The following is a 56,956-nucleotide window of genomic DNA, read 5'->3' as shown; positions in this document are numbered from 1 at the left end:
ATCGCAATGCTACCCCGGCACGCAAAGTGGCGAAGTCGAGCGGACGACCAGTACATTGGGCAGGCATCCGCGACAGGAGTACGGCGCGGTTGTCTTCAGGACACGCAGGACCTTGTCGTGAGTGATCACGGCAGGACGGGGAGGTATCATGTCTTACGGACTCAACGCGGTATTGAAGCACGTTTCCTATTCCAACGATGCCGTTCCAGCTCCGTCGGATCTCCAGCCTCCCGCGTGTGACGGAGCGCCTAGTACGCGCTGACCTCGCGACCCCTCCATCCCCAGACATCGCTGATCCGACTTGCGGCGTCCGCGCCGAACGGTCGAGCCTTGCCTGACGATGGACTCGCTTGAGGTCGCGCCACTGCAGGGACCGTGGCAGGAACCCTGCATGGCGCTCACAACGCAACTATATCTCTCGAGAGAAGTTTTCTGACGATGACAATGGAACAGGATCGCTGGTCACGCGTGAAGGGTCGGCTGCGCTCGAGCGTTGGCGAGGACGTTTACACGAGCTGGTTTGCACGCATGGATCTGGAAGGCGTGCAGGACGAGAGCGTGCGGCTATCGGTGCCGACGCGTTTCCTGAAGAGCTGGATCCAGGCCCACTATGCCGAGCGCGTGCTGTCGTGCTGGCAGGCCGAGATGCCGGAGGTGCATCGCATCGACCTCACCGTTCGCACCGCTGTGCGCCCGGTAGTGCAAACGAAGGAAGTGCCCGCGCCGGTCGAGGCGCGCCGCGCGCCGACGCCGGAGCTGCGCTCGACCGCGACCGCGCCGGTCTCGGCCAATCACGACGCGCTCGGCGGCTCGCCACTCGACCCGCGCCTGACCTTCGCGAGCTTCGTCGTCGGCCGCTCCAACACGCTGGCGCATGCGGCCGCTCGCCAGGTCGCCGAAGGTCGCCGCGGCGACCCCGTGATGTTCAACCCGCTCTACATCCATGCCGGCGTCGGCCTCGGCAAGACGCACCTGCTCCAGGCGGTAACCTGGGCCGGCAATTCCGGCAACGAGCGCAAGGTGCTTTATCTCACCGCTGAAAAATTCATGTACGGCTTCGTCGCCGCGCTGAAGACGCAGACGGCGCTGGCCTTCAAGGAAGCGCTGCGCGGCATCGACGTGCTCGTGATCGACGATCTCCAGTTTCTCCAGGGCAAGTCGACGCAGGCCGAGTTCTGTCACACGCTGAACGCGCTGATCGATGCCGGCCGCCAGGTCGTGATCGCTGCCGACCGTCCGCCGTCCGACCTCGAAAGCCTCGATGACCGCGTGCGCTCGCGTCTCGCAGGCGGGCTCGTGGTCGAGATGGGCTCGCTCGGCGAGGAGCTGCGCCACGGTATCCTCAAGTCGCGCGTCGCAGCTGCCCGCGCCCACCATGCGACGTTCGAGGTGCCTGAGGAGGTGCTGCACTATCTGGCGCGCACCATCACTCATAACGGGCGCGACCTCGAAGGTGCGATCAACCGTCTGCTCGCGCACTCCAAGCTCAACAACCGGCCGGTGACGCTGGAAATGGCGGAGCACGAGGTGCGCGACCTGGTACGGCCGCAGGAGCCGAAGCGGATCAAGATCGAGGACATCCAGCGCGTGGTGGCGCGGCAGTACAATGTCAGCCGCTCCGACCTGTTGTCCTCGCGCCGCACCGCCAACGTGGTCCGCCCGCGCCAGGTGGCGATGTATCTCGCCAAGACGCTGACCTTGCGCTCGCTGCCCGAGATCGGCCGCCGCTTCGGCGGACGCGACCACACCACCGTGCTGCACGCGGTGCGCAAGATCGAGGCGCTGGTCTCCAAGGACACCGCGCTGTCGGAAGAGGTCGAGTCGCTGAAGCGCCAGCTCCAGGAGTAAGCGCCTACTTCTTTGGCCTCTACCCGCCTGCGGCAGGTCATTCGTCGAGGAGGCTCGCGCACACCGGCGGCCCCACAGTGTCATGGCCGGGCTCGTCCCGGCCATCCACGCCTTTCCCTGCGGCACCAAGAACGTGGATGCCCGGGACAAGCCCGGGCATGACGGCTCGAGACGGCCGAAACTGCCTGTAAATCGTGGGGAACTGCCTCCGATCCCTTGAATCCGGGGGCCATCCGAGCCACCTTGCGCGACCCTGAAGGCTTTGGTCATATCGGCTGGATCCGGCTTCTCGGGGTCTTCGGTGCCGTGGCGCGCGTCCCGCCGCCCGGCCTTCTCAACGCTGTGTTTTCCTTGGGGATCGGGCGAGTAGTGCAATGAAGGTTACGGTCGAACGCGCGCAACTCCTGAAGTCGCTGGGCCATGTCCACCGCGTGGTCGAGCGCCGCAACACCATTCCCATCCTCGGCAACGTGCTGGTTCGCGCCGAGAACGCGAAATTGTCGCTGAAGGCGACCGACCTCGACCTCGAGGTGACGGAGACGCTGCCGGCGGAAACCGCGACCGCCGGTTCCACCACCGTGCCGGCGCACATGTTCTACGACATCGTGCGCAAGCTGCCCGATGGCTCGCAGATCGTGCTGGAAGCCGACGGCGACCGCGCCGTGCTGGCGATCCGCGCCGGCCGCTCGCGCTTCACGCTGCAGACGCTGCCGGAGAACGATTTCCCGGATCTGGCCGCAGGCGACATGTCGCATTCCTTCTCGCTCGCCGCCAAGGACGTCAAGCGGCTGATCGACCGCACCCAGTTCGCGATCTCCACCGAGGAGACGCGCTACTACCTCAACGGTATCTACCTGCACGCCGCCGGCACGCCGAAGGCCGCCACCCTGCGCGGCGTCGCCACGGACGGCCACCGCCTCGCCCAGCTCGATCTGGTGCAGCCCAAGGGCGCCGAGGGCATGCCCGGGGTCATCGTGCCGCGCAAGACCGTCGGCGAGGTGCAGCGCCTGATCGAGGACACCGACGCCGAGATGACGATCGAGCTGTCTCAGGCCAAGATCCGCTTCACCATCGGTAACGTCGTGCTGACCTCGAAGCTGATCGACGGCACCTTTCCCGATTACGGCCGCGTCATCCCGCAGAACAACGACAAGGAGCTCGTCGTCGACAAGAAGGATTTCGAGAATGCGGTCGACCGCGTCTCCACGATCTCCAGCGAGCGCGGGCGGGCCGTGAAGCTGTCGCTCTCGCCGGGCAAGCTGGTGCTGTCGGTGACCAACCCGGATTCCGGCAGCGCGACCGAGGAGCTCGAGGTCGAATACGCCTCCGACGCCCTCGATATCGGCTTCAACTCCCGTTACCTCCTCGACATCGCCGCCCAGATCGAAGGCGACGTCGCAACCTTGAGGCTCGCCGACCCCGGCTCGCCCACCCTGGTGCAGGACCGCGACGACAAGAGCGCGCTGTATGTGCTGATGCCGATGCGGGTGTGAGACCTACCAACATCCCGACCTATCAACTACATCCGTCATGGCCGGGCTTGTCCCGGCCATCCACGTCTTCGGAGTCCAAGAACGTGGATGCCCGGCATGAGGCCGGGCATGACGAAAAGCGGATCCCATGACCCCCTCCCGCATTCATCGCCTGACGCTGACGCATTTTCGCAATTATCGGGCGGCGGGGCTCGAGACGGCGGCTGACATGGTGGCGCTGGTCGGGCCGAACGGGGCAGGCAAGACCAATTGCATCGAGGCGATCTCGTTCCTGTCGCCGGGGCGGGGTCTAAGGCGCGCGACGCTGGAAGACGTTGCCGACAACCAGGGCGACGGCTCCTGGGCGGTGTCGGCGCAGGTCGAGGGCGCGCTGGGACTCGCGACGCTCGGCACCGGCATCGACGCGCCGCGGCCCGACAGCTCCGTCAGCCGGCGCTGCCGCATCGACCGCGAGCCGGTGGGTTCTGCCAGCGCCTTCGGCGACCACATCCGCATGGTGTGGCTGACGCCGGCGATGGACGGGCTGTTCATGGGCGCAGCCTCCGAACGGCGGCGCTTCTTCGATCGCCTGGTGCTCGCGATCGACAGCGAGCATTCCAGCCGCATCAACGCACTCGAGCGCTCGCTGCGCTCGCGCAACCGCCTGCTGGAGACGCGCAATTACGACGACCATTGGTGTGGCGCGATCGAGCGCGAGACTGCGGAGCTCGCGGTCGCGGTCGCGGCAACGCGCGGCCAGACCGCGGCAAGGCTCACCGGCATGCTGAATGCGCGCGCGCAGGCTTCCGCGTTCCCGTCTGCGCAAATCGCGCTCGACGGCTGGATGGAGAACGCGCTGCTGACTGAGACCGCGACGTCGGTCGAGGACCGCTACCGCCAGATCCTGCGCGACAACCGCCCGCGCGATGCGATTGCCGGCCGCACCACCGACGGCCCGCACCTCACCGATCTGCAGGTCGTCTATGCGCCCAAGAGCATGCCGGCGCGCGATGCCTCCACCGGCGAGCAGAAGGCGCTTCTGATCGGCCTCGTGCTGGCGCATGCGACGCTGGTCGCCGAGATGACCGGCATCGTGCCGCTGCTGCTGCTCGACGAGGTGGTCGCTCATCTCGATCCGAACCGCCGTACGGCGCTGTTCGAGGAGCTGAAGAAGCTCGGCGCGCAGGTGTGGCTGACCGGTGCGGATCCTGCGGCGTTCGCCGAGATCGGCGCGGGCGGCGAAGTCTTTGACGTCGAGAGCGGACGAGTCTCGGCGCGAAGGTAGGCCGCCACATTGAACCCGCCCGTTTCCATCAGCGACTAGCTGCTTGTGGCTGCCAGAGGCGGCCATCGCGCAGGATTTCAGACGCGCGCGATATCCTTGGAGCACGAGCATGGTGACGGTGGGGCGTGGGGCGCAAGCTCCGGCACGATGGCAGCTTGTTGCGTGCGGTCTCGCTCTCTTCGCGAGCTGCCTGCTCGCGGCCAGCGCCGGCGCCTTCGTGTCGAATCTGCCGGCGCTGTTCTCGGCCGCGCTCACGCTCGATCCCGCTGCCAGGCTGCCTGCGCCGACCCGCTACAGCTATCGTGGGATCCACACCACCGTGATGCCCGGCCTCGAAGAGCCGCTCCGGACCCGGCTCGAAGCCCGCGTGCCCGCAGCGCTCGGCGACGTCCTCGCCTTCTATCGAACCGAGCTTCGAAAGCTCGGTTGGCAGGAACGGCAGGATGGCGCGGTGGTCACCGCCGATCACGCGCGCCTCGCCTTCGTCTCCCCGATGGGGCCAGCAACGCTGGAGCTCGATCGCAACGGCGGCAGCACCGCGGTGCATCTCGTGCAGAAGAATTCGGATGTCGCGACCCGTGCAAACGTCCTGCCCGAACCCGGCCAGGCCAAGCTGGTGTTCAGCAATATCGGCGAGAACGAAGCCGTGCTCGAGATCAGCGAGCGGACCATCCCGCGCCCCGCCGGCGCCAACGCCGTCGCGCTGGACCTCGTGCCCGGCAAATACCCCTACGCACTGAGCGTGCCGGGCCGCCCGGCCACCACGAACGTGCTCACAGTTACGGCCGGCGATACCTGGGAGCTCACAGTCGGACGCGACGGAGCGGCGTGGCCGCCGCTCCAGCTGTATTGAGCCCTGCCTGCGCGCACCGCGCAGCTCCTGCGCCGCCTGTTGAACCTGGCCGGTTCCTGCAGCGACTTCTCGTCTGAGGCCGCGCCGATGGTGCCGCAGCCTGCAATTGCGCGGACTTTAAGCCGCGCCCAAATCCGGAGCTTTGACGATGCCGATGATCCGGCGCGGGGCGCAAGTCCCGGCAAGATGGCTGCTGCTTGCCTGCGGCATTCTCGCGATGGCGAGCGCCCCACATCCCGCGAGCGCGGCCGACGAAGGCATCGTCGACGTCCATACCTTGCCGCGGCTGGACGGCGCGGTGGAGGATAGCTCGCGCCAGGACACCTATCGTGTGACGTACACTGTGCCGACCGGGGTTGCCGCCGCGGCGGAAGCGGCGAAGAAGCTGCTGAGCGCGGACGGCTGGGTGCCCTATGTGTATCCGCTGGACGAGAAGAGCTCCACGCTGACCTTCAAGAAGGGACGGCAGGGGCTCCGTGCCTCCTTCACGCAGTCGCGCGGCCAGTCCGCCGTGTCCTACACGCCGAACCGGATCTATTCCAATGTGCCGTTTCCGGACGGCGCGACCGAACTCGTGTTCGACGAGACCCGGCCCTATCTCGGCTGCATCGCGCCCGGCGCGCTCGATGCGACCTCGGCCTTCTTCGCCAAGGAGATGGCGGCGATGGGCTGGCGCAAGCTCACGCCCGAGACCGCGGCGCGCTGGCCGAACGCCGATCTCGCCGAGACGGTGCCGAACGGCATGCGCGTCTTCTACGACCATCCCGACGGCGACACGACGCAGTTCTACAAGCAGAAGCCGGTCATGCTGACCCTGACGCGCCGCGACGACGGAAGGACCAATGTCGAGATCCGGGTGGCGCCGTTCGCGCTGCCGGAGGCGCTTCAGGCCGACGACGACATGGCCGGCCTGCCGCGCCCCAAGCCGACCAAATCTGCGCGGAGCCTTGGCGGCGCAAGCTCCAACAAGCGCGAGATCTCGGCCGCCGCGATGGCCGAGCTGCCTGCCGTGCTCGCCTTCTATCGTCGCGAGCTCGCCGCGCGTGGCTGGCAGGAGGATGGCAACGCGCCCCTCGCACCCGGCGACGAAGTCGCGATCAGGATTTCCTCGGCAGAAGAAACCGGCGTGCTGCGACTCGGCCGCAAATACGATTTCACCATGATCAGCCTGGCCGCGCAGGTGAAGGAATCAGCGCTTGCCGCCCGCGCCAAGACGAAGAGGGAGGCCGACGAGAAGTTCCTTGGCGATGCGTTGGGCGCGGCCCAGCAGCTCATTGCCGCTGACGAGGCGAGGCGCAAGGCGCAGGCGGCTTCCCTGTCCGATGCGCCGCTCAATGCGCTCGCCGACAGCAAGACGCCGGTGCCGCTGCCCGAGACCGCCGAGGGCGTGACGTTCGAGGGTAGCGACGGCCGGCTCGAATTCTCGTCCACGTCGACCGTGAAGGCGCTCAGCACGTTCTACCGCACGACGCTGAAGGCTGCGGGCTGGAAGGAGCAGCCCTCCGTCATCAACCAGCCCAACATGGCGGTGATGACGTTCTCCAGGGGCGGCAAGTCGATCTCGATGACCGTGATGCAGATGGGTCCGAAGGTGAATGTCCGCGCCAATGGAACGGGCCTGGTGACGGAAGCGGCCAAGGCTGCGCCCGGCGCGGAGGTGGAGGTGCAGGCCAAATCGTCCGAGCCGCTCAAACCCGATCCCGACTCCCAACTGCCCGTGCCGACACAGCGTTCGCTAAAATCGTTCGCCACCACAAAGATGCCGGGCAACGAGGCGCCGTTCCGCCGCGAGCTGGCGGCCAGCATCCCGGCACCGCTCGGCGACGTCCTCGCCTTCTACCGTGCGGAGCTGTCCAGGCTCGGCTGGCAGGAGAAGAGCGACGGCGCGGCTGTGTCCGCAGAACGCGCGCAGATCGACTTCACCTCGCCACAAGGCCCGGCCGTGCTCAGGCTCGGCCGTGCCAAGGGCGAGACCACGGTCAATCTGGCGCAGAAGAATTCGGATGCCGCGGCCAAGGCCGACATCATGCCGAAGGCGGGACAGGCAAGGCTCGTGCTCGGAAATATGGGATCCAGCGAAGCCTCGCTGACGATCAACAAGCAGACGGTGAAGATCGCGGCCGGCGCAGGCGGCCCGCAATCGCCGAAAGGCCCGATGCTCGACCTGCCGCCCGGCAAGCACCAGTACGCGCTGCGCCTGTCCGGACGCCCGGCCCGCACCGAAGCGCTGACCGTTGCCGCCGGCGAGACCTGGGGCCTTTTGGTGGGCCCGAGCGGAGACCTGCTGCCGCTTCAGATGTACTGAGGCTACACCAAGCCGGTGCGCTCCCTCTCCCGCTTGCAGGCGGGAGAGGTTGCACCGAGCCAGTGGCCCGACCAAGTCACCAAGAGCCCGGAACCACCGTTCCCGGCCCGCAAAATCCACGTCTTGCAAGACGCAGAACGAGCCTCCGAATCGCGCTTTTTGCAGTGCCGGAAATCGCCCTCCAAAAGCCTTGAAAACCGGCCTAAAAACCCTATCTGTTCAAAGGGTTGCCGGGAGAGACTTTGCGCTAGGCGCAAGCGGTCTTTCATGGCACAAATAGCCCCGCAAATCAGCGCCTTTTGCGCCGCTGATTCGGGCGACATCTCGAAGGCCTCTCATGACAGAACCTGCTCGGCAGCCTGCTGCCGAAAACGAGCCCTCCACCGCGAGCGAATACGGCGCGGAATCGATCCGCGTGCTCAAGGGTCTGGACGCCGTCCGCAAGCGCCCGGGCATGTATATCGGCGACACCGACGACGGCTCGGGCCTGCACCACATGGTCTACGAGGTCGTCGACAACGCGATCGACGAAGCGCTCGCGGGCCACGCCACGCGAGTCGAAGTGATCCTCAATTCCGACAATTCCGTCACCGTGCGCGATGACGGCCGCGGCATACCCGTCGACATCCACAAGGGCGAAGGCATCTCGGCGGCCGAGGTCATCATGACCCAGCTGCACGCCGGCGGTAAGTTCGACCAGAACTCCTACAAGGTCTCCGGCGGTCTGCACGGCGTCGGCGTCTCCGTCGTCAACGCGCTGTCGAGCAAGCTCGGCCTGCGCATCTGGCGCGACAACAAGGAGCACTATATCGAGTTCGCCCATGGCGATGCCGTCGCACCGCTGAAGGTGGTCGGCGACGCGCCGGGCAGGCGGGGCACCGAGGTGACGTTCCTGGCCTCGACCGAGACGTTCAAGAATATCGAATACGATTTTGCCACGCTCGAGCACCGCCTGCGCGAGCTTGCTTTCCTCAATTCCGGCGTCAATATCGTCCTCTCCGACATGCGTCATGCGGTCGAGAAGCGCGAGGAGATGCACTATTCCGGCGGCGTCGAGGAATTCGTCAAATATCTCGACCGCAACAAGAAGGCGATCGTGCCGGCGCCGATCATGGTGCGCTCGGAAGCCAACGGCATCGGCGTCGAGGCCGCGTTGTGGTGGAACGACAGCTACCACGAGAACGTGCTGTGCTTCACCAACAACATCCCGCAGCGGGACGGCGGCACCCATCTCGCCGGTTTCCGCGGCGCGCTGACGCGCCAGGTCAACGGCTATGCCGAGGCCAACGCCAAGAAGGAAAAGATCGCGCTGACCGGCGATGACTGCCGCGAAGGTCTCACCGCCGTGCTGTCGGTGAAGGTGCCCGATCCGAAATTCTCGTCGCAGACCAAGGACAAGCTGGTGTCCTCGGAAGTGCGCCCCGTGGTCGAGAACGTCCTCAACGAGGCGCTCCAGGCCTGGTTCGAGGAGCACCCGAGCGAAGCCAAGATGATCGTCGGCAAGGTGATCCAGGCCGCGGCGGCGCGCGAAGCCGCGCGAAAAGCGCGCGAGCTGACCCGCAAGAGCCCGCTTTCCGTCTCCTCGCTGCCCGGCAAGCTCGCCGACTGCCAGGAAAAGGATCCGGCCAAGTCCGAACTCTTCATCGTCGAGGGCGACTCGGCAGGCGGCAGCGCCAAGCAGGGCCGCAACCGCGAATTCCAGGCGGTGCTGCCGCTGCGCGGCAAGATCCTCAACGTCGAACGCGTGCGTCCCGACAAGATGCTCTCGTCGGAGCAGATCGGCACGTTGATCACCGCGCTCGGCACCGGCATCAGCGACGAATTCTCGATCGAGAAGCTGCGCTATCACAAGATCATCGTGATGACGGACGCCGACGTCGACGGCGCCCACATCCGCACGCTGCTGCTCACATTCTTCTATCGCCAGATGCGCGAAATCATCGACGGCGGCTATCTCTATATCGCCCAGCCGCCGCTCTATAAGGTCAGCAGAGGCAAGTCCGAGCAGTACCTGAAGGACGAGCGGGCACTGGAAGACTATCTGATCGACACCGGCCTCGACGACTGCGTCTTCATTTCCGGCGCCGGCGGCGACCGCACTGGGCGCGACCTGCGTTCGCTGGTCGACGACGCCCGCGTCGTCCGCAGCATCCTGCGCAACTTGCACAGCCGCTACAATCGCAAGGTGATCGAGCAGGCCGCGATCACCGGCGTGCTGAACAAGGCGATCTACGGCGATCCAGAGAAGGCTGCGGCGGCCGCGCAATATATCGCGGGCCGGCTGGACAACCAGGCGGAGGAGGTCGAGCGCGGCTGGATCGGGCAATATGTGGAAGGCCAGGGCTTCCAGTTCGAGCGCACCGTGCGCGGCGTCAAGGAAGCCGCTGTCATCGACGCCGCCTTCCTGGGGTCCGCGGAGGCGCGCAAGCTCGACGAGTACACAGTGAAGCTTCAGGACGTCTATGCCCGCCCTGGCAAGCTGCGGCGGAAGGACGTCGAGCACATGGTCTACGGCCCGGTCGACCTGTTCGAGGCCGTCACCGACGCCGGCCGCAAGGGCGTCACGCTGCAGCGCTACAAAGGTCTCGGCGAGATGAACCCGGAGCAGCTCTGGGAGACCACGCTCGACACCGACGCGCGTTCGCTGCTCCAGGTGAAGGTCAAGGAGGTCGACGAGGCCGACGACATCTTCACCAAGCTGATGGGCGACGTGGTCGAGCCGCGCCGCGACTTCATCCAGGAACATTCGCTCAGCGCGACGATCGATATCTGAGGCCGGTGGCTTTGGGTTTCGAACTGCCTGCCACAGGCTCGCTGCAACCTCTCCCGCTTGCGGGGGAGGTCGGCGCGAAGCGCCGGGTGGGGGCTCTATCCACCCAGGGACTATCTCGATCGCGGAGACACCCCCACCCCAACCCTCCCCCGCAAGCGGGAGAGGGGGCGCACCACCTTCGTGGCAACACCGAACGTACAGCGCAGCCGTCTCCTGAACCTCACCACCCGCTGTCGCGACGAAGTGGCATGAACCCGCGGGCCCGTTGCGGGCCGGGAAGTGTCGCGCCATGTCCGCCTCTGCAACGACCATTTCCACCGTGCCCTCCCGCCGTCTCGGCATCGTCGGCAGCATCGTCGGGGTGCTGGCACTGATCGCCGCCGTGCTGCCGCACTGGGTCGTGCCGGTGCTCTATCCGCCGCCGCCGGCTGACAAGGTGATTGTCGATACCGGTCACCGCCTGAAGGACCGTCTGATCGCGCGTGTCAAAGGCGTCGAATATCAAGCGCCGCCGCGCGAGAAATCGACGGGAAGCCAGTTGAGGGAGGCATCCTCCATCGGCGCGATCTCGCTCGGCCTGCTCGCCATCCTGTTATCGGTTCTCGCCCTGGTGTTTCGCGAAGAGAGGCTGCTGGCCGGCGTGGCAGCCGCACTGGGGGCCGGCGCCATCGCCGTCGAGATCTCCTTCCTGGCGATGGGCGTCTTGATGCTGATCGTGATCCTTTATGTGGTGGCGAATATCATCGGCTTGTTCTAAACGCCGGTGCAGCGGGCCTCTTCGGGGCCGGCAGCGGCCCACGGCCACGACAAGTGCAGAATTGCTACCCTGCTCAATTCTCGGTAGTTTCCGCCTCCGAAGCAGCCCACCCACCACAACAGGACAGCGAGAGACCAAGTGGCGCCCATCCAATACATCGTCGAGGGCGGTCACCGGCTCTCGGGCTCGATCGAGCCGTCCGGCAACAAGAACTCGGCGCTGCCCATCATCGCCGCCGCGCTGCTCACCGAGCATCCGGTGACGCTTCACAACGTGCCACGGATTCGCGACACCGAGACGCTGGTCGAGCTGATCCGCTCGGTCGGCGCATCGGCGGAATGGACCGACCGCAACACGCTGGTGATTCACGCCAAGAGCATCCGCGCCGCCGATCTCGACCCCGAGCTCTGCGTGCGCATTCGCGCCTCGATCCTGCTCGCGGGGCCCCTGCTCGCCCGCTGCGGCGAAGTGATGCTGCCGCCGCCCGGCGGCGACGTCATCGGCCGGCGCCGGCTCGACACCCATGTGCTGGCGCTGGAGCAGCTGGGGGCAAAAGTCACCGCGACCGACCGGCTCGAATTCCGCGGGCCCAGGCTCGCCGGCGCGGACGTGTTCCTTGACGAGCCCAGCGTCACCGCGACCGAGAATGCGCTGGTCGCGGCGGTCGCCGCCGACGGCGTCACCCATTTGCGCAACGCGGCCTCCGAGCCGCATGTGCAGGACCTCGCCAATTTCCTCGTCGCGCTCGGCGCCAGGATCGAAGGCATCGGCACCAACACCATGATCGTGCACGGGCCGGCAACGCTGGGGGAAACGACTTACCGGATCCAGCCCGACCACATCGAGGTCGGCTCGCTGATCGGCCTTGCCGCGGTGACGCGCTCGCCGCTACGCATCACGCGCGCCGGCATCGAGCATCTGCGCTCGATCCGCATGGGTTTCGAGCGGCTCGGCATCGTCTGCCGCGTCGAGGGCGACGATCTCATCGTGCCCTCGAACCAGACGCTGAAGATCCAGGACGATTTCGGCGGCCATGTGCCCAAGCTGGAGGACCAGCCCTGGCCGGCGTTCCCGGCCGACCTGATGTCGATCGCGATCGTCACCGCCACGCAATGCGAGGGCGTGATCCTGATGTTCGAGAAGATGTTCGAATCGCGGATGTTCTTCGTCGACAAGCTGATCGCGATGGGCGCCCGCATCGTATTGTGCGACCCGCACCGCGCCATCATCGCCGGCCCCAGCCGCCTGCACGGCGCGACGATGACATCGCCGGACATTCGCGCCGGCATGGCGATGCTGCTCGCCGCGGTGTGCGCCGAGGGCACATCGACCATCAACAACGCCGACCAGATCGAGCGCGGCTATGAGCGCATCGAGGAACGGCTGAATGCGCTTGGGGCGAAGATCAAGCGCGTGCCGGCGCGTACCTGAAGCGCGATGCGACTGGGACGGACCGTCATCGCGCCTTGGGTGGTCGTTCGAGCAGCCTTGGGTGGTCGTTCGAGCATGATCCTTTCGGACGACCGCTGCGCACTCTTCCGGATCATGCTCGGCCCACCATCCTATTTTGGCGGGTTCGCGTCGAACGCCTGTTTGCAGGCCGCGGACAAGCTCGCGTAATTGTCCCCGAGGCATTTGCGAATGCGGCCGCCGCCTGGCATCGTTCCCGCGCAGAGGCGCGAATAGTCCGCCTTGCAGGCCTGCTTTGCCTCGTTCCGCGCGTTCTGCGCGGAAGCTTGCGAAAGAAACAGCACCAGCAGTGCGATCAAGCTCGCGGCCGCAAGAGCCGCACGCACATAGACGGGAGCCCGGCGCGAGAAACTCACCGCCGGTCCGCTTGCCGCCCTGCCAAATCGTTGCACCATATCATCTCCACCAATTCGCAGACATCGATGTAGGTGATACGTCTGGACGGACCGAATCCCTCGTTCACCCTGCCAGATTCAGCGAAAATAGCCGCCGACGAGTTGGCGGCGTCCTTTCGGTGAAATTCGCTCCAGCATCTCGACGAAGGTTGCGACGACGAGGTCACCTATCTTCAGCCGCTTGTCGCGGGCATCCTTCACGGCCGCTTCCAGCTCGGCCCTGTCCAGATTCGTCTGTGCCGCGGTCTTCATGGCCTTCATCAGCGCATGCCGGTACTCGGTCTGGAGAGGCAGCAGCTCGGCCTCCTTGCCCTGATAGATGCTCCACAGGATCTCTGCGTCTTCCTTCGGCAATCTCTCCGCCACACGCTCGATCATCCGGAGCGGCGCTCCGGCGCCCGGCAGGAAGCCGCCGGGCTGCAGCCATTGCACCGAGACATAGGTGAACAGGATGACGTTGAGGCAGAGCGACAGCAGCACGAGCGCTCGCAAAGGAGTGGACGATTCTCGCCAGAACTTCATTGCACCGATCCAAAACCGATTGCGTAGACGTCGAAGACGCCGCTCATGACGGACAAGGGGTCCGACGGCGGATGAACATAGGGAATCGCCCCCGCCAGCCACACGCCTACCATCACGGAGCAGGCGAGGCTTGCGGCGGGAACGAGAGCCGGCCAACGCAGCAGGCGGCGATGCCACGGCGGCCGATGCTGCTGCGGCATCGCGGCCAGTCTTTGCAGGACAAGCAAGCTTGAACGATCCGCCCTTTCCGTCTCGATCTCCGGGGCGACCGCAAGGAGGCGGTCGAGGCGCGCCTGCTGATCCAGGACGGCAGCCCCTTCCGCACTCGCCGCAAATCGCCGCGCGGCCTCACGCGTCGCCGCGGGCCAGCGCTCGACATCGCCTCCCCACGTCTCGGCCAATCGTCTGAACTGATCGGGCGTCATGCGTAGCTCCCCGTGTCTTGTATTTTCTGAACATTTGCCTTGAGCGCCGTGCGGGCGCGGCCCAGCAGCGATTCGAACGCCTTGGCGCTGAGGTTCATCGCCTTCGCTGCCTCCTCGCCGCTCAATCCCTCCATGTGGAAGAGCGCGATCGCGCCGCGTTGGCGGTCCGACAGTGCGAGCATTGCGCGGTTGAGAAGGCGGAATTCCTCATCGGCGATCAGCCGCTCGACCGCGTGCGGCCCCGTATCGGGCACATCACCTGCCGCATCGAGCGGCTGGAACGTCCGGCGCCTCGTGCGGTCGAACGTCAGATTAAGGACGATGCGATAGAGCCAGGTCGTGAACTTCGCAACCTGCGGATCGAACGATGCCGCGTGAGTCCAGACGCGCATGAACGCCTCCTGACCGATGTCGTCGGCCTCGACCGGATCGCGGACGATCCGCTCCGCGACCCGCAGCGCCCGCGGCATGTGACGCCGCATGAGGATACGAAACGCCTGCTGCCGCCGCGCCGAAACCTCCACCATCAAGGCCTCGTCCGATGGCTCTTCCATCATCTCGATCTGTTGCCCTGGCCTGCGGCCATCGTTGCTGCGGAGTGCGAGCCGGTCCCGACCAGGAGAGATATGCCGCATTGCCGGAACGCACCGCCGCTTCAATTGAGGCACCTGCGGCAACAAGCCGCGACCGTCCCGGTCAAAAGCGCCAATACACGCCGGCTCGAACGGTATGCGTATCGAGCCTGGATTCGCGCTCACCGAAAGCGGTCGCCCCGACCGTCTGCGCTCCGAGCGTCTTTGATCCGTAATTGTCATAGAGATATTCGAGCCGGAGCGACGCCGGCCGGGCGAAGCGGAATTCCGCGCCCGCTCCGATCGACCAGCCGATCCGGGTGTCGCTCCAGTTCGCAACAGTGCCGCTCGCATTGTCGAACGCCTTGCTCTCCACGCCTGCGATCGCAAGGCCGCCGCTGGCGAACAGCAGCGTCCGGTCGAAAGCGTAGCCGATGCGCCCACGCAGATGGCTATTCCAATTGACGGCGGATTGAAGTTGCGTGACGGCGGGGGTCGGCGCAAAGCCGGTATCGATCGTCGCGCGCGCATCGACGAAGTTCACATCGCCCTCGATGCCGGCGACGATCCGGCCCCATTGCGCCGCGAAGCCGGCCGTGGCGCCTACCGTGGCTCCCTTGGGATCGACGAAGTGAAATTCACCGGTGGTGGGAAACGAGACCTCGGAGCGGCCCGACAGATAGCCGGCCTGGACGCCGAAATAGGGCCCGGCCCAGCTCAAGAGAGCCGCTGACGCGGCCTGGGCTTGCGGCGGGGGTGAGACAGGCAGCCTCAGATCGGCCGCCGCGACGTGGCCAGCCCCCATGGCAGAACCGATGACCACCGCGGCGAGCATCAGTCCAAATCGCGCTATCATGCTCAAATTCCCAATCTGAGACCGGCGGAAGTTCGCCGCACATGACGAATACGGCGCAAGCCACACTTTCCTTCGCTCAGCGCGCGCTTTTTTCCGGCGGGACCCACCCACCTCGTTTCTTTGCCGTTACTTCGCCAATCGGGGCTGCTATGCCCCTGCCATGACCGATCTTGTGGATACCAAACAGCCGTACCGAGCACGCTCGGATGCGCCGCCAAACCATCTCGCGCAAGAATTCGTCGAGACGCTGCGCCTCGCCGTGCCGTTGATGCTGACGCAGCTCGGGCAGATCGCGATGATCACCACCGATCTCGCGATGATCGGGCGGCTCGGCGAGGATGCGGTGGCCGCGGCGGCGCTGGCCCATACGGTCTATTTCGTCAGCTTCACCTTCGGGCTCGGGTTGACGTCCGCCGTGTCGCCGCTGGTGGCGCAGGCGTTCGGCGCCGGCGATGTCAGGCTGATCCGCCGCTCCCTGCGCGTCGGGCTTTGGGTCGCGCTGCTGATCTCGCTGCCGATGATGGCCTCGCCGCTCTATGGCGAGCAGATCCTGCTCGCGCTCGGACAGGCGCCGCATTCGGCCAGCCTCGCCCAGCACTACCTGAATGGGCTTGCCTGGGGCATTGCACCGGCGCTCGGCTTCATCGCCCTGCGTGGCATGATGAGCGCTGTGAACCGGCCGCAGGCGCCATTGTGGATCACGGTCGCGGCGATCCCCGTCAATGCCGCGCTGGTCTATGCCCTGATCCACGGCCTGTTCGGCCTGCCGGAGCTCGGCCTGTTCGGCGCGGGGCTCGCGACCTCGCTGGTCAATCTCGGCACCTTCGTCGCGGCACTCGCCATCGCAGGGCTGCGCAAGCCGTTTGCGGACCATCGTCCGCTCGCCCGTCTGTGGCGGATCGACTGGCCCTTGATGCGCCAGCTGATTGCGATCGGCGCGCCGATCTCGTTTTCGCTGCTGCTGGAATATGGCCTGTTCTCCTCGGCGGCACTGCTGATGGGACTGATCTCGACCGCCGCGCTTGCCGCGCACCAGATCGCGCTGCAGGTGACGGCCGTGCTGTTCATGGTGCCGCTCGGCATCGGTATGGCGGCGACGGTGCGGGTCGGCCACGCCTTCGGCCGCGGTGATGCCGCGGCGGTGAAGCGCGCAGGGCTCGCCGCAGCCGTGCTCGGCGTCGCGCTGGTGTCCGCGCTGACGATCGCCATCATCATCGGGCGCTACCAGCTCGGCCGGCTGTTCTTCGGCGGCGGCAGCGAAAGCTCCGCCACCGTCGAACTGACCGCGACACTCCTGGTGGTCGGCGCCACCTTCTTCATCGCCGACGGCCTCCAGACCATCATGGGCGGCGCGCTGCGCGGCATCAACGACACCAGAATGACGCTGCTGTTCGCGGCGATCGGCTATTGGGGCGTCGCCTTTCCCATCGCCTGGGTGCTGGCGTTCAATGCCGGGCTCGGCGCGGTCGGAGTCTGGATCGGATTCTCGATCGGCACGTTCGTCTATGCCGGCCTTCTGATCTTGCGCTTCCGGATGCTCGCGCGCAAACTGGCGGGATGATCGGGACAGTCCGCGAAGTCACCCCCAATGTCGACGCCGGCACGGTGCTGACAGGCGCGCAGTTCATCGACGCGTTTCGCGTGGAGGTCGGCGCGGCCGGCGTCAACGCCCGCGAGGCCTGCACGAGGATGGTGCTGCATGGGCCGCGCTGGATCGACGTGCTGCTGCGCCTGCGCAACACCCTGGTGAAGCCGTTCGGGCTGAAAACATCAGGCGAAGGCGCGTACGCGCCGGGTGGCCTGATCGGCCTGTTTCCTGTGCTGAGCGAAACGTCGGAGCGGCTGATCGCGGGTTTTGACGATTCCCACCTCGATTTCCGCATCGTGGTCGACGTGGGCGGCGATGCGGGAAGCCGGCAGGTCACGTCGACCACGCTGGTGCGGACGAACAATCTACTCGGCCGCACCTACCTCACCCTCATCATGCCTTTCCACAAGCTCGTGGTCCGCAGCATGATGGGCCGCATCGTGGAGCCGATGCGATGACTCTCTCCGTCGATCTCTTCTATTCCTTCCGCAGCCCGTTCAGCTATCTGGCGCTGCCGAAGACGCTGAAGCTCGTCGCGGAGTACGACCTCGCGGTGAATTTGCGCCCGGTCTATCCGCTCGCGGTCCGCGTGCCCGGATTTTTCAAGAAAGCCAGCCCGAACTTCATTCGCTATGTGGTGCTCGACAGCACGCGCGTTGCGCAGCACGAGGGCATTCCATTCCGCTTTCCGAGGCCGGATCCGATCGTGCAGGACAAGACGACGTTCGATGTCGCGGCCGAGCAGCCCTACATCCACCGCCTGACCCGTTTGGGCGCCATGGCTCAGCTCGAAGGCCGCTCGCTCGCATTCACCTCCGCGATCGCGCGCGTGCTGTGGGACGGCTCGGTGGCGGGATGGAACGAAGGCGACCACCTCGCACGCGCGGCCGAGAAAGCCGGCTTCGATCTTGCCGCCATGGATACGGCCATCACAGCAGATCCGGACCGTTACGAGCAGGTGATCGCGGAGAACGAGAAGGACCACGCGGCATCAGGCCATTGGGGCGTGCCAACCTTCGTGTTCGAGAACGAGCCGTTCTTCGGCCAGGACCGCATCGATCTCCTCATCTGGCGCATGCAGGGCAAGGGTCTGACGAAGCGCTAGATAGAGCGTGATGAGGCTTGATCGCTGCACGACGGAGGTGCACTCCCTCTCCCGCTCGCGGGAGAGGGTCGGGGAGAGGGTATTTCCGCAATGGGACAATCCCCAAGAGGAGAAAGCCCTCACCCGGCGCTTCGCGCCGACCTCTCCCGCAAGCGGGAGAGGTGAAGGAGCCGCGGCAATCGATTCAACCTAAAGCCATTCCGCTTTGGTCTGGCTTACTCCGCCACTCGCGCGGACTTGCCGGCCGCCACCTCCGACCATTCGCCGACGACGCGGTCGAGGTCGCACAGATTCTGGTGCATCTGCTCCAGCGAGAAACCGAGCGCGAAGAAGCGCTCGGCGGTGTCGCCGGGCTGGCCGCGAATCAGGCCGTCGTGACGGACGGACGCGACCGCCTCGGCATAGTGCTGGAGCGCGACGTGGACGGGATGGATCGGCGGCGCGCCGGCGCCTTCGCGCAAGGCGCTAGCGGCCGAACGCAGGAAACGCGCGATCACGGTCGAGACTTCCGCCAGCGGGCCTGCGAGCCGCGTCTGCACGTCAGCCGGCAGCGGCACCACGGTGGCCCGGCCGATCATCACGACGTCGTGGCGCAGCCGCAGGATGGTTCGCAGCAAGGGACCCGTGTCCGGGCCGCTCGACAGCCGCGCGGCGCGCTCGCGCTCGGCCTCGGCGCCAATCGCGTTGAGGCTGACCATGGCGGTGCCGATGCCGTCCTGGATCCGGTGCAGCGCGTCGTTGTCGCGGCCGCGCGTGAGGCCGGCGAGCAGCTCGGTGAAGGCATCGGCGATCAATTCGAGCAGCGTCGCGGCGCTGGCGCGGATCTGCCGCACCGCGCGCGAGGGCAGCACCAGGAACGAGACCAGCAACCCCGTGACGGCGCCGACCGCGACCTCGCTGACCCGGTCGATCGCCGAAGCCATGGGATCGGAGTGGTGCATGGTCGGCACCAGGAGCACGATCACCGCGGTGACCGTGGCCGCGCTGAGGCTCGGATTGATCGCGGCGATGAAGGCGAGCGGGGCGACGGAGAGGACCAGAAGCCCCAGCAGACCGGCTTCGCTGGAATAAGGGATCAGGATCGCGATGGCGCCGCCATAGACGGCGCCGCCGATGGTGCCGAGCAGGTAGTCGCGCGTCGCCTTGAGCGAGCGGCCGACACTCATCTGGGTCACGATCAAGGAGGTCAGCACCGCCCAAAGCGGCAGCAACAGATGTAGCGCGGTCGCGATCGCATAGGCCGCAGCCGCGGCCACCGTGACCCGGATCGCCAGCCCCAATTGCGTCCGCCGCGACCTGATGTGGTCGAACAGCTCTTTTCTGAGTGCCATCGAAGTCCCGGTCCGATCCTGGAAGCCAAGCAAAAGCATGGCTGATGCCCGCAGCCCCAAGGCCGCTTGAAAGGCCAAATCAGCCCGCCTAACTTGCGCGCCAAAACGAGGAAACACGATGGCCCACGAAACCGCAACGCTCGCCGCCTATGTCTTCAATCTGAAATACCAGGATATTCCTGCGGAGGTGCTGGATCGCGCAAAAGTGCTGACGCTGGATTTCCTCGGCAGCGCGATCCGGGCGAGACGCGAGGCCGAATCGACCCCGTCGATGCTGAAAATGCTGGAGGCGCTGGCGCTCGACACCAAGGGCGAATCGACCGTGTTCGGCGACAGCAAGACCTGGACGCCGGCTGTCGCGGCGCTGCTCAACGGCGCGCTCGGCCATTCCCTCGACTTCGACGACACCCACGCCGATTCCTCGCTGCATCCGAGCGCACCGGTGGTTCCTGCCGCCTTCGCCGTCGGCGAGATGGTCGGCGCGTCCGGCCGTGACGTGCTGACCGCGATCGTCGCGGGCTATGAGGTCTGCTGCCGCCTCGGCAACGCGCTCGACCCGACCTCGCATTATGCGCGCGGCTTCCACCCGACCGCGACGGCCGGCACCTATGGCGCGGCGGCGGCGGCCGGCAAGCTGTTCGGCCTCAGCGAGAAGCAGCTCATCGCCGCGTTCGGCGTCTCCGGCAGCCAGGCCGCGGGCTCGCTGCAATTCCTGGTCAACGGCGCCTGGAACAAGCGCTACCAGGTCGGCGCCGCCGCGATGAACGGCGTGATCGCCGCGACGCTCGCCCGCAACGATTTCGTCGGCGCGACGGAATCGGTCGAGGGCAAGCATGGCCTGCTCGCCGGCTATACCGACGACGCACATCCGGACAAGGCGGTCGCCGAGCTCGGCAAGACCTACGAGACCATGAAGATCGGCGTGAAGCCCTATCCGAGCTGCCGCTACACGCATGCCGCGATCGACGCGCTGATCGCGATGCGGCGCGAGCACAATCTGACGCCGAACCAGGTCAAGCGCGTCGAGATCGGCCTGCACCGCAACGGCATCACGCTGACCGGCGATGCCGCGACCAAGCGCCACCCGCGCTCGATCGTCGGCGGCCAGTTCTCGATGTTCTTCACCGGCGCGCTCGCGCTCGACCAGGGCTCGTTCGGCTGGGACGATTACAACCGGCTTGGCGATGCCGCGATCGACGCGCTGGCCGACAAGTTCGACGTGGTGCAGGACGACCGCCTCGAGATCGGCCGCACCCATCCGTTCGGCGCCCGCGTCAGCATCACCACCGACGATGGCGTGCACGAGCGGCTCTATGCCGATCCGTCCGGGGAGCCGAATTCGTTTCCCGACACGCAGGCGATGCAGCAGAAATTCCTGACGCTGGCCCGCCCGGTGCTGAACGCACGCGCGGAGAAGTTTGCGGACGCGATCATGACGCTGGAGCGGTTCGATCGCGTCGCCAAGGCGACGGAGCTGGGGAGATAGGAGCTAGAGCCGCGGCCGCTTCTTACCCTCCCCTGGATGGTAAGAAAGACCTCAATCCACTCCCGCCAGCTTCCCCTTCTCGCGCGTTGCGGCAATCACATCGCGCACCAGATCGAACACGCCATCGGCTTGCGGCGGGGCGTTCGGCGAGCGTCCCATGCGCACGATCACCAGCTTCTCCGACGGGATCACGATGGTGTATTGCCCGATCGTGCCCTTGGCGAAGAAGGCATCGCGCGGCCAGCCGTGCTCCACGCGAATCTTCGCGCCAAAACTGTCGCCCTGGTTGGTCCAGAAGCCGGCGCCGATGCCGACCCACGCGTTCGGTGTGGGCGTGGCCGTGTAGCTCACCCAGCCCTCAGGGAGGATGCGCTTGCCGCCGGCGACGCCGTCATTGAGATAGAGCTGGCCGAAGCGCGCCCAGTCGCGCGCTGACGCCAGCATCTCGGTCGACCCTTCGATCGTGCCCGAGCCGTCGAGCTGGAGCACGACATGGCGCATGCCGAGCGGGCTAAACAATTCGCGGCGCGCGAAGCGGAGCGCGTCAGCAGGCTTGCCGCCGGCTGCGTTGCGGATCAGCTGAGAGAGAACCATGAAGTTGCCATCGTGATAGTTCCACGCCGTGCCGGGCGCCGTCTCGAGCCGGATGCTCGCTGCATAGGCGGCCATGTCGGTCTCCACGAACTTCATCCTGTTGACCGGCTCGAACGCCGAGCCGAGCGAGGCTTGCAGCGAGCTGCCGAGCGCAAGGCCCGCGGTGTGACGCAGCAGCTGATCGACGGTGATGGCATGGCGCGGATCATCAGGATCTTTCCAGGCGACGACCGGCGCGGGCCCATCGAGCCTGAGCTTGCCTTGGCGCACCAGCACGCCGATCAAGGCCGAGATCACCGACTTCGTCATGGAGAAGCCGAGCAGCGGCGTCTCAGGTCCAATGCCGTCGACATAGCGCTCGGCGATGATGCGACCGGCCTTCATCACGACGATGGCGCGGGTGCGGCGGTAGGGCGGCTGCGCGGGCTCGGTGAAGGCACGGTCGAGCGCGGCGGCAAGCTCGGGCCTTTGCGGCGGCACGATCGCGGGGCCGGCGATCTCGGGCAACAATGCCGGCTGCCCGCCGTCTGCAGGCGGCTCGACGACAGTAACGCCTGCGCCCTGCTCGAGCGTGCAGCCCAGCCCCTCGCGATAGACGGCATGGCTGCGGCCGATGCCGAACAATGTCACCGTGACGTCCTTGCGCACGCGATCGACCTGGTAGTCCATCGCCCAGGTGATCAGGCTGGTGCCAGGCATCGCATCGTTGGTCTCGCTGAAATTGCGCCTGGTATCGAGGCCCGAGACGAACGTCTCGGCGCAGAGGATGTCGGCGACGAAGCCGGTGGCGACCTTGGGCATGTCCTGGGCGCGAACCGCGCCGAGCGCGAGGCCGGCACAGGCGATAAAGGCGGCGAGCAAGAGGATCTTGCGGCGGCGGGTCACGGGCTTTCTCCGGTTTCGAGAGGTGTGCCGGGGGAGGAAGCCGGAGCTCGCCGATGGCGGCTCGCCGAATTTTGAAATCGGCTTGGTCGAAGCCGGGCGAGGCTCGCCGATTCTGAAATTTCACAGTGATTAGAAAGGTTTAGAAATCAGACCGCATTTACCTTCAGCCGCCGATATTCCGTCGGTGTCACGCCGGTCACTGCCTTGAAGGCGCGGTTGAACGGTCCGAGCGACTGGAAGCCGGCATCCATCGCGATGGTGATGACGGGGACCTCGGCCTGCGTGGGGTCGGCGAGCGCGGCCTTGGCCTCCTCGATCCGGTGATTGTTCAGGAACACATTGAAGTTGCGATAGCCAAGCCGCTGGTTGATCAGCCGGCGCAGCCTGTATTCGGGAATCTTGAGCCGGCCCGCCAAGGCGCCGATGGTGATGTTCTCTTGGCGATAGACCCGCTCGTCCGCCATCAGCCGCATCAGGGCGTCGATGAGCTTCTGGTCGGCGGATTCATCGACCGTCGCGGGCTGCGCCAGAATCGCCGGCGCGGACGTTGACACCAGATCGGCGCCGTCGACGCGCATCATTGCACAGGCGATGGCCGCAACGATGCAGGCGAGCACACCGGCATTGATCGTGTTGGCTACATCGCCTGCGCTGCCGGCAACGAGGATCTGAAGCAGCGCATTCAACCCGCCATAGAGCGCGGCGGCACAGACGATGAAGACGCGAACATTGCGGCGGCGCTCGACCAGATCGGCCGACCACGAATTGATCGTTTGTGCCACCGCTAGCGCGATGAATCCGAGCACGATCAGGTTCACCACAGTCACGGAGATCCGCACGTTTCCGCCCGGCGCAATCCACAGACATCCGACAAGGCTGAACGCAGTCACCGCCAGCCAAATCAATCCGTGCCACCAGCACAGGCGAAACTCGTCGTCGAACAGCGCGCGCGTGAACAGCCAGAACACCACGATGTTGCCGGTCGACAACGCAATCAGCGGCGCGTGCCAGCCAGCAACCAGCGACGACACGCCGACGGAATAGCTCGCCGCATGCGCGGCCGAGCCGAGCGCGAAGGCCGCGCCGAGGCGGGCGGCCAGCACGTTGCGGAAATCGGAGAGCAATGACACAGCCAGCACCAGCAGCAGTGCGACGCTGGCGGCGCGAAAGGCAAGTTCGAGATTGGTCAACAGCATCCCGCCGTTCCGATTGCGCAGATTGTCTTTGCCGCGAACTTAGGTCAGATCGGACCTCGGTTCAATTTATCGCCTCCACGAAGCCCGCGAGGTGATCCAGGCGTCGGCTGGCTTACCGAACAAATCAATCTCGCGATCCTTTCGGGCCCCGAGGCTGCGTGCCACCCCCTGCGACGACGCATTCGCGCTTTCGATACAGTGCATAATCTCGTCAACCTCAAAACTGTCAAACACCCAATCGATTGATGCGCGCGCTGCTTCCGTAGCGTAGCCTTGGCCGCGGAATTCCCTGGCAATGCCCCAGCCGACTTCGAAGCCGGGCCAGCCTGGAGGGCACCACGGACCAACCCGCCCGATGTAGCTGCCGCTTGATTTCTCTTCGACCGCAAACATGCCAAAGCCGTGGAGCGCCCAATGCCCGGAGATCACGGCCGCGTTGCGCCAACCAGCGATCTCGGTCGTGACCGGCTTGCCGTCGGCGGCGATGTAGCGAGCTGTGCCGGGATCGGCGAGCATCACGGAATTCGGAGCGATGTCGCTCGCGCGCCACGGGCGCAGAATCAGACGTTCTGTCTCAATGCTGGGGCCCGTGACGCGGAGCAGTTCGGCTCCAGGCTTGAGCGACGGAATCATCAGTTTTCTCCCTTTCCCTCGATCATTCTGCTACGATCATACCAGCAAGAAACAGGAGTCCCACCCATGAGCTGGCAACCCTCGAACGATCCCGTGCTCGGCGATCCCATGTCCTGCGATGCGCTCGATCTCGTCATCGTGCCGCGGACGCGCGATCTCGGCGATGGCTTCGCGGTGCGCCGCGCGCTGCCGCATGGCAAGCGGCAGATGGTGGGGCCCTTCATCTTCTTCGATCATTTCGGCCCGGTGCAGTTCGTCTCGGGCAAGGGCATGGACGTGCGGCCGCATCCGCATATCGGGCTTGCCACCGTCACCTATCTGTTCGACGGCGCGATCATGCATCGCGACAGCGAGGGCAACGTCCAGGAGATCGCGCCCGGGGCGATGAACCTGATGACGGCCGGCCGCGGCATCGCCCATTCCGAGCGCACGCCGGATGCGCAGCGCGCCTCGGGCCAGAAGATGCTGGGATTGCAGAGCTGGATCGCGCTGCCGGCCGGATCGGAAGAGATCGCGCCGTCGTTCCAGCACTACGCCGCGGGCGAACTGCCGATGATCTCCGAGCGCGATTTTACCGCACGCGTGATCGCGGGCTCGTCCTTCGGCATCGCCTCGCCCGTCACGATGGTGTCGCCCTGGTTCTACACCGAGGTCACGGCAGGCGCGGGCGCGACGGTGCCGCTCGATCCTGATCATGAGGAGCGCGCGATCTACGTGGTGGACGGCGAGGTCGAGATCGCGAACGAACGTTACGAGGGGCCGCGGCTCCTGATCTTCCGGCCGGGCGACCACATCACCGTGAAGGCCCTCAAGCCGACGCGGATGATGTTTCTCGGCGGCGATGCGCTCGAAGGCCCGCGCCACATCTGGTGGAATTTCGTCTCCTCCAGCAAGGAGCGGATCGAGCAGGCCAAGCAGGACTGGAAAACCGGCCGCTTCGCCGCAGTTCCGCAGGAACACGAGTTCATTCCGCTGCCGGAATAGGCTAATCCGGTTTCCGGCTGCGCCATCCGGCGCGGCCGGATTTTTGCCTGAAGGCCCTGTCTGCGAAAGCCATGCCGATGACCACCATGCTCTCCAGCGACCTGCCGCTGCCCAAGATCGGACGCGGCAAGGTGCGCGACATCTACGCCGTCGACGACGACCGCCTGCTGCTCGTCACCACCGACCGCATCAGCGCCTTCGACGTGGTGATGGGCGAGACCATTCCGATGAAGGGCGCCGTGCTGACGCAGATCAGCGCGTTCTGGTTCAATGAGCTCGAAGGCGTGGTGCCGCATCACATGATCAGCGCGGACACCGACGAGATCGTTGCGACCGTGCCGGCGTTGAAGCCGCACCGCGCCGAGATTCTCGGCCGCGCCATGCTGTGCAAGCGGACCACCGTGTTCCCCATCGAATGCGTGATCCGCGGCTATCTCTCAGGCTCCGCCTGGAAGGAATATGCCGCGAGCGGCACGCTGGCCGGCGAGAAGCTGAAGGCAGGCCTCGTCGAAAGCGAGAAGCTGGAGCCCGCGATCTTCAGCCCGGCGACCAAGGCCGAGAGCGGCCATGACGAGAACATCACCATCGCCAGGATGCGCGAAGTGGTCGGCGACGAGGTCGCCTACACGCTGGAGAGCATGACGCGCGCGATCTACACGCTCGGCGAGGAGCTGGCGCGCGAGCAAGGCATCATCATCGCCGACACCAAGTTCGAGTTCGGCCGCGACAAGGACGGCCGCATCATCCTGATCGACGAAGTCATGACGCCGGATTCCTCGCGCTTCTGGGCGGTGGATGCCTACAAGCCCGGCCAGCCGCAGGCGAGCTTCGACAAGCAGCCGCTCCGCGATTATCTCGACGTCGAACGCCGCGCCGGCCGCTGGAACGGCGACGCCCCGCCGCCCCCGCTGCCGGCCAGCGTCGTCGATGCAACCAGCAAACGATATCTGGAAGCGTATCGACGCGTGACGGGGAAAGAGCTGAAAATCTAGCGAGTATTTTGTCGGTCCGGCGCGACGCGCTCGTCTCAAGCGTCCGACGGCGCGATGCGTTTGGCAGGGATGGATGGATGACCCGCTTCATCGCCGGGCGCGCCATCCGCATCCAGGGCCAGCAGGAGTTCGGCAACCCGGTTGGCGGAGGCAGTCCATTCCGCGAGCTTGGCATAATTGTCCGTGAACCAGTTGAACGCGGTCTGGACCACGACGAATGCCGCTGAAGCCTGAACCACCTCGCCCAGCGTCATCGTGTCGCCAAGATACTTGGGGAGGCAAAGCAAGAGGCCGACCACCGGCGTCACCAGAAGACCCGTATAAGTGACCAGCGTCATCCGCATCAATTGCCAGCAGTAGATTCGCCAGATCGCAATCACGGCTTTCAAGGCGGCGCCAACGGCGTGGCGGCCATTCATGCCGGCCTCCTGCACCACCTTGCCTTCGCGGGTCTCGCGCACATGTGTTCCAATCGCCCGCAGTTCGGCTTCCATGCGCTTGTTTTCCTCGATGACCCGCGTCAGACGGCCGGCCGTCAGCCAGATGCCGATCACCAGCAGCGCGGAATACGCAATCACGGCGAGGACGAGGTAACCGGGAATCGCAAAGGCGATACCGTCGAAGTTGATTTCCAGACTGCCGCCGACCGACCATAGCACCCCGACGAATGTTGCAATGGTGAGCACCGATTGAAGCAGACCGGTTGCCAGATCGATCGGGAGGTCCGTCGCGACCTTGGCATCCTCAGCGATGCGATACTCGGGTGCCTCGTGATGTCCCTGGATTGCGTTGCGCCTCGGAAGACGATCATCCGCCAGCCAGTCGCTATAGAGGCGGTTGCTCAACCACTCGCGCCAGGAACGCTGCAGGGTCATGCGTGCCCACACGGAAAACACGGTCAAGGCGATGCTCGCCGCCGCCAGCGGCAAAAACCGGAACGCCTGGGCCAGAAGTTCCGCCTGGTCCTTCCGACCAATGGCGTTGAAAAAGTCACGATTCCAGAAGTTGAGCCCGTACTGCGTCAGCAGCTGCAGGATGACGTTGACGATCAACGCGACCACCAGAAGCCACGCTGTCCACGCCGTTGGTCCGCGCCAGTATCCCGAGGCGCTCTGCCAGAAGCGGCCTAAAAGTTGCTTTTCACCCGGAGCGAAAGAAATCCTCGTCAGCATTCGCGAGCCGCAATCTTGCGCGCGCGCCACCATATGATGCCGCTGGCGCCAGACTATGCTGTCTCATCCGAGGGATCTTGATCTGCGTCAAGCGAGGTGCGACACACCATCGTGCTCCGCCGCGCTTCACGCCTGCAACATGGACTGGATCCGTTGTGCGGCGCTCAGCAGCCGGCGATTTCCGTTTTCGGCGCCCCGCCTGGCGTCGAGCCAGACACCAGCATCTCGACTTGTCGGATTGCGGTCGCCGCGTCGATGTCAACGACAATGCCGTTGTCGGCATCGACCATGCAGTTGGTGGAATAGGCGCAAGAACGCCTGCCCACCATGGGCTCCCGTTCAGCGCTGCCGGATCGGCCGGTGAGACGAACTTGGCTGGCGCGTGGCGCGATGCTCGTCTGGGCATTACCGACGCAGATGCCGGCGACATCAGTTCGGCTCGCTCGGCCAAGCAACAAGAATGGCAGCCATCACGCACTAGTGAAAGTTAACACAGGACAGCCCTGCCCTTGCGAGTGAACACAAGGGCCGGCAGGTGCGACCAACATCCTACAGCGGAAGAGTTGGCGCAGCGCCTGCCTCAGCCGGCCGCATGTCAGGAGGTTCGAGGCAGCATTTTGGTATCGAAGGAGACACCATATGCAGCTGAAAGATAAAGTAGGACGGTACGCGGCGACGGGTCGAAGCTGCCAGAACTGGAAGAAGGACCAGGAACTGGTCATTTCGCTGCTCAACAAGATCTCCATTTCCGACGGTGGTGCTGAGAACATGCTCAAACCGCAGCTGGTCGTGACCGGTCACGCCAGCGATAGCCTCTACACCTCGATTCTATATTTCCAAAAGAAGAACTTTCCCGGCACGCCCGACGGCTACATTCGGCCTGCGGGCCCGACATTCAAGCGGCTCGTTGAACTGTCGACAAAGGCGGCCGCCAAGCCCGCCCCGCAAAAGGGCCAGTGGGATGCCGTCGCTACTCCTTCCGTCAATGCTGCACTTGGCAAAGGCCTCGCCGACGATTCAAAGCTGGATTACGCGGAGGTGGTCGATATCATCCGGGCCACCGTCACGGACGGCATGGTCACCGCATTCGAGTTGGACGACCTGCTCACCATTGCGAATACCTCCAGAACGCTCTCCCCTACTTCGAAAAAGCTCATCACCCTTTTCGTCGGAGACGAACAGAAGAAGTGGCTTGGAATCGGACCGTACGACCTCAATTCGGATCACAGGAAACTCGCCGCAGAAATGGTCTGCGATTTCCTCAAGAACACGAGGACCACGTTCTTTCCGAAGCTCGACCCGCACCGCGTCGGCATAGGTATTCTCAGGCGCATTGCGAAGCCGAGCCTCATCGATCAGGATCAGGGAAGTCTGTGCGGGCCCTCCGCGCTGATGTTCAGCTACGCATCCGATAAGCCCGGGCACTACGCGCGGTTCGCGATCGACCTGTATCAGAAGGGACAGGCGACTCTTGGCCGCCTGCTGATAAAGCCGGGAAAGGATGTGAGGAACTACACGCCGCCCTGGTCGCTGGACCACGTCGATTGGCTGACGTGCGCCTCCATACGCGATTCAGAGAATTGGTTCCTCGATTTCGACGACACGGGCAAAATCAGCGATCTTGCCGGCGTCACCCTGCCGAGCGAGATGGAGCAATGGTTCCGCAAGGCCGGATACCGAGACGTGCGCGAGAATACCAACATTTCGCGATTCAACAAAGGCATCGACGATGTAAATGAAGCCAACACCCTGCTCGACCGGGGGTATCGCGTATGCCTCTTCATAAGCGCCAATATGACGGACTATGACGATCAGTCCGACAAAGGCTCCGCGTTCACGATGCACTGGGTCGTGCTGCGCGAGAAGATACAGGTCGTGAACGGGTACGTGAAGGCAAAGGTTTTCTCATGGGGCAATGGCGATTACGAGATCCCGCACGCGAATAAAGCCGGCGCCGTAAAACCCCTCGCCACTAAGGACTTTCTCATGAATTTTTACGGGTACGTTGCTGCCAAGGCGTGATTCTGCCTCCCCGCTGAGGCAGGGCTATCGCATGTGAGGAAACGCGGCGGGAAACTCGCCTGCGGCCATCTCGAAGGACGAGGCGCTTGCTCAGGCCCGTCCGAAAGTCATATGCGATTACCCTCCCCGCTGAGGGAGGTTTCTCCGCGACAGGTGACGGTGACCAATCCCTTGCGTTGAGGCGGGAACTCAAGCGTGATCGCACTATGAGGAGGCGGCCACCAGTCGGAATGGGCCTTCGTCCAGCGGGTCGTAAAACGAGGCCGGCGGCTACACCCCCGCCATCATCACGTATTTGATCTCGACATATTCTTCCATGCCGTGATGCGAGCCTTCGCGCCCGAGGCCGCTTTCCTTGACGCCGCCGAAGGGCGCGACCTCCGTGGTGATGAGGCCGGTGTTGACGCCGACCATGCCCGACTCCAGCGCCTCGGCAACGCGCCAGACGCGGCCGAGATCGCGGGAGTAGAAGTAGGAGGCCAGGCCGAACGGCGAGGCATTGCACATCGCAATCACATCGGCTTCGTCCTTGAAGCGGATGACGGGTGCGAGCGGGCCGAAGGTTTCCTCCTGCGACACCAGGGAGTCCGGCTTGACGTCGGCCAGCACGGTCGGCTCGAAGAACGAGCGTCCGAGCTCGCTGCGCTTGCCACCGGTAACAACCTTGGCGCCGCGCTTCACGGCATCGGCGATGTGGCGCTCGACCTTGTCGACGGCCTTCATGTTGATCAAAGGCCCTTGCGTGACGCCGCTCTCGGTGCCGTCGCCGATCTTCATCGCCGCGACCTTCTTCGACAGCTTTTGCACGAACTCGTCGTAGATCTTGTCCTGGGCGTAGAGGCGGTTGGCGCAGACGCAGGTCTGGCCCATGTTGCGGTATTTCGAGACGATCGCACCTTCGACCGCGGCATCGATGTCGGCGTCGTCGAACACCACGAACGGCGCATTGCCGCCGAGCTCGAGGCCGAGCCGCTTCACGCCGACCGAGGCCTGCTGATACAGGATCTTGCCGACCGCGGTCGAGCCGGTGAAGCCGACGAAGCGCACGGCCGGATGCTCGCACAACACCTTGCCGATCGGCGGGGCATCGCCGGTGACGATGTTGAAGACGCCCTTGGGCACGCCGGCCTTCTCCGCCAGCACGGCGAGCGCCAACGCCGACAGCGGCGTCTCGTTCGCGGGCTTGAGGACCACGGTGCAGCCGGCGGCGAGCGCCGGGGATACCTTGCGCGTGATCATCGAGTTCGGGAAATTCCACGGCGTGATCGCACCGCAGACGCCGATCGGCTGCTTGATCGCGAGCAGCCGCGCATCGGGACGTTGCGTCGGGATGGTCTCGCCATAGACGCGACGCGCCTCCTCGGCGAAGAACTCGACATAGGCGCCGCCGATATCGACCTCGCCGAGCGCCTCGGTGAGCGGCTTGCCCTGCTCGGAGGTGAGGATCAGCGCGAGGTCCTCGCGATTGGCGATGATCAGCTCGAACCATTTGCGCAGGATGTTGGAGCGCTGCTTGGCGGTGTGCTTGGCCCAGGCCGGAAAGGCGCGCTCGGCGGCTTCGACCGCCTTGGTCGTCTCCTCCGCACCAAGCTGCGGAACCTTGGCGAGCTCGACGCCGGTAGCGGGATTGTTGACCGCAAAGACCGGCGTGCCGACCCAGGCGCCGTCGATGTAACAGGCCTCCCTCAAGAGCGACGGATCCTTCAACCGGTCGCGCAAATTGGAGGTGGCTTGCGGGGCGCGTGCGGCGGCAGTCGGGGTCATGGCGTTTCTCCCTGGGCGATCGGATCGGCCGCAATATAGGGACGGACGATGCGCAATGCACCGCCCTGCAACGCACGTCAGATGGCAGTTAAACTGGCAGCGGCCTTAGGCCGCGCCGCTCATATAGGTCTCGCGCCGGCCGATCATGCGCTCGGCCGCCGCCTTGGCGTCGGCCTTCGTGGAGGTCGCGCACGTCCGATATTCGAGATCAGGGACATGAGAGGTGTCGCGACGGCCAAACCAGGATTTTGAGCCGACCGGCAGCAGCGCCAGCGCCTGCGCCAGATTATCGACGGCGCCGAAGGAATAGAGTGCGCCGGTGCCGGCGATGCGGACCTCGTATACGCCGGGCGAAATCGGCGCCTCCAGGTTCTCTCCGCGTCCCTGACGGGGATAGCGCTTCCATTCGCTCCAGGTCGAAATCATCTGAGGTCCCCCTCGCCACCCATCCTCGGACGGCAACATTTGCATCAAGTCTTAATCGGCCCATGGATCGGACCGGGTGCTGAACGCGGCAGCTCACGAAATGTTTCAGGCGTCCGAGAACGCGTGAAACCTATCGCCTGGAGCCCCCATCCAGGGTGAGGGCGACGTGTTGACATCCACCGCAGATTGCAAAGGAGCTTCGCCGTCCAGCCCCGTTGTCGTCCTGCGTGGGGCCAAGACCGTCAAGTCACGACATCGCGACCGGCGCATGCGCGTAGATGCGCTTGCCGCGCCGAGCATGTGGGACGACAATCGATCACTTCCAACAATAATCAAACCCGAGGAAACGTCATGCAAGGCAAAGCACAGATCGATGAGATTCTGCGTCAGAAGAGCGAGGCCAGGGAGATTCCGGGCGTCGTCGCGATCGCCGCGAGCGGTAACGACGTGCTGTATCAGGGCGCATTCGGCCAACGCGACCTGTCCAAGCCCGACGCGATGACCGATGACAGCGTGTTCTGGATCGCCTCGATGACGAAGGCGGTGACCACAGCGGGCGCGATGCAGCTGGTCGAGCAGGGCAAGCTGTCGCTGGATGCGCCGATCGGCGATGTCCTGCCCGATCTCGCCAATCCGCAGGTGCTCGAAGGCTTCGATGCCAACGGCGAGGCAAAGCTGCGCCCGGCGAAGGGACCGATCACGCTGCGCCAGCTCATGACCCACACCGCCGGCTTCTGCTACAATATGTGGAACGGCGATCTCGCGGTCTATCTGGACAAGAACGGCATTCCCGCCATCACCACCTGCCAGAATGCAGCACTGAAGACCCCGATCATGACCGACCCCGGCACGCGCTGGGAATACGGCACCAACATCGATTTCGTCGGCAAGGCCGTGGAGGCCGCCAGCGGCAAGCGGCTGGACGCCTACCTGCGCGACAATCTGTTCAACCCGCTCGGCATGAACGACACGGCCTTCAAGATCGCCGACGACATGCGCAAGCGCCTGGTCGGCATGCACGCGCGCGGTGAGGACGGCCAGCTGGCTGCCATCCCGTTCGAGCTCGAGCAGGAGCCGGAATTCCACATGGGTGGCGGCGGCCTCTACTCGACCGCGGCCGACTACATCAAGTTCACCCAGATGATCCTCAACAAGGGCCGCGGCAACGGCAACCAGGTGCTGAAGGCCGAGACCGTCGCGACGATGGGGCAGAACCACATCGGCGATCTCGCCATGGGCAAGATGACGACGGCGGCGCCGATGTACACCAACGACGTCGATCTCTACCCGGAGCAGGTGAAGAAGTGGGGCCTCAGCTTCATGATCAACACCGCCAAGACCGCCGAGGGACGCAGCGCAGGCAGCCTCGCCTGGGCAGGCCTCGCCAACACCTATTACTGGATCGACCCTGCCCGCGGCATCACCGGCGTGATCCTGATGCAGCTGTTGCCGTTCGCGGATGCGAAATGCCTGGAGGCATTCGCAGGTTTCGAGCGCGGGGTTTATGCCGGGCTCGACGCTGCTGGAAGCGGGCAGAAGGCGGCCTGAAGGGCGCGGCTCTCACCAACCCGTCATGGCCGGGCTCGTCCCGGCCATCCACGTGCAGCCGCAGGGCATAAAGACGTGGATGCCCAGGTCAAGCCCGGGCATGATGACTGAGAGACTATGCTGGGTATTTTGGCGAGAGGATTTCGACTTGGCTGACAATTTGGCCGATAAAGCGGACAGCTACGTTTGCGGCATCTCGGACACGCCGCTGCTCGGCGACACCATCGGTCGCAGCCTCGACCGCGCGGTGCGGCGCTGGGGCGATCGCGAGGCGCTGGTTTCACCCAACCACGGCGTCAGATGGACCTGGAGAGAGTTCGCCGAACGGGTCGATGCGCTCGCCGCGGGCTTTCTCGCGCTCGGGCTCGAACGCGGGGAGCGGATCGGCATCTGGTCTCTGAACCGGCCGGAATGGACACTGACCCAGTTCGCCGCCGCCAAAGCCGGCCTGATCCTGGTGACGATCAATCCGGCCTACCGGCTCAGTGAGCTGGAATTCGCGCTGAAGAAGGTCGGCTGCGCGGCGATCGTCACCGCAACGGCGTTCAAGACCAGCAATTACATGGAGATGCTCAACACGCTGCTGCCGGAGCTGGCGGACGCCAGGCCCGGACAGTTGCAGGCGGCGCGATTGCCGGCCTTGCGGATGGTGATCCAGATCGGCGGCCCGGCGGCCTCAGGCACTGTCGCGTTCGAGGAGGTCGCGCGCATGGGCCGGGCACAGCATCGCGAGCAGCTTGCCGCGCTCGGCGCCGCCCTGCAATTCGACGACCCCGTCAATATCCAGTTCACCAGCGGCACCACGGGATCGCCGAAAGGCGTGACGCTGACCCACCACAACATCCTCAACAACGGCTATTTCACCGGCCGTGCGATGCGCCTGACCGAACAGGATCGCATCTGCATTCCGGTACCCCTCTATCATTGCTTCGGCATGGTGATGGGCAACCTTGCCTCGGTCACGCTCGGCACCACCATGGTCTACCCGGGCGAGGGCTTTGATCCGCTCGCGACGCTGCGTGCGGTCGAGCAGGAGAAATGCACCGCCCTGTATGGCGTGCCGACCATGTTCATCGCCGAACTCGATCACCCCGAGTTCAAGACGTTCAATTTGAAATCACTGCGCACCGGCATCATGGCCGGCGCGCCCTGCCCGATCGAGGTGATGAAGCGCGTCAACACCGAGATGAACATGCGCGAAGTCACCATCGCCTATGGCATGACCGAGACCAGCCCAGTCAGTTTCCAGAGCGCAACCGACGATCCGCTCGAGCGGCGCGTCTCCACGGTCGGCCGCATTCATCCGCATGTCGAGGTGAAGGTCGTCGATCTCGAAGGCAAGATCGTCAAGCGCGGCGAACGCGGCGAGCTCTGCACCCGCGGCTACAGCGTCATGCTGGGCTATTGGGAGGAGAAGGAAAAGACAGCCGACGTGCTCGACGCCAATGGCTGGATGCACACCGGCGACCTCGCCACCATCGACGACGAGGGCTATTGCAACATCGTCGGCCGCATCAAGGATCTGGTGATCCGCGGCGGCGAGAATCTCTACCCGCGCGAGATCGAGGAGTTTCTGTATCGTCACCCCAAGATCCAGGACGTGCAGATTTTTGGCGTCGCCGACACCCGCTACGGCGAGGAGCTCTGCGCCTGGATTCGCATCAAGCCGGGCGAAACGCTGACGGCCGAGGAGGTCCGCGCCTTCTGCGACGGCCAGATCGCCCACAACAAGATCCCGCGCTATGTCGAGTTCGTCGATGAATTCCCGATGACGGTGACGGGAAAGATCCAGAAATTCGTGATGCGTGACGCGGTGGAGCAGCGGCTGGGATTGAAGGCGGCGAAGACGGCGTGAGGGCTGAGTGCCCTTGCCACACCAACACTGTCATTCCCCCGCGAAAGCGGGGAATCCAGTACGCAGCGGCTTCTCGATGGACAGCTGGTGTTTCGGACTACTGGATCGCCCGGTCAAGCCGGGCGGTCACAGCAGAGGATGAGGCGCGACTTCGGCTACGCGGTCAGCCCGCGCTGCTGCGCCAGCTCCTTCAGCGAGACCTGCGGCCGCGCGCCGATGTGCTGGATCACTTCGGCAGCGGCAAGCGCACCGAGCTCGCCGCATTGCTTGTAGGCAAGATTGCGCGCCAGGCCATAGAGAAAGCCTGCAGCGAAGAGATCGCCGGCGCCGGTGGTGTCGACCACCTTGTCGACCGGGAATGCCGGCGCGGCGACGGCGTCTTCCACCGAGACCACCATGCAGCCCTTCTCGCTGCGGGTGACGACGCCGAGATTGACGTCGTTGCGCAGCTGCTTCAGCGCGGTGTCGAAGTCCGAGGTCATGTAGAGCGAATGCAGCTCGGACTCGTTGGCGAAGACGATGTCGACGGTGCCGTTGCGCATCAACGAGAGAAACTCGTCGCGATAGCGGTCGACGCAGAAGGAATCCGACAGCGTCAGCGCCACCTTGCGCCTGGCGTCATGGGCGATCTTGGCCGCCTTGACGAAGGCATCCTTGGCGTTCTTGGGGTCCCAGAGATAGCCCTCGAGATAGACGATGCCGGCGCTCGCGACCTCGGCCGGGTCGATATCGGCGGGCGACAGGTCCTGCGCCGCGCCGAGATAGGTGTTCATGGTGCGCTCGCCGTCGCCGGTGACCAGGATGTAGGAGCAGCCGGTGGCGGGGCCGTCCTTGGCGGCGGGCGTGTTGAAGGCGACGCCGGCGGCGCGGATGTCGTGGACATAGAGGTTGCCGATCTGGTCGTCCTTGACCTTGCCGACATAGGCGGCGCGTGCACCCAGGCTACCGATGCCGACGATGGTGTTGGCAGCCGAGCCGCCCGAGACCTCCGTGGCCGGCCCCATGTCCTTGTAGATGGCGGCCGCGCGCGCCTCGTCGATCAGGGACATGCTGCCCTTGGCCATGCCATGCTTGGCCAGAAAGGCCTCGTCCGTCCTGACCAGCACGTCGAACAGCGCGTTGCCGATGCCGAGAACGTCATATTTCACGTCAGCCATTCACCTTGATCCTGTTTGCCGGATTGCGATACCCGGGGAAATCCGCTTCCTGTCGGCCTGAAATCTGCCTCGCGGCCTATCACGACCGAGCCGGCGCGGGCAAGCAACGGTATTCTCGAGAGCAATGATCCGCTCCTTCCTCACCGTCTCGACGGGAACATTGGCCTCGCGGCTGCTGGGTTTTGCCCGCGATTCCATGATTGCGGCGCTGCTCGGCACCGGCGTCGTGGCGGATGCGTTTCTGGCGGCGTTTCAGCTCGTCAATGTGGTGCGGCGTCTGCTCAGCGAGGGCGCGCTGAACGCGGCGCTGATCCCGACCTGGCTGCGCATCAGGGAGCGCGACGGGGCGGCGGCCGCAGCGGCGTTCGCCGGACGCGTGCTCGGCACGGTCAGCGCGGCCCTGATCGCGATATCGATCCTGATCGCATTGTCGATGCCGCTGGTCATCACGGTCATCGCGCCGGGATTCCTTGGCAGCGGCACGCTCGATCGCGCGGTCGAGAGTGCGCGGCTGATGCTGCCCTATCTCGCCTTTGCGGGCCCGGTCACCGTGCTGATGGGATTGCTCAACGCGCAGGGCCGCTTCGCGCTGACGGCGTTCTCGCCCCTGTTGTTCAACATCGCGCTGATCGCCGCGATCGCGGTGCTGCTCGCCTGGCATGCTGACGCCGGTTTCGCTGCGTGGACGTTGGCGGCCACCGTCGGCGTCGCGGGCCTGCTGCAACTCCTGATGCTGCTGTCGCAGCGAAGCGCGCATCTTGCGACGCCGCTGCGCGCCAGTTTCGACAAGGAGATGCGCGGCTTCTTCGCCAAGGCGATCCCCGGCATGCTCGCAAGCTCGGGCCCGCAATGGCTGATGGTCGCGGGCGCGATCATCGCCTCTGCGACGCCATCCGCCGTGTCCTGGCTCTATTTCGCCAACCGCCTGATCGAGCTGCCGCTCGGCATCGTCGGCGTCGCCACGGGCACGGTGCTGGTGCCGGAGCTGACGCGCGCGGTAAGCAGCGGCGATCGCGACGCCGTGGCGCATGCCGAATCGCGCGCGCTGGAGCTTGCAGCCGGGCTGGCGCTGCCCGCGACGCTCGGCCTGGTCGTGCTGGCCGAGCCGATCGTGCGGCTGTTGTTCGAGCATGGCGCGTTCGGTGCGGAGGACAGCGTGGCGACGGCGCATGCATTGATGTGGCTGGCGCTGGGCCTGCCGGCGCATGTGCTGATCAAGGCGTTGTCGCCTGCCTTTTATGCCCGCAGCGACACGATGACGCCGCTGCTCGCCACGGCCAAAGGCTTTGTGGTCGCCGTCGTGCTCGCCGTCCTGCTCGGCCATCTCTTCGGCACGAGCGGAATCGCCGCAAGCATCGCGGCTGGCGCCTGGAGCAGCGCGCTCTCGCTGCTCCGCAAGGGCAGGAGCGAGTTCGGCTTCTCGGTCGATGCGAGCGCCCGCAAGCGGCTGCCGCGGATCGTGCTCGCCGCCGCGGCCATGGGCACTCTGCTCTGGCTGACTGCAGGCCTCGTGCCGGCCGGGGCCCATGGCTTCATCGATTTCATCGTGCTCGGCGCGCAGATCGCGGCCGGAATCGCCATCTATGGCCTGCTGCTGCAGATCCTCGGAGCGGCATCCTGGCGCGAAGCGGCTGTCGCCCTGAAGCGGCCTGTCCCGCACCACCGGCACGACTGACCTCGCGAATTGCCCTTGACGGGGCAGCGCCGCTGTTGGAAACGACGGCCGAATAGCTTCAGGAAGGCTTGCCAGGAAAACTAACCATGCCATTCGTTGAACGGGTCTTTTCGGGTGTCCAGCCGACGGGCAATCTGCACCTCGGCAATTATCTCGGCGCGATCGTCAACTTCGTGAAGATGCAGGAAACTCACAACTGCATCTATTGCGTCGTCGACATGCACGCGATCACGCAAGGCATCGACGTCTGGGGCGGACCGGCCGAGCTCACGCGCAGCACCCGCGAGGTGACCGCCGCGTTCATCGCTGCCGGCATCGATCCCAAGAAGCACATCGTGTTCAACCAGAGCCAGGTCTCGGGCCATGCCGAGCTCGCCTGGATCTTCAACTGCGTCGCACGCATGGGCTGGCTCGGCCGCATGACCCAGTTCAAGGAGAAAGCCGGCAAGGACCGCGAAAACGCGTCCGTTGGCCTTTTCGACTACCCTGTGCTGATGGCCGCCGACATCCTGCTGTACCGCGCCACCCACGTTCCGGTCGGCGAGGACCAGAAGCAGCATCTCGAGCTCTCGCGCGACATCGCGCAGAAGTTCAACAACGATTTCGGCGACTCCATCCGCAGCCACGGTGCCAATGACGGCCTGTTCTTCCCGCTGCCGGAACCCCTGATCACGGGCCCGGCGACGCGCGTGATGAGCCTGCGCGACGGCACCAAGAAGATGTCGAAGTCGGACGCCTCCGACAATTCGCGCATCAACCTCACCGACGACGCCGACACCATCGCGCAGAAGATCCGCAAGGCAAAGACCGATCCGGAGCCGCTGCCGACTGAGGAAAAGGGCCTGGAAGCCCGTCCCGAGGCCGACAATCTCGTCGGCATCTTCGCCGCGCTCTCCGGCCGCTCCAAGGCCGAGGTGCTCCGCGATTTCGGCGGCGGCCAGTTCTCCAGCTTCAAGAACGCGCTGGCGGAGCTGTGCGTCACCAAGCTCGCGCCGATCGCCGGCGAGATGAAGCGCCTCGTCGCCGACCCCGGCCATATCGACGCGATCCTCATCGACGGCTCCGACCGGGCCCGTGCCATCGCCGACGAGACGATGAAGCTCTCCAAGGACATCGTCGGCTTCATCCGCCGGCGCTAGAACGGTCGGCGCCAGGGCGCCGATCGCGTCTCCTCTCCCCAAGCGGGAGCGAGTGTGGCAGCATGCGGCCATGCACTCGCCGGGACATGCATGACCAGCAAGCGACTTTGCTTCGAGCCGGGTCACAAGCCCAAATGCCTCGTCGTCGTCGACGACACCGCTGAATGGGATCGCGCGGTCTATTATGCCAGCCGCTGGGCGATCCGCGCCGGCGGCGGCGTGGTGATGCTGCGCATCATCGAGCCGGAGCAGCAGAGCCAGGAATGGCTTGGCGTCGCCGACATCATGCGCGCCGAAGCGCAGGAAGCGGCGGAAGCCGCGCTCGACCGCGCCGCCGGCCGCGCCAACGGCATCGCCGCGATCACGCCGGAACGGGTGATCCGAGAGGGCGCGCCGATGGAACAGCTGCTCGCGGTGATCGATGAGGACCCCGACATCGCCATGCTGGTGCTCGCTGCCAGTCCCGGCGCGGAAGGGCCGGGGCCGCTGGTCTCATCGCTCGCGCACGAGTTGGGCACGTTCCCGGTGCCGGTGACCATCATCTCCGGCGCGCTGAGCGACGAAAGCGTGGATTCGCTGTCGTAGGTCCCCGGGCTGGGAGGCGGCCTGTTGTTCGCTCGTCATGCCCGGGCTCGTCCCAGGGATCCACGTTCTTTGCACCACGAAGCAAGGCGTGGATGGCCGGGTCAAGCCCGGCCACGACGATTGGAGATTTCGGCGCCCTAACCTACTGATATGACAACGAAACAGTTCCCTCTCCCCTTGATCGTGCGTTCCCCGTCGCCATCTGCTAGTGGATAGGCACGCGCCGGCCTTGAACCGGCGACGTCTGGAGAAAACCATGTTCATTCAAACCGAAGCCACCCCCAATCCCGCCACGCTGAAGTTCATTCCCGGCCGCGTCGTGGTCGACGGCAGCCCCATGGAGTTTTCGAGCCGCGAAGCCGCAGGCCGTTCGCCGCTCGCCGAAAAGCTGTTCGACGTGCCCGGCGTCACCGGCGTGTTCTACGGATCGGACTTCATCACCGTGACCAAGGCAAGCGGTGAATGGCAGCAGCTCAAGCCCGCGATCCTGGGTGCCATCATGGAGCACTACATGTCCGGCGCGCCGCTGCTTGCCGACGGCGCGGCACAGAGCGACGCCGATCTCGACGACGAGGACGAGTTCTTCGACGAGGCCGACGCCGAGACGGTCGACATGATCAAGGATCTGATCGAGACCCGGGTACGGCCGGCCGTCGCCAACGACGGCGGCGACATTACCTTCCGCGGCTTCAAGGACGGCATCGTCTATCTCAACATGAAGGGCTCCTGCTCCGGCTGCCCGTCATCGACGGCGACGCTTCAGCACGGCATCCAGAACCTGCTCAAGCACTTCGTGCCCGACGTGGTCGAAGTCCGGCCGATGTGATTAGAGCGCGAATGGCGAGTAGCGAATGGCGAATGGAACTCCGATCGGCTAGACTGTTCGCCATTCGCCACTCGCCATTCGCTTTCTTATGCTGATCCTCGCCATCGATACTGCGCTCGACGCCTGCGCGGCCGCCGTGCTCGACACCGAAACGGCCGAACTGCGCGCGCAGGAATCGGTGCTCATGAAGCGCGGCCACGCCGAGGCCTTGATGCCGCTGATCGCGCGGGTGATGCAGTCGGCCAATCTCGCCTTCACCGCACTCGATCGCATCGCCGTCACCGTCGGTCCCGGAAGCTTCACCGGCCTGCGCGTCGGCATTTCGGCGGCGCGCGGCTTTGCGCTCGCGGCCGGGCGGCCGGCCGTCGGCCTGACCACCCTGTCGGCCTATGCCGCCGCCGTCGTGGGCCAGAGCGGAACGGCGCCCGTGCTCTCCGCAATCGATGCGCGGCACGATCACGTCTATTTCCAGATCGTCGCCGGCGACGGCAGCCAGCTGGTGCGACCTAAGGTCGCCAGCATCGACGAGGCGATCGCAGCCTCGCAATTCGGCGCGCCGCATCTGGTCGGCAACGCCGCAAAGATCCTCGCCGATCGCTGGCCGAAGGATGGACCGCAGCCTGTTGCGGTCGACGCGCAGCCCGCGCCCGACATCAGCTGGGTCGCCTGGCTCGGCGCGGCGGCCAATCCCGACACCACGCCGGCGCGGCCGTTCTATCTGAAGGCGCCCGATGCAAAGCCGGCGGCACAGAAGCCGCTCGCAGCGCAAGCCGCAACCTCATGATGGGATGGCTGTCGGAGTGGTGGCACGGCGGCAGCGCCGTCGTCGAGCCCGCGACCTTGCGCGATGCCGCGCGGCTCGCGCAGCTGCACGGCGCCTCCTTCGCGCACGGCTGGGGCGAAGGCGAATTCGAGAGCATGATCAGCGAGCGCAACACGCTGGTGCATCGCTTGCGTCTCGGCCGCAAGACGATCGGCTTTGCGGTGTCGCGGATCGGCGCGGACGAGGCGGAGATTCTCTCGATTGCGGTGGACGGGGCTTATCGCGGCCGCGGCCTATCACGCACGCTGCTGATGACCCATCTCGGCCACCTCGCCGGGCGCGGCGTGCGCACAATATTTCTCGAGGTGGAGGAAAACAACCAGCCGGCGCGGCGGCTCTACGACGGGTGCGGATTCGTGGTGGTCGGGCGCCGCGATCGCTACTATAAGCAGCCCAACGGGGAACAATTGAACGCCCTTCTGATGCGACGTGACTTGTCGTAACATCGGTGGCAGAAAGCGCCCGCCAGGCAGACAACGCTATGACCACATTGAAACCTTCCTCTGCATCCAAGGCGTCCGATATCGAGGCGCGCTGCGCCGCCACGGGCATGCGCATGACCGAGCAGCGCCGCGTCATCGCCCGCGTGCTCGCGGAGGCTGCCGATCATCCCGATGTCGAGGAGCTCTACCGGCGCTGCGTTGCGGTTGACGACAAGATCTCGATCTCGACGGTCTATCGCACCGTGAAACTGTTCGAGGATGCCGGCATCATCGAACGGCACGATTTCCGCGAGGGCCGCGCGCGCTACGAGCAGATGCGCGACAGCCATCACGACCATCTCATCAATCTGCGCGACGGCAAGGTGATCGAGTTCACCTCCGAGGAGATCGAGAAGCTCCAGGCGGAGATCGCCCGCAAGCTCGGCTACCGTCTGGTCGACCACCGGCTCGAGCTCTATTGCGTCCCGCTCGACGACGACAAGCCGACGAATTGATGAACAAATTTTGCGACGGCCTCTCTTCACCTCTCCCCGTCGGGGAGAGGTCGATTTGCGAAGCAAATCGGGGGAGGGGCCTCGGGTCCCACGAGAGAGCTGTCCCCCTCACCCGGCGCTTCGCGCCGACCTGTCCCGCTGGGAGAGGTGGCACCGCGCGCCCTGCACCAGAGTGCCATAACCAAGTTCCACACTGAATGCCCATCGACCTCATCATCTTCGACTGCGACGGCGTGCTCGTGGACAGCGAGGTGATCTCCTGCCGCGCGCATGCCGACGTGCTGACGCGGCACGGATATCCGATCACGTCGGAGCAGGTGTTCGAACGCTTCCTCGGCCGTTCGACGCGGCAGGCCAATCTCGAGATCGAGACCGAACTCGGCCGCAAGCTGCCCGAGGCCTATCATGGCGACTTGCAGGATGAGCTGTTCCGGTCGTTCGAGGCGGACCTGGAAGCGATCCGCGGCATCCACGAAGTGCTCGATGTCGTCACTCAGCGCGTCTGCGTCGCCTCGAGCGGCTCGCATCAGCGCATGCGCGTAAGCCTGGGAAGCACCGGGCTCTACGAGCGCCTGGCAGCGAACATCTTCTCGGCCTCGCAGGTGAAGAACGGCAAGCCGGCACCGGACCTGTTCTTGTTCGCGGCGAACGAGATGGGCGTGCCGCCCGAGCGCTGTGTCGTGATCGAGGACAGCCTGGCCGGCATTGCCGGCGCGCGGGCGGCGGGAATGACCGTGTTCGGCTTTTGCGGCGGCAGCCATTGCGGGGACAGCCATGCCGAGACCCTGCGGCAGGCTGGCGCCGATCTAACCTTTGCCGACATGCACCAGCTCCCGGAGTTGCTCCGGCGGGTCGAGGCGAAGGCCTTGGTGGGCTGATCCTCGTCATATCACCATCATTCCGGGGCACGAGCGATGCGCTTGAACCCGGAATCTCGCGCCAAAACCTCTGGATTCCGGCTTTCGCGACTGCGTCGCGCCCCGGAATGACGCCTGAGGGGCCCCATTCGCTGGATTTTCGCCCCTCCAGCCTATATCTGAGAGCCGTCCTCCACCTCCATTTTCGGGTTCCATGACGCCGCCGCGCAAGCTGCACATCAAATCATATGGCTGCCAGATGAACGTCTACGATGCCCAGCGCATGGTGGATACGCTGGCACCGGAAGGATTCGTGGAGACGGCCAGCGCAGAAGACGCCGACCTCGTCATCCTCAACACCTGCCACATCCGCGAGAAGGCCTCGGAAAAGGTCTATTCCGAGCTCGGCCGGCTGCGCGTGGCCAAGGACGAGGCCGCGCGTGGGGGCCGCACGATGCAGATCGCGGTCGCGGGCTGCGTGGCGCAGGCGGAGGGCGAGGAGATCGTGCGTCGCGCGCCTGTCGTCGACGTCGTGGTCGGCCCGCAAAGCTATCATCACCTGCCGGAGCTCTTGAAACGCGCCGGCGACGAGGGCCGCGCGATCGAGACCGAGTTTCCCGCGGCTGACAAGTTCGGCTTCCTGGCCCAGCCGAAGCCCGATGCGATCCGCGCGCGCGGCATTTCAGCGTTCGTGACGGTGCAGGAAGGCTGCGACAAGTTCTGCACCTTCTGCGTCGTGCCGTACACGCGCGGCGCCGAAGTCTCACGCCCGGTATCGAAGATCGTCGATGACGTGAAGCGGCTCGCCGATAACGGCGTGCGCGAGCTCACGCTGATCGGGCAGAACGTCAACGCCTATCACGGCGACGGGCCGGACGGAAAAACCTGGCCGCTCGGCCGGCTGCTCGAGCATCTGGCGAAGATTCCCGGCATCGCGCGGCTGCGCTATTCGACCAGCCATCCGCGCGATGTCGACGGCAGCTTGATTGCAGCCCATCGCGATCTCGGTGCCCTGATGCCGTTCGTGCACCTGCCGGTGCAATCGGGCTCGGACCGGATTCTGGCGGCCATGAACCGGAAACATACCGCCGATGATTACCGCCGAGTCATCGACCGCTTCCGTACCGCGCGCCAAGACATTGCTTTTTCATCCGATTTCATCGTCGGCTTCCCGGGCGAAAGCGAGCAAGATTTTCTCGCCACCCTCGCGCTTGTCACGCAAATCGGTTACGCTGCGGCCTATTCGTTCAAATACTCCGCCCGGCCGGGAACGCCGGCCGCGGACATGCAGGAGACGGTGTCCCCCGCCAAGATGGACCAGCGATTGGAGCGGCTCCAGGAACTGATCGACAGCCAGCAATCGGCCTTCAACAAGGCCGCGATTGGCTCAACGGTCGATGTGCTGTTCGAGCGTCCAGCGCGCAAGGAGGGCCAGATTGTCGGCCGCACCGCCTACCTCCAGCCCGCCCATGTGATGGCCTCACCCGACATCATCGGACAAATCCTGCCGGTCCGCATCGACAGCCTCGAACGCTACAGCTTTCTCGGCGAGCTCGTGACGCCGCGCAACGCGCGCGAGCCCGCTTTATCGCAAGCCATTGGAGCCTGAACCCTTGCCCAAAAGCGCATCGGATTCGTCTTCGTTCGCTCCCAGCCGCAAATTTGACCGCGACATGCAAGTTCCGCCCGAGACCCAGGTCGTCATCGACTTCGACGACAACCGCGCCGCTTCCGCGCTGGTCGGCCCCTATGGCCAGCACCTGGCGCAGATCGAGCGGCGGCTCGGCGTGGTCGTCGATTCCAAGGGCAACCACATCACCATCGGCGGCAGCCGCGACGGCTGCGACGCCGCGCGGCGCGTGCTGGAGATGCTCTACACGCAAGCCGTGAAGGGACAGGATCTCGACCAGGGCGAGGTCGAAGGCGCGATCCGCGCCGTGATCGCGCAGGGCTCGCTGTTCGAGTTCGACGCCAAGTCGGCCAAATCGACCTTCGACAGTATCAACCTGCGCAAGCGCCCGGTGCGCGCGCGCACGGCCGCACAGGACTCCTACATCCGCGCGCTGAAGCGGCACGAGCTGGTGTTCGGCGTCGGCCCCGCCGGCACCGGCAAGACCTGGCTCGCCGTCGCCCATGCCGCCCAGCTGTTCGAGCGCAAGGAGGTCGATCGCATCATCCTGTCGCGCCCGGCGGTGGAAGCCGGCGAGCGACTCGGCTTCCTGCCCGGCGATCTCCGCGAGAAGGTCGATCCTTATCTGCGGCCGATCTACGATGCGCTCTACGACCTCATGGATGCGCGCATCGTCGAGCGTGCGCTCCAGACCGGCGAGATCGAGATCGCGCCGCTCGCCTTCATGCGCGGCCGCACGCTCACCAACGCCGCCATCATCCTGGACGAGGCCCAGAACACCACATCTATGCAGATGAAGATGTTCCTGACGCGTCTCGGCGAGAACAGCCGCATGATCGTGACGGGCGATCCCTCGCAGATCGACCTGCCGAACGGCCAGACCTCGGGCCTGGCCGAGGCGACCCGCCTCTTGAACGGCGTCGAAGGAATTGCCCAGGTTCATTTCAAGGCCGAGGACGTGATCCGCCACGAACTCGTGGCGCGGATCGTCTCCGCCTACGAAGGTTCGCCGCAGCGGCCGGCCACCGGTCAATCCTGACGAGGCAACACCGGACCCCAGAGGCGCGAGCACGGCGCCTTTTCGTCCCAGACAACACAATGTCCCATTCCAACCTGCCCATGACCGAGGTCCTCGTCGTCGCCGATTGCTGGCAGCGCGAGCCTGATTCCGAAGCCGTGATCCAGCGCGCGGTGGCTGCCGCCGCCGAGAGCGTCGACGAAGACGTTGCCGACGCGGAAGTGGCTGTGATGCTGACCGACGACGCCGGCATCCGCACGCTCAACAGCAACTGGCGCGGCATCGACAAGCCGACCAACGTGCTGTCGTTTCCCGCGCTCCAGCCGGAGGGCGGGTGGAAGCCGGGCGATGCGCCGCGCATGCTCGGCGACATCGCGATCGCCTACGAGACCATGCGGCGCGAGGCGGACGAGGAACACAAGCCGTTCGAGCACCATTTGAGCCACCTCGCCGTGCACGGCTTCCTGCATCTGATCGGCTACGATCACGAGAACGACGACGACGCCGAGGAGATGGAAGCGCTGGAGACGCAGATCCTGGCGCATCTCGGCATCCCCGACCCCTATGCCGACCGCGCCGGGGCGCACTGAGATGCCGGATTCCGATCCGATCCAGGACAACCCGCGCAACACGCGCAATCTGCCTGCCGTCATGGCCCATGGCGAGGTGATGCGTCCGGCCGCCGAAGGCTGGCTCGTGCGCGCCATCCGAACGCTGTTCGGCTGGAAGGCGGGGTCGGTCCGCGACGACCTCCAGGTCGTGCTCGATGCATCGACGCCCGACGACACCGGCTTCTCCGCGGTCGAGCGCACCATGCTGCGCAACATTCTCGGCCTGCACGAGCGCCGTATCGCCGACGTCATGGTGCATCGCGCCGACATCATCGCAGTGAAGCGCGACATCCCGCTCGGGGAATTGATGGACCGGTTCGAGAGCGCCGGCCATTCCCGCCTCGTCGTCTTCAACGAGACGCTCGACGATCCCGTCGGCATCGTCCACATCCGCGACCTGCTCGCCTTCATGACCGCCCGCGCCCGCGTATCGGAAGCCACCAAGACCAAGCGCAAGAAGCCGCTGCCGGCCGGGCTCGACCTGCGCGCCGTCGATCTCGCGCTGCCGCTTCATGATGCGCACATCATCCGCAAGCTGCTCTACGTGCCGCCGTCGATGCGGGCGATCGACCTGCTCGCGCAGATGCAGGCCACGCGCATCCATCTGGCGCTGGTGGTCGACGAATATGGCGGCAGCGACGGCTTGGTTTCGATCGAGGACATCGTCGAGCAGATCGTCGGCGAAATCGACGACGAGCACGACAGCGACGAGCCACCCTCGATCGTGCGCCTGCCCGACAACGCCTTCATCGCCGACGCCCGCGCCAGCCTCGACGACGTCCGCTCGGTGATCGGCGAGGATTTCGTCACGGGCGAAGCCGGCGAGGAGGTGGCGACGCTGGGCGGCTATCTCGTCAGCTTCGTCGGACGCCTGCCGGTGCGCGGCGAAGTGATCTCGGGTCCGGGCACTTACGAGGTCGAGGTGCTCGACGCCGATCCGCGCCGGGTCAAGCGGCTGCGCATCTCGACACGGAAAGAGCGCCCCGCGCCGCGCACCCAGCGCGAGAGCCGGCGCCGCGAGGCCGCGCCGGAGAGCGGGCAGCCCTCGGCCAGCGACACGCCCACGCCGCCACCGAGCGACGGGACCGGCCCGCAGTGAGTCCACTACAGCGACTCCGGCAGATTGCGCTTGCCATCATTCTCACCTGGGGATGGAAGCGCGCCGTCATCGCCATGGCGGCCGGGGCGCTGTCGGTGCTGGCGCTGGCGCCGTTCAACCTCTTCCCGGTGCTGTTCGTCACCTTCCCGGTGCTGGTCTGGCTGATCGACGGCGCCGGCGGCGGCCGCTATGGCGGCGTCCCCGCCGCCGCTTTGACCGGCTACTGGTTCGGGCTCGGCTATTTCGTGCCCGGCCTCTACTGGATCGGCTACGCCTTCTTCGTCGACGCCGACGTGTTCGCCTGGCTGACGCCGTTCGCCGTGCTCGGCCTGCCGGCCTATCTGTCGATCTTCCCCGCGATGGGCTTTGCGCTGGCGCGCCTGCTCTGGACCAAGAACGCCACGCGCGTGCTGGCGCTCGCAGCGAGCCTCACCATGAGCGAATGGCTGCGCGGTCACGCACTGACCGGCTTTCCCTGGAACGCGTTCGGCTACGCGCTGTCCGAGCCGCTGCCGCTGGCACAGACGGCGTCGCTGATCGGCCTGTGGGGCATGACGTTCCTGACGGTTGCGATCTTCGCAAGCCCAGCGACGCTGATCGACCGCACGCCCGATCGCCGCCTGCCGTGGCGCGTGCCGGCGGCCGCGGTCGCGCTTCTGGTCGTCATGAGCGTCTTCGGCGCAATCCGCCTGTCGCTGCATCCAACCACGATGGTATCAGGCGCCAAGCTGCGCCTGATGCAGCCGAACCTCCAGCAGGACGCAAAATTCAACTACGCCGCGAAGGCGGAGGTGATGAAGAAGTACCTCGCGCTGTCGGACCGCGCCTCCGGCCCGCAATCGACCGGCGTGCGCGATGCCACCATCCTGATTTGGCCGGAATCCGCCTTTCCGTTCTTCCTGACCCGCGAAGCCGACGCGATGGCGCAAATCGCCGACCTGCTGCCCAAGGGTACCGTGCTGATCACGGGGTCGGTCCGCGCGCCCGACCTGCCGCGGGGCACGCCGGTCACGCGCGCCTATAACTCGATTTACGTGATCGATCACGACGGCAGCGTGCTCGCTGTGTATGACAAGGTGCATTTGGTACCGTTCGGAGAATTTCTCCCCTACCAGGCGTTGATGGAGAAGCTCGGTTTCGAACAGCTGACGCGTGTGCGCGGCGGCTTCATCGCCGGCAGCGTGCGGCATGCACTGCCGGTCCCCGGCGTACAGCCGGCGCTGCCGCTGATCTGCTACGAAGCCATCTTTCCCGGCGAAGTGGCTGGACGCAACGAACGTCCCGGCTGGATCGTGAACCTCACCAACGACGGCTGGTTCGGCATCTCGACCGGCCCCTATCAGCATCTGGAGCAGTCGCGGATGCGCGCGATCGAGCTCGGATTGCCGCTGGTCCGCTCTGCCAATACCGGCATCTCCGCAGTGATCGATCCGGTCGGACGCACGGTCGCGAGCCTCGGCCTCGGCCTCGAAGGCATTTTGGATGCAAACCTGCCGGCTGCAATCTCGCCGACCGTCTATGCACGGGTGGGTGATGCGCCCGCGGCCATGCTCGTCGCAGTGGCTGTGCTCCTGGCGGTCCGCCGACGTGTCGCCAAGCGTCAGCCCTGATGACGCCGCCGCCGAGGCGGCCGGAATCCTTTGACAACCGTAGTCCCACGGTTGACAGACTGCACGCGGGCTCCCCATTCTGCACCGGCTGCGAAAGACAGAGGTGCGTTGCTAAATTTCTCCGCAATGTTTCCCAATAACAGTGTTTGGTATTGACGATGCTGCACCCGAGGCATGCTTGATGATTGCGCCGAAGGTGATGTTTGGAGGGCTGAGGAAATGTCGAAAGCGCCCAACCCTGTTGACAAATATGTCGGCAGTCGCGTGCGCATGCGCCGCATCATGTTGGGCATGAGCCAGGAGAAGCTCGGTGAAGCTTTGGGCCTGACTTTCCAGCAGGTCCAGAAATACGAGAAGGGCACCAACCGGGTCGGCGCGAGCCGCATCCAGCAGATCGCCGAGATTCTCCAGGTGCCGGTGTCATTCCTGTTCGAAGGCGGCCCGAGCGGCGTGCCGGGTCCGGACGGCTTTAGCGAAGGCGCCTCGCCCTCTTACGTCTCGGACTTTCTCGCGACCTCCGAAGGGCTCGCCTTGACCAAGGCGTTCACGCGAATCACCGACTCGAAGATGCGCCGCTCCATCGTCGATCTCGTCGAGCAGATTGCGGCTCGCGAAGGCCCCGACAAGCGCTAAGCGCCATCTCGATGGCGATTTGAGACCGCGTCAAATCTGGCCTATGTCGTCATTTAGGACCGCGCTTTGATGCGCGTCCGCTTCGATGATGCGATTCAAAGGCACAGATGCGCTCATGACCGGCTCCAATTGGTTCGATTCCCAAACCATCCTCGATGGCATCCGCCGCTGGGTGGAAATCGAGACGCCGACCGAAGCGCCTGAACAGGTGAACACGCTGGTCTCGTTGGTCGCGGAGCAATATCGCGACCTGCCGGTCACGCTCGAGCGCGTCGCCGGCGTGGGTGGCTGCGGCGATCATCTCGTGGCGCGCACGAATTGGGGTCAGGATCGACCGGGCATCCTGGTGCTGAGCCATCTCGATACCGTTCATCCCATCGGATTCATCGAGCGTCTGCCGTTCAAGGTCGAAGGCGACGTCGCGTTCGGCCCCGGCATCTACGACATGAAGGGCGGCGCCTACATCGCCCATCACGCCTTTCGCGCGCTTTGCGCGACGGCCGATCGCTCGCCGCTCGGCATCACGCACCTGTTCACCTCCGACGAGGAGATCGGCAGCCCGACGTCGCGTGCGCTGATTGAGAAGGAAGGGCGCAAGGCCAAATACGTGCTGGTGACCGAGCCGGCGCGCGACGGCGGCAAGATCGTCACCGGACGCAAGGGCGTCGGACGCTTCCAGGTGTTCATCAAGGGTGTGCCCGCGCATGCCGGCTCCCGGCCCGAAGACGGCCGCAGCGCCGTCCGCGAGCTCGGCAATATCATCCTGGCGCTGGAAGGAATGAACGATCTGACGCGCGGCGTCACCGTCAATGTCGGCGTGGTGCGCGGAGGCACGCGCCCTAACGTCACGCCGGAAGAGGCTTATGCCGAAGTCGATCTGCGCGTGCTGAACCTGAAGGACGCAGACGAGTTCGTGGGCAAGATTCTCGGGCTGACGTCGAAGACGGACGGCGTCACCGTCACGGTCACCGGCGAGCTCAATCGTCCGCCTTACGAGAAGAGCGATGCAGGCGCTTCGCTGTACGAGCATGCGAAGACGCTCGCCACGGAGATCGGCTTCGAGCTGATCGACACGCATACAGGCGGCGGCTCGGACGGCAATTTCACCGCCGCGCACGCCGCGACGCTCGACGGACTCGGCGTCGACGGCAAGGGCGCGCACACCCATTATGAGCAGCTCTATGTCTCATCGCTCGCGCCGCGCGCGCGGCTGCTCCATCGCCTGTATCAGACGCTGCGATGATCGAACGCAAATCAGACCCCGATCGCGACGACAGCGAGCGCGCCTTCTTCGGGCGCCGCAAGGGCCACAAGCTCAGGCAACACCAGGCCGGGTTGATCGAGCAGCTGCTGCCGCATCTTGCGCTCGACATCGACGGTGAGGCTCCGGCGGATGCCCGCGCGATCTTCGCTCCCGCAGCCGAAGACGTCAGGCTCGAGATCGGCTTCGGCGGCGGCGAGCATCTCGCGGCCGAGGCCCAGAACTTTCCCGCCACGGGCTTCATCGGCTGCGAGCCCTACGTCAACGGCATGGCGAAGATCCTCGCGCAGATCGAAGCCGCCAACATCGGCAACATCCGCCTGTTCGCGGGCGATGCCGCCGAGCTCCTGGCCTGGCTACCCAAGGACTCGCTGTCGCGAATCGACCTGATCCATCCCGATCCCTGGCCGAAGCGGCGACACTGGAAGCGGCGCTTCGTCCAGGACCGGACGATCGCCGCAATGGCGCGCGTGCTCCGAAGCGGCGGCGAATTCCGTTTCGTCTGCGACATCGACGATTACTGCGCCTGGACGCTGTCGCATCTTGCGCGCTCGCAGGACTTCGTCTGGCTTGCCGAACGCGCCGACGATTTCCGCCAGCCATGGCCGGGCTACACCATGACGCGCTACGGCAGGAAGGCCGCGCGTGAAGGACGCAAGGCGGCTTACTTGCGGTTCAGGCGGGTGTGAATTTTTTCGCGCGATACATCCGCAGTCGTCATGCCCGGGCTCGTCCCGGGCATCCACGTACTTTCTTTCGGCGGCACGAAGAACGTGGATGGCCGGGACAAGCCCGGCCATGACGACAACGCCTGTTCTTTAAATCGTCCGCCGGTTGCGCCAGAAATTCACGACGCGTTCAGCGGTCGTCGGCATCAGGCGCGTGAAGTTCACGCGCGCGGCCTCGAGGTCGGCATCGGCGGGCGTGCGTTGCGGACCGTACCAGAGCAGGATGAGCGCACGCACCGTGGGCCAGCCGAGATTGAGCACGCGGCCCAGGATCAGAAGCGGATCGTAGCGGTCGCCCGCGATCAGGCGGTCGAGGGTCGAGAGGCGAACGCCGGACATCGCCGAGAGCGAGGCGATCGATTCCTCGTATTTGTGCGCCTTGGCGAAGCCGAGCAGCGCGCTTTCGCCGAGATGGCCCTCTCGATGCAAGGCGAGCACCGTGCGCTGCGCGCCCGAAAAATCGCGTCGCGGCCCCGGCGGGCGCGCGGCCTCCTCGATCGCCGCCATCGCGCGCTTGATCTCCGCCTTGCGCGCGGGATTGACCACGCTGGAGAGGCGGCGACGGATGACGTCGAGCGTCCCGTCGAGCAGCTGTTTCAGATGCTCGCCGGAGAGGTCGTTACGCTGGCCGATCCTGAGGGTCAGCACGCCGTCCTGGGCCGCGCGCTTGATCATCTCGGAATAGCTGCCTGGTGAGAACACCGCGCCGGCATTGCCTGCGGCGCGGCGCACCACGTCGCGATCGCCGCGCTCGACCAGCACGTCGGTGACGACGGGAGACAAGGCTGGGCGCTCCGTCATCGCCAGGAGATGGCCCTGGCCTTTCAGGCGCGCGATCTCGGCAAGAGCCGCGTCGTCGAGCACGGGCGAGCGGCGCAGCACAGGACCGGCCACCATGATCTCGTTTTCGCGCGCGAGTTGATTGACCAGGTGCGGCGGCGCGTTGTTCAGGTGCGAGAAGCGCTCGGCCAGATCGACCCGCGAGGACAGCTCGGCATGCGGGACGAGATCGATCAGGAGATTGTCGAAGAGATCGATCAACTCGGGGCGGAGCTTCTCCGCATCCTGGAAGAACAACTGGGCGATGGCCCGCGCGATCTCGCCGCGTCGCCGCGGATCGCCGCGTTTGACGATATCGTCCAGTCCAGGAATGAGCGACGTGGCAACGGTCATGAAAACGCAACTCGAACGGGGCACGCCGCGGGTGCGCCCTTGGTTCAAGCCGCCCCACGATCGGGGAATTTAGGCCTGCTTGATGAAAGAAGCGTTGCGCAGGGTGCGCCGATCGGCGCAAAAAGGCCCCATTCCCGCTGCGATGGGCCTTGTCCAGGAGGGCGGAAAGCGCTATATCAGCGCCAATTCATCTTCTCATACGATCCGCGTAGTGAGAGTGGGCCCGCAAGGACCCGCTCTTTTTTATTACCTGAACGCGGCTTGGCGAAAGATGCGGCCCGACGCGCTGTCGGGAAAGTTCCGAAGCGGGCTTTGAAGTCGTAACCAAGCCTTAACCATCGAGCGCCCTGACCCTGGACATGACCGAGCCGAACCCTGGTTCCACGGATGCCGAATTGCTGGCCGAGCCGCGGCTCGTGGTCGAGCCGGGCGTCGCGGCACGGGTGTCCGCGGTGGCTGCTCCCGTGCTCCAGGGCATGGGCTATCGCCTGGTGCGGATCCGCATTTCCGGGGAAGCCGGCTGCACCGTTCAGGTCATGGCCGAGCGGCCAGACGGCTCAATGCAGATCGAGGATTGCGAGGCGATCTCGCGGGCATTGTCGCCCGTGCTCGACGTCGCCGATCCCATCGACCGCGCCTACCGGCTGGAGATCTCCTCACCGGGGATCGACCGCCCGCTGGTGCGCCGCTCCGATTTCGAGCGCTATTCCGGGCATCTGGTGAAGATCGAGATGGCGGTCGCGCACGAGGGGCGCAAGCGCTTCCGCGGCACGCTCGGTGCTGTCGAAGGCGATCGCGTGCATCTGCATCGCGACGACGTCAAGGGAAGTGACGAAGCCGACGTTCTCCTGACCATGGAGGATATCGGCGAGGCCCGGCTGGTGCTGACCGACGAGCTGATCGCCGAATCCATGCGCCGCGGCAAGGCCCAGGCGCGCGAGATGCGCCGCAATCTCGGTCTCGAGCCGCCGCAGGCGCCGCACGCGAAAATCAGTGAAAAGATCACCAAGAACACCAGGCCGAAGAAGAAGCCGGCCCCGACCAATACGAAGAAACATCGCCTGGCCGCCGAACGCGCGCGGCGGGGCGAGATCGAGCCTGACCAAGGAGACTAGCCATGGCAGTCAGCGCCAACCGACTTGAATTGCTTCAGATCGCGGACGCCGTTGCACGCGAGAAATCGATCGACCGCGGCATCGTCATCGCCGCGATGGAGGACGCCATCGCCAAGGCGGCGCGGGCCCGTTACGGCAGCGAAACTGACGTTCACGCCGAGATCGACCCGAAAAAGGGCGAGCTGCGGCTGTCGCGCCACATGCTGGTGGTCGACAAGGTCGAAAACCATGCCAACCAGATCTCGCTGGTGGACGCGCAGCGCGCCAATCCCGGTGCCCAGGTCGGCGACACCATCGCCGACACCCTGCCGCCGCTGGAATATGGCCGCATCGCCGCGCAATCGGCCAAGCAGGTGATCGTGCAGAAGGTGCGAGAGGCCGAGCGCGACCGCCAGTACCAGGAATTCAAGGACCGCATCGGCGACATCGTCAACGGCGTCGTCAAGCGCGTCGAATATGGCAGCGTGATCGTCGATCTCGGCCGTGGCGAGGCCATCATCCGCCGCGACGAGATGCTGCCGCGCGAAGTGTTCCGCAACGGCGACCGCGTCCGCGCCTACATCTTCGACGTCCGCCGCGAGACGAGAGGCCCGCAGATCTTCCTCTCCCGCACTCATCCGCAGTTCATGGCAAAACTGTTCGCGCAGGAAGTGCCGGAGATCTATGACGGCATCGTCGAGATCAAGGCGGTGGCCCGCGATCCCGGTTCGCGCGCGAAAATCGGCGTGATTTCCCGCGATTCCTCGGTCGATCCGGTCGGCGCCTGCGTCGGCATGCGCGGCTCGCGCGTGCAGGCCGTGGTGAACGAGCTGCAGGGCGAGAAGATCGACATCATTCCCTGGTCGCCCGACATCGCGACCTTCGTGGTCAACGCGCTGGCGCCGGCCGAAGTCTCCAAGGTCGTCATCGACGAGGACCGCGAGCGCATCGAGGTCGTGGTGCCCGACACCAACAACCAGCTCTCGCTGGCGATCGGCCGCCGCGGCCAGAACGTGCGTCTGGCCTCGCAGCTCACCGGCTGGGACATCGACATCCTGACCGAGCAGGAGGAATCGGAGCGCCGCCAGGCCGACTTCGAGAACTCCACTCGCGTCTTCATGGAATCGCTCAACGTCGACGAAGTGGTCGGCCAGCTGCTGGCGTCCGAAGGCTTCACCTCGGTCGAGGAACTCGCGATGGTGGACGTCAAGGAACTCGCCGGCATCGAAGGCTTTGACGAGGAGACCGCGCAAGAGCTCCAGAACCGCGCCCGCGAATATCTGGAGCAGCAGGAAGCCGAGCTCGAGGCCAGGCGCAAGGAGCTCGGCGTCGAGGACGCGGTCAAGGACGTGCCCGGCGTGACCTCGAAGATGCTGGTGAAGTTCGGCGAGAACGACATCAAGACGGTCGACGACCTCGCCGGCTGCGCCACCGACGATCTGGTCGGCTGGACCGAGCGCAAGGAAGGCAGCGAGCCGACCAAGCACGCCGGTGCGCTCGATGGCATCGACATTTCCCGTGACGATGCCGAAGCGATGATCATGCAGGCCCGTGTCAAGGCCGGCTGGATCACCGAGGCCGATCTCGCCAAGCCTGCTGAAGAGGCTGCCGCGACCGAAGACCAGCCGGCGTAAGGGCCAGGGAGGATGTCATCCGGATGCTCGCCAGCACTGACAGCGAACTCGACCATGGGCCGCGGACCGAAAGGTCCGCGACCATGCGCATGTGCGCGGTCAGTCGCGAGGTCCGGCCGATCGACGAACTGATCCGCTTCGTCGTATCGCCGCAAGGCGAGGTGGTTCCCGATCTCAAGCGCAAGCTGCCCGGACGCGGCATGTGGATCACCGCCTCACGCAAGGTGGTTGCGGAAGCCGTGCGGCGTCACCAATTTAGCAAGGCCTTCAAGCGCGATCTGCGCATCCCTCAGACGCTTCCCGCCGACATCGAGGCGCTCCTGGTTCGGAGCGTTACGGAAGCCCTTGGGATTGCCGCCAAGGCGGGTCAGGTCGTGGCCGGCTTCGGCAAGGTCGAGAGCGCCCTTCGCGAGGGCACGGTCGAGGTCCTGATCCATGCCAGCGACGGGGCCGCGGACGGAATCCGCAAATTGGACATGCTGGCGCGTCAAAATGCCGGAAATCGCGGCGCTGAGCCGCAGATTCCCGTCGTCACCGCACTGAAATCGGTAGAATTGGATTTGGCACTCACCCGGTCAAATGTGATACATGCTGCGCTGCTCGCGGGCCCGGCGAGCAGGTCATTCCTGTCACGTAGCCAGATGCTGGTCCGATACCGGATGGCGGACGATGACAAGACTGCCGAAAAGCACGGCCAGGATTTCTGAGCGACAACGACGACCCAATTGGACGGTGCGGCAACGCACAACACTGATAAATCAGGATTAGGACTGCTGAATGGTTGATACCAAGACCCCTGGCGACAAGAAGCTGAGCGTTCCGAGCAAGACGCTATCGCTCAAGCCGCGCGTCGAAACGGGGACCGTGCGCCAAAGCTTCAGCCATGGCCGCAGCAAGCAGGTCGTGGTCGAGAAGCGCGGCAAGCGCCGCATTGGCGATGGCCCCGAGCCGCACGCGCCTGAGGTGGCCGCAAAGCCGGCGCCGGCGGCACCCGCCGCGCCGTCGCGCCCGGCTCCGCCCGCCCCGCCCCGCAACGCCGGTTCCGGCGTGGTGTTGCGCACCCTCACCGCCCCCCCCCCCCCCCCCCCCCCCCCCCCCCCCCCCCCCCCCCCCCCCCCCCCCCGTTCGGCCCGTGCCAGCGCGCTGGCCGATGCCAAGCTGCGCGAAGTCGAGGAACGCCGCCAGGCCGAGGAAGAGGCCCAGCGCCGCGCCGTCCGCGAGGCCGCCGAACGCGCCGAGCGCGAAGCCGCCGAAGCCCGCCGCAAGGCCGAGGATGAGCGCCATCGCCACGAGGACGAAGCCAAGCGGAAGGCCGAGACCGAAGCCAAGAAGCGTTTTGGCGAAGGCGAGCA

The 56,956-nt window shown here is 65.4% G+C and carries 52 protein-coding genes and 1 pseudogene; 38 read left to right on the top strand and 15 right to left on the bottom strand.

What is annotated here, in order from left to right:
* The first annotated feature begins 438 nt into the window (after positions 1 to 438).
* From dnaA to murA, 8 genes are all read left to right on the top strand, one after another.
* Positions 439 to 1,848, top strand: coding sequence for a chromosomal replication initiator protein DnaA (gene dnaA / locus ACM42_RS11045; protein ID WP_271527953.1), 1,410 nt, complete (start codon positions 439 to 441; stop codon positions 1,846 to 1,848).
* Positions 1,849 to 2,222: 374 nt separating this feature from the next.
* Complete coding sequence (gene dnaN, locus ACM42_RS11040) at positions 2,223 to 3,341, top strand: DNA polymerase III subunit beta (protein ID WP_028178123.1); 1,119 nt, start codon at positions 2,223 to 2,225, stop codon at positions 3,339 to 3,341.
* A 127-nt stretch (positions 3,342 to 3,468) separates the two neighbouring features.
* A complete protein-coding gene (gene recF / locus ACM42_RS11035) occupies positions 3,469 to 4,605 on the top strand; it encodes a DNA replication/repair protein RecF (protein WP_271527952.1) in 1,137 nt (378 codons plus the stop codon).
* Positions 4,606 to 4,714: 109 nt separating this feature from the next.
* Positions 4,715 to 5,458 (top strand): hypothetical protein, encoded by a 744-nt coding sequence (locus ACM42_RS11030; RefSeq protein ID WP_271527951.1) that lies wholly within the window; start codon positions 4,715 to 4,717, stop codon positions 5,456 to 5,458.
* A gap of 148 nt (positions 5,459 to 5,606) precedes the next feature.
* Positions 5,607 to 7,763, top strand: a complete 2,157-nt coding sequence (locus ACM42_RS11025; protein WP_271527950.1) for a hypothetical protein — start codon at positions 5,607 to 5,609, stop codon at positions 7,761 to 7,763.
* Between the two features lie 337 nt (positions 7,764 to 8,100).
* Positions 8,101 to 10,536: a DNA topoisomerase (ATP-hydrolyzing) subunit B gene (gyrB, locus tag ACM42_RS11020; RefSeq protein ID WP_271527949.1), complete on the top strand. Its 2,436-nt coding sequence runs from the start codon at positions 8,101 to 8,103 to the stop codon at positions 10,534 to 10,536.
* Positions 10,537 to 10,825: 289 nt separating this feature from the next.
* Positions 10,826 to 11,293: a hypothetical protein gene (locus ACM42_RS11015; RefSeq protein WP_271527948.1), complete on the top strand. Its 468-nt coding sequence runs from the start codon at positions 10,826 to 10,828 to the stop codon at positions 11,291 to 11,293.
* Positions 11,294 to 11,431: 138 nt separating this feature from the next.
* A complete protein-coding gene (murA, locus tag ACM42_RS11010) occupies positions 11,432 to 12,724 on the top strand; it encodes a UDP-N-acetylglucosamine 1-carboxyvinyltransferase (RefSeq protein ID WP_271527946.1) in 1,293 nt (430 codons plus the stop codon).
* A gap of 131 nt (positions 12,725 to 12,855) precedes the next feature.
* Here the strand turns inward: murA and ACM42_RS11005 are convergent, their stop codons facing one another.
* The 5 genes from ACM42_RS11005 to ACM42_RS10985 form a co-directional block, all read right to left on the bottom strand.
* Positions 12,856 to 13,158 carry a hypothetical protein gene (locus ACM42_RS11005; protein ID WP_271527945.1) on the bottom strand — a complete coding sequence of 101 codons (303 nt, stop codon included), beginning with the start codon at positions 13,156 to 13,158 and terminating at the stop codon, positions 12,856 to 12,858.
* Positions 13,159 to 13,236: 78 nt separating this feature from the next.
* Positions 13,237 to 13,680, bottom strand: coding sequence for a periplasmic heavy metal sensor (locus ACM42_RS11000; RefSeq protein WP_271527944.1), 444 nt, complete (start codon positions 13,678 to 13,680; stop codon positions 13,237 to 13,239).
* On the bottom strand, positions 13,677 to 14,105 hold the full coding sequence (locus ACM42_RS10995; RefSeq protein ID WP_271527943.1) for a hypothetical protein: 429 nt from the start codon (positions 14,103 to 14,105) through the stop codon (positions 13,677 to 13,679). Before ACM42_RS10995 ends, ACM42_RS11000 begins: the two co-directional genes overlap by 4 nt.
* Entirely contained in the window at positions 14,102 to 14,920 is an 819-nt protein-coding gene (locus ACM42_RS10990) for an RNA polymerase sigma factor (RefSeq protein WP_271527942.1), read from the bottom strand. Before ACM42_RS10990 ends, ACM42_RS10995 begins: the two co-directional genes overlap by 4 nt.
* Positions 14,802 to 15,533: an outer membrane protein gene (locus tag ACM42_RS10985; protein WP_271527940.1), complete on the bottom strand. Its 732-nt coding sequence runs from the start codon at positions 15,531 to 15,533 to the stop codon at positions 14,802 to 14,804. Before ACM42_RS10985 ends, ACM42_RS10990 begins: the two co-directional genes overlap by 119 nt.
* Before the next feature lie 160 nt (positions 15,534 to 15,693).
* On the opposite strand from ACM42_RS10985, the gene ACM42_RS10980 reads away from it, so the two are divergent.
* The 3 genes from ACM42_RS10980 to ACM42_RS10970 are packed head-to-tail and all read left to right on the top strand — an operon-like array spanning position 15,694 to position 18,226.
* Positions 15,694 to 17,094, top strand: coding sequence for an MATE family efflux transporter (locus tag ACM42_RS10980; RefSeq protein WP_271527939.1), 1,401 nt, complete (start codon positions 15,694 to 15,696; stop codon positions 17,092 to 17,094).
* Positions 17,091 to 17,579: a DUF2867 domain-containing protein gene (locus ACM42_RS10975; RefSeq protein ID WP_271527938.1), complete on the top strand. Its 489-nt coding sequence runs from the start codon at positions 17,091 to 17,093 to the stop codon at positions 17,577 to 17,579. Before ACM42_RS10980 ends, ACM42_RS10975 begins: the two co-directional genes overlap by 4 nt.
* A complete protein-coding gene (locus tag ACM42_RS10970; protein ID WP_271527937.1) occupies positions 17,576 to 18,226 on the top strand; it encodes a 2-hydroxychromene-2-carboxylate isomerase in 651 nt (216 codons plus the stop codon). The genes ACM42_RS10975 and ACM42_RS10970 overlap by 4 nt, the downstream gene beginning before the upstream one ends.
* A gap of 215 nt (positions 18,227 to 18,441) precedes the next feature.
* Here the strand turns inward: ACM42_RS10970 and ACM42_RS10965 are convergent, their stop codons facing one another.
* Entirely contained in the window at positions 18,442 to 19,557 is a 1,116-nt protein-coding gene (locus tag ACM42_RS10965) for an FUSC family protein (RefSeq protein WP_271527936.1), read from the bottom strand.
* A 118-nt stretch (positions 19,558 to 19,675) separates the two neighbouring features.
* On the opposite strand from ACM42_RS10965, the gene ACM42_RS10960 reads away from it, so the two are divergent.
* Complete coding sequence (locus ACM42_RS10960; protein ID WP_271527935.1) at positions 19,676 to 21,043, top strand: MmgE/PrpD family protein; 1,368 nt, start codon at positions 19,676 to 19,678, stop codon at positions 21,041 to 21,043.
* 51 nt (positions 21,044 to 21,094) lie between these two features.
* Here ACM42_RS10960 and ACM42_RS10955 read toward each other — a convergent pair whose 3' ends face one another.
* The 3 genes from ACM42_RS10955 to ACM42_RS10945 form a co-directional block, all read right to left on the bottom strand.
* On the bottom strand, positions 21,095 to 22,522 hold the full coding sequence (locus ACM42_RS10955) for a serine hydrolase domain-containing protein (protein WP_271527934.1): 1,428 nt from the start codon (positions 22,520 to 22,522) through the stop codon (positions 21,095 to 21,097).
* A gap of 146 nt (positions 22,523 to 22,668) precedes the next feature.
* The gene (locus ACM42_RS10950) at positions 22,669 to 23,718 is read right to left on the bottom strand and encodes a helix-turn-helix domain-containing protein (RefSeq protein WP_271527933.1); all 1,050 of its coding nucleotides are present in this window, start codon (positions 23,716 to 23,718) and stop codon (positions 22,669 to 22,671) included.
* A gap of 66 nt (positions 23,719 to 23,784) precedes the next feature.
* Positions 23,785 to 24,351, bottom strand: a complete 567-nt coding sequence (locus ACM42_RS10945) for a GNAT family N-acetyltransferase (RefSeq protein WP_271527932.1) — start codon at positions 24,349 to 24,351, stop codon at positions 23,785 to 23,787.
* Between the two features lie 66 nt (positions 24,352 to 24,417).
* On the opposite strand from ACM42_RS10945, the gene ACM42_RS10940 reads away from it, so the two are divergent.
* Both ACM42_RS10940 and ACM42_RS10935 read left to right on the top strand, forming a co-directional pair.
* Positions 24,418 to 25,335: a pirin family protein gene (locus tag ACM42_RS10940; protein ID WP_271527931.1), complete on the top strand. Its 918-nt coding sequence runs from the start codon at positions 24,418 to 24,420 to the stop codon at positions 25,333 to 25,335.
* Positions 25,336 to 25,412: 77 nt separating this feature from the next.
* Positions 25,413 to 26,327 carry a phosphoribosylaminoimidazolesuccinocarboxamide synthase gene (locus tag ACM42_RS10935; RefSeq protein WP_271528030.1) on the top strand — a complete coding sequence of 305 codons (915 nt, stop codon included), beginning with the start codon at positions 25,413 to 25,415 and terminating at the stop codon, positions 26,325 to 26,327.
* A 35-nt stretch (positions 26,328 to 26,362) separates the two neighbouring features.
* On the opposite strand, the gene ACM42_RS10930 is transcribed toward ACM42_RS10935, so the two are convergent.
* Together ACM42_RS10930 and ACM42_RS38690 are read right to left on the bottom strand one after the other, a co-directional pair.
* Positions 26,363 to 27,499, bottom strand: coding sequence for an SbmA/BacA-like family transporter (locus ACM42_RS10930; protein ID WP_271527930.1), 1,137 nt, complete (start codon positions 27,497 to 27,499; stop codon positions 26,363 to 26,365).
* 212 nt (positions 27,500 to 27,711) lie between these two features.
* Positions 27,712 to 27,872 (bottom strand): annotated as a pseudogene (locus ACM42_RS38690) (IS5/IS1182 family transposase); the annotation flags it as partial.
* 266 nt (positions 27,873 to 28,138) lie between these two features.
* Here ACM42_RS38690 and ACM42_RS10920 point away from each other — a divergent pair.
* A complete protein-coding gene (locus tag ACM42_RS10920; RefSeq protein ID WP_271527927.1) occupies positions 28,139 to 29,521 on the top strand; it encodes a hypothetical protein in 1,383 nt (460 codons plus the stop codon).
* A 270-nt stretch (positions 29,522 to 29,791) separates the two neighbouring features.
* Here the strand turns inward: ACM42_RS10920 and ACM42_RS10915 are convergent, their stop codons facing one another.
* Together ACM42_RS10915 and ACM42_RS10910 are read right to left on the bottom strand one after the other, a co-directional pair.
* Entirely contained in the window at positions 29,792 to 31,285 is a 1,494-nt protein-coding gene (locus ACM42_RS10915; RefSeq protein ID WP_271527926.1) for an NAD-dependent succinate-semialdehyde dehydrogenase, read from the bottom strand.
* Positions 31,286 to 31,390: 105 nt separating this feature from the next.
* A complete protein-coding gene (locus ACM42_RS10910) occupies positions 31,391 to 31,711 on the bottom strand; it encodes a hypothetical protein (protein WP_271527925.1) in 321 nt (106 codons plus the stop codon).
* A 351-nt stretch (positions 31,712 to 32,062) separates the two neighbouring features.
* Between ACM42_RS10910 and ACM42_RS10905 the strand changes: the two genes are divergently transcribed.
* Positions 32,063 to 33,259 carry a serine hydrolase domain-containing protein gene (locus ACM42_RS10905; protein WP_271527924.1) on the top strand — a complete coding sequence of 399 codons (1,197 nt, stop codon included), beginning with the start codon at positions 32,063 to 32,065 and terminating at the stop codon, positions 33,257 to 33,259.
* Between the two features lie 160 nt (positions 33,260 to 33,419).
* Positions 33,420 to 35,114, top strand: a complete 1,695-nt coding sequence (locus ACM42_RS10900) for an AMP-binding protein (RefSeq protein ID WP_271528029.1) — start codon at positions 33,420 to 33,422, stop codon at positions 35,112 to 35,114.
* 155 nt (positions 35,115 to 35,269) lie between these two features.
* Here the strand turns inward: ACM42_RS10900 and ACM42_RS10895 are convergent, their stop codons facing one another.
* A complete protein-coding gene (locus ACM42_RS10895) occupies positions 35,270 to 36,271 on the bottom strand; it encodes an adenosine kinase (RefSeq protein ID WP_271527923.1) in 1,002 nt (333 codons plus the stop codon).
* A 124-nt stretch (positions 36,272 to 36,395) separates the two neighbouring features.
* Between ACM42_RS10895 and murJ the strand changes: the two genes are divergently transcribed.
* The 16 genes from murJ to trmB all read left to right on the top strand — a co-directional run bounded on the left by murJ (position 36,396) and on the right by trmB (position 51,664).
* A complete protein-coding gene (gene murJ, locus ACM42_RS10890) occupies positions 36,396 to 37,946 on the top strand; it encodes a murein biosynthesis integral membrane protein MurJ (RefSeq protein WP_271527922.1) in 1,551 nt (516 codons plus the stop codon).
* An 86-nt stretch (positions 37,947 to 38,032) separates the two neighbouring features.
* Complete coding sequence (gene trpS / locus ACM42_RS10885; protein WP_271527921.1) at positions 38,033 to 39,085, top strand: tryptophan--tRNA ligase; 1,053 nt, start codon at positions 38,033 to 38,035, stop codon at positions 39,083 to 39,085.
* 90 nt (positions 39,086 to 39,175) lie between these two features.
* Positions 39,176 to 39,670 (top strand): universal stress protein, encoded by a 495-nt coding sequence (locus ACM42_RS10880; protein WP_271527920.1) that lies wholly within the window; start codon positions 39,176 to 39,178, stop codon positions 39,668 to 39,670.
* A gap of 256 nt (positions 39,671 to 39,926) precedes the next feature.
* Positions 39,927 to 40,496 (top strand): NifU family protein, encoded by a 570-nt coding sequence (locus ACM42_RS10875; RefSeq protein WP_271527919.1) that lies wholly within the window; start codon positions 39,927 to 39,929, stop codon positions 40,494 to 40,496.
* Between the two features lie 88 nt (positions 40,497 to 40,584).
* The gene (gene tsaB / locus ACM42_RS10870) at positions 40,585 to 41,280 is read left to right on the top strand and encodes a tRNA (adenosine(37)-N6)-threonylcarbamoyltransferase complex dimerization subunit type 1 TsaB (protein WP_271527918.1); all 696 of its coding nucleotides are present in this window, start codon (positions 40,585 to 40,587) and stop codon (positions 41,278 to 41,280) included.
* A complete protein-coding gene (rimI, locus tag ACM42_RS10865) occupies positions 41,277 to 41,762 on the top strand; it encodes a ribosomal protein S18-alanine N-acetyltransferase (RefSeq protein WP_028176512.1) in 486 nt (161 codons plus the stop codon). The genes tsaB and rimI overlap by 4 nt, the downstream gene beginning before the upstream one ends.
* A gap of 38 nt (positions 41,763 to 41,800) precedes the next feature.
* A complete protein-coding gene (locus tag ACM42_RS10860) occupies positions 41,801 to 42,256 on the top strand; it encodes a Fur family transcriptional regulator (RefSeq protein WP_028176511.1) in 456 nt (151 codons plus the stop codon).
* Between the two features lie 197 nt (positions 42,257 to 42,453).
* Entirely contained in the window at positions 42,454 to 43,134 is a 681-nt protein-coding gene (locus tag ACM42_RS10855; RefSeq protein ID WP_271527917.1) for an HAD family hydrolase, read from the top strand.
* A gap of 193 nt (positions 43,135 to 43,327) precedes the next feature.
* Complete coding sequence (gene miaB, locus ACM42_RS10850) at positions 43,328 to 44,722, top strand: tRNA (N6-isopentenyl adenosine(37)-C2)-methylthiotransferase MiaB (protein WP_271527916.1); 1,395 nt, start codon at positions 43,328 to 43,330, stop codon at positions 44,720 to 44,722.
* A gap of 64 nt (positions 44,723 to 44,786) precedes the next feature.
* Entirely contained in the window at positions 44,787 to 45,782 is a 996-nt protein-coding gene (locus tag ACM42_RS10845; RefSeq protein ID WP_271527915.1) for a PhoH family protein, read from the top strand.
* Positions 45,783 to 45,841: 59 nt separating this feature from the next.
* Entirely contained in the window at positions 45,842 to 46,351 is a 510-nt protein-coding gene (ybeY, locus tag ACM42_RS10840; RefSeq protein ID WP_271527914.1) for an rRNA maturation RNase YbeY, read from the top strand.
* Between the two features lies 1 nt (position 46,352).
* Positions 46,353 to 47,471, top strand: a complete 1,119-nt coding sequence (locus ACM42_RS10835; RefSeq protein WP_271527913.1) for a hemolysin family protein — start codon at positions 46,353 to 46,355, stop codon at positions 47,469 to 47,471.
* Entirely contained in the window at positions 47,468 to 49,081 is a 1,614-nt protein-coding gene (gene lnt / locus ACM42_RS10830) for an apolipoprotein N-acyltransferase (protein ID WP_271527912.1), read from the top strand. The genes ACM42_RS10835 and lnt overlap by 4 nt, the downstream gene beginning before the upstream one ends.
* Before the next feature lie 219 nt (positions 49,082 to 49,300).
* Complete coding sequence (locus ACM42_RS10825) at positions 49,301 to 49,714, top strand: helix-turn-helix domain-containing protein (RefSeq protein WP_007603895.1); 414 nt, start codon at positions 49,301 to 49,303, stop codon at positions 49,712 to 49,714.
* 85 nt (positions 49,715 to 49,799) lie between these two features.
* The gene (locus ACM42_RS10820; RefSeq protein ID WP_271527911.1) at positions 49,800 to 50,957 is read left to right on the top strand and encodes a M20 family metallopeptidase; all 1,158 of its coding nucleotides are present in this window, start codon (positions 49,800 to 49,802) and stop codon (positions 50,955 to 50,957) included.
* The gene (gene trmB, locus ACM42_RS10815; RefSeq protein WP_271527910.1) at positions 50,954 to 51,664 is read left to right on the top strand and encodes a tRNA (guanosine(46)-N7)-methyltransferase TrmB; all 711 of its coding nucleotides are present in this window, start codon (positions 50,954 to 50,956) and stop codon (positions 51,662 to 51,664) included. The genes ACM42_RS10820 and trmB overlap by 4 nt, the downstream gene beginning before the upstream one ends.
* A 129-nt stretch (positions 51,665 to 51,793) precedes the next feature.
* Here the strand turns inward: trmB and ACM42_RS10810 are convergent, their stop codons facing one another.
* On the bottom strand, positions 51,794 to 52,876 hold the full coding sequence (locus tag ACM42_RS10810; protein WP_271527909.1) for a DUF2336 domain-containing protein: 1,083 nt from the start codon (positions 52,874 to 52,876) through the stop codon (positions 51,794 to 51,796).
* An 82-nt stretch (positions 52,877 to 52,958) separates the two neighbouring features.
* Here ACM42_RS10810 and ACM42_RS10805 point away from each other — a divergent pair, with 82 nt between their 5' ends.
* The 5 genes from ACM42_RS10805 to ACM42_RS10785 all read left to right on the top strand — a co-directional run.
* A complete protein-coding gene (locus ACM42_RS10805) occupies positions 52,959 to 53,192 on the top strand; it encodes a hypothetical protein (RefSeq protein WP_271527908.1) in 234 nt (77 codons plus the stop codon).
* Between the two features lie 43 nt (positions 53,193 to 53,235).
* Entirely contained in the window at positions 53,236 to 53,991 is a 756-nt protein-coding gene (gene rimP, locus ACM42_RS10800; protein ID WP_271527907.1) for a ribosome maturation factor RimP, read from the top strand.
* Between the two features lie 2 nt (positions 53,992 to 53,993).
* A complete protein-coding gene (gene nusA / locus ACM42_RS10795; protein ID WP_035671353.1) occupies positions 53,994 to 55,604 on the top strand; it encodes a transcription termination factor NusA in 1,611 nt (536 codons plus the stop codon).
* A 23-nt stretch (positions 55,605 to 55,627) separates the two neighbouring features.
* Positions 55,628 to 56,311, top strand: a complete 684-nt coding sequence (locus ACM42_RS10790; RefSeq protein WP_271527906.1) for an RNA-binding protein — start codon at positions 55,628 to 55,630, stop codon at positions 56,309 to 56,311.
* A gap of 70 nt (positions 56,312 to 56,381) precedes the next feature.
* The coding region (locus ACM42_RS10785; protein ID WP_271527905.1) for a translation initiation factor IF-2 associated domain-containing protein at positions 56,382 to 56,956 on the top strand (575 nt) is incomplete at its 3' end.

This window comes from Bradyrhizobium sp. CCBAU 25338 (assembly GCF_028128965.1).
In the GTDB taxonomy this organism is placed as follows: domain Bacteria; phylum Pseudomonadota; class Alphaproteobacteria; order Rhizobiales; family Xanthobacteraceae; genus Bradyrhizobium; species Bradyrhizobium liaoningense.
The sequence above is the reverse complement of the archived record's forward strand: the minus strand, read 5'-3'. Positions and strand labels throughout refer to the sequence as shown.

Bases quoted from the DNA above. Each gene is read 5' to 3' on its own strand.
- dnaA (WP_271527953.1), top strand. From the start codon at position 439: ATGACAATGGAACAGGATCGCTGGTCACGCGTGAAGGGTCGGCTGCGC.
- dnaN (WP_028178123.1), top strand. From the start codon at position 2,223: ATGAAGGTTACGGTCGAACGCGCGCAACTCCTGAAGTCGCTGGGCCAT.
- recF (WP_271527952.1), top strand. From the start codon at position 3,469: ATGACCCCCTCCCGCATTCATCGCCTGACGCTGACGCATTTTCGCAAT.
- ACM42_RS11030 (WP_271527951.1), top strand. From the start codon at position 4,715: ATGGTGACGGTGGGGCGTGGGGCGCAAGCTCCGGCACGATGGCAGCTT.
- ACM42_RS11025 (WP_271527950.1), top strand. From the start codon at position 5,607: ATGCCGATGATCCGGCGCGGGGCGCAAGTCCCGGCAAGATGGCTGCTG.
- gyrB (WP_271527949.1), top strand. From the start codon at position 8,101: ATGACAGAACCTGCTCGGCAGCCTGCTGCCGAAAACGAGCCCTCCACC.
- ACM42_RS11015 (WP_271527948.1), top strand. From the start codon at position 10,826: ATGTCCGCCTCTGCAACGACCATTTCCACCGTGCCCTCCCGCCGTCTC.
- ACM42_RS11005 (WP_271527945.1), bottom strand. From the start codon at position 13,158: ATGGTGCAACGATTTGGCAGGGCGGCAAGCGGACCGGCGGTGAGTTTC.
- ACM42_RS11000 (WP_271527944.1), bottom strand. From the start codon at position 13,680: ATGAAGTTCTGGCGAGAATCGTCCACTCCTTTGCGAGCGCTCGTGCTG.
- ACM42_RS10995 (WP_271527943.1), bottom strand. From the start codon at position 14,105: ATGACGCCCGATCAGTTCAGACGATTGGCCGAGACGTGGGGAGGCGAT.
- ACM42_RS10990 (WP_271527942.1), bottom strand. From the start codon at position 14,920: ATGACAATTACGGATCAAAGACGCTCGGAGCGCAGACGGTCGGGGCGA.
- ACM42_RS10985 (WP_271527940.1), bottom strand. From the start codon at position 15,533: ATGATAGCGCGATTTGGACTGATGCTCGCCGCGGTGGTCATCGGTTCT.
- ACM42_RS10980 (WP_271527939.1), top strand. From the start codon at position 15,694: ATGACCGATCTTGTGGATACCAAACAGCCGTACCGAGCACGCTCGGAT.
- ACM42_RS10975 (WP_271527938.1), top strand. From the start codon at position 17,091: ATGATCGGGACAGTCCGCGAAGTCACCCCCAATGTCGACGCCGGCACG.
- ACM42_RS10970 (WP_271527937.1), top strand. From the start codon at position 17,576: ATGACTCTCTCCGTCGATCTCTTCTATTCCTTCCGCAGCCCGTTCAGC.
- ACM42_RS10965 (WP_271527936.1), bottom strand. From the start codon at position 19,557: ATGGCACTCAGAAAAGAGCTGTTCGACCACATCAGGTCGCGGCGGACG.
- ACM42_RS10960 (WP_271527935.1), top strand. From the start codon at position 19,676: ATGGCCCACGAAACCGCAACGCTCGCCGCCTATGTCTTCAATCTGAAA.
- ACM42_RS10950 (WP_271527933.1), bottom strand. From the start codon at position 23,718: ATGCTGTTGACCAATCTCGAACTTGCCTTTCGCGCCGCCAGCGTCGCA.
- ACM42_RS10945 (WP_271527932.1), bottom strand. From the start codon at position 24,351: ATGATTCCGTCGCTCAAGCCTGGAGCCGAACTGCTCCGCGTCACGGGC.
- ACM42_RS10940 (WP_271527931.1), top strand. From the start codon at position 24,418: ATGAGCTGGCAACCCTCGAACGATCCCGTGCTCGGCGATCCCATGTCC.
- ACM42_RS10935 (WP_271528030.1), top strand. From the start codon at position 25,413: ATGACCACCATGCTCTCCAGCGACCTGCCGCTGCCCAAGATCGGACGC.
- ACM42_RS10930 (WP_271527930.1), bottom strand. From the start codon at position 27,499: ATGCTGACGAGGATTTCTTTCGCTCCGGGTGAAAAGCAACTTTTAGGC.
- ACM42_RS10920 (WP_271527927.1), top strand. From the start codon at position 28,139: ATGCAGCTGAAAGATAAAGTAGGACGGTACGCGGCGACGGGTCGAAGC.
- ACM42_RS10915 (WP_271527926.1), bottom strand. From the start codon at position 31,285: ATGACCCCGACTGCCGCCGCACGCGCCCCGCAAGCCACCTCCAATTTG.
- ACM42_RS10910 (WP_271527925.1), bottom strand. From the start codon at position 31,711: ATGATTTCGACCTGGAGCGAATGGAAGCGCTATCCCCGTCAGGGACGC.
- ACM42_RS10905 (WP_271527924.1), top strand. From the start codon at position 32,063: ATGCAAGGCAAAGCACAGATCGATGAGATTCTGCGTCAGAAGAGCGAG.
- ACM42_RS10895 (WP_271527923.1), bottom strand. From the start codon at position 36,271: ATGGCTGACGTGAAATATGACGTTCTCGGCATCGGCAACGCGCTGTTC.
- murJ (WP_271527922.1), top strand. From the start codon at position 36,396: ATGATCCGCTCCTTCCTCACCGTCTCGACGGGAACATTGGCCTCGCGG.
- trpS (WP_271527921.1), top strand. From the start codon at position 38,033: ATGCCATTCGTTGAACGGGTCTTTTCGGGTGTCCAGCCGACGGGCAAT.
- ACM42_RS10880 (WP_271527920.1), top strand. From the start codon at position 39,176: ATGACCAGCAAGCGACTTTGCTTCGAGCCGGGTCACAAGCCCAAATGC.
- ACM42_RS10875 (WP_271527919.1), top strand. From the start codon at position 39,927: ATGTTCATTCAAACCGAAGCCACCCCCAATCCCGCCACGCTGAAGTTC.
- tsaB (WP_271527918.1), top strand. From the start codon at position 40,585: ATGCTGATCCTCGCCATCGATACTGCGCTCGACGCCTGCGCGGCCGCC.
- rimI (WP_028176512.1), top strand. From the start codon at position 41,277: ATGATGGGATGGCTGTCGGAGTGGTGGCACGGCGGCAGCGCCGTCGTC.
- ACM42_RS10860 (WP_028176511.1), top strand. From the start codon at position 41,801: ATGACCACATTGAAACCTTCCTCTGCATCCAAGGCGTCCGATATCGAG.
- ACM42_RS10855 (WP_271527917.1), top strand. From the start codon at position 42,454: ATGCCCATCGACCTCATCATCTTCGACTGCGACGGCGTGCTCGTGGAC.
- miaB (WP_271527916.1), top strand. From the start codon at position 43,328: ATGACGCCGCCGCGCAAGCTGCACATCAAATCATATGGCTGCCAGATG.
- ACM42_RS10845 (WP_271527915.1), top strand. From the start codon at position 44,787: ATGCAAGTTCCGCCCGAGACCCAGGTCGTCATCGACTTCGACGACAAC.
- ybeY (WP_271527914.1), top strand. From the start codon at position 45,842: ATGTCCCATTCCAACCTGCCCATGACCGAGGTCCTCGTCGTCGCCGAT.
- ACM42_RS10835 (WP_271527913.1), top strand. From the start codon at position 46,353: ATGCCGGATTCCGATCCGATCCAGGACAACCCGCGCAACACGCGCAAT.
- ACM42_RS10825 (WP_007603895.1), top strand. From the start codon at position 49,301: ATGTCGAAAGCGCCCAACCCTGTTGACAAATATGTCGGCAGTCGCGTG.
- ACM42_RS10820 (WP_271527911.1), top strand. From the start codon at position 49,800: ATGATGCGATTCAAAGGCACAGATGCGCTCATGACCGGCTCCAATTGG.
- trmB (WP_271527910.1), top strand. From the start codon at position 50,954: ATGATCGAACGCAAATCAGACCCCGATCGCGACGACAGCGAGCGCGCC.
- ACM42_RS10810 (WP_271527909.1), bottom strand. From the start codon at position 52,876: ATGACCGTTGCCACGTCGCTCATTCCTGGACTGGACGATATCGTCAAA.
- ACM42_RS10805 (WP_271527908.1), top strand. From the start codon at position 52,959: ATGAAAGAAGCGTTGCGCAGGGTGCGCCGATCGGCGCAAAAAGGCCCC.
- rimP (WP_271527907.1), top strand. From the start codon at position 53,236: ATGACCGAGCCGAACCCTGGTTCCACGGATGCCGAATTGCTGGCCGAG.
- nusA (WP_035671353.1), top strand. From the start codon at position 53,994: ATGGCAGTCAGCGCCAACCGACTTGAATTGCTTCAGATCGCGGACGCC.
- ACM42_RS10790 (WP_271527906.1), top strand. From the start codon at position 55,628: ATGCTCGCCAGCACTGACAGCGAACTCGACCATGGGCCGCGGACCGAA.